The following is a 56,341-nucleotide window of genomic DNA, read 5'->3' on the forward strand; positions in this document are numbered from 1 at the left end:
ACGCCCTGGTGCATCACCAGCAGGCGGTCGCCCAGCGTCATCGCCTCGACCTGATCGTGGGTGACGTAGAGGCTCGTCACCTTCAACCGGCGCTGCAGGCGGCGGATCTCGCCGCGCATCTGCACGCGCAGCTTCGCGTCGAGGTTCGACAGCGGCTCATCGAACAGGAACAGCTTCGGGTCGCGGACGATGGCGCGGCCCATGGCGACGCGCTGGCGCTGCCCGCCGGAGAGTTGGCGCGGCTTACGGTCGAGGAGCGCTTCGAGGCCGAGGAGCGAGGAGGCGGCATCGACCTTGGCGCGGATCTCGGCCTTGCGCAGGCCACGGATCTTCAGCCCGTAGGCCATGTTCTCGTACACGCTCATGTGCGGGTAGAGCGCGTAGTTCTGGAACACCATCGCGATGTCACGGGCGGACGGATCGAGCTGCGTGACGTCGCGCCCGTCGATCAGGATGCGGCCGTCCGTCGGCGTCTCCAGCCCCGCCACGAGGCGCAGCAGGGTGGATTTCCCGCAGCCGGAGGCGCCGACGATCACCAGCATCTCGCCATCGGCGAGGGTGAGATCGACCCCCTTCAGGATCTCGTTGGCGCCGAAACTCTTGCGCAGGCCGTCGAGCGTCAGGCCCGCCATCACTTGTCCCCCTCGGTGAGGCCCTTCACGAACCAGCGCTGCATCAGGAGCACCACCGCCACGGGCGGGATCAGCGCCAGCACCGCCGTCGCCATGACCTTGTTCCACTCGGTCGCGGTGTCGACGCCGATCATCTTGACGATGCCGATCACCACCGTGTCGAGCTTCGGGTCCGTCGCGACGAGGAGCGGCCACAGATACTGGTTCCAGCCGTAGACGAACAGGATCACGAACAAGGCCGCGATGTTCGCGCCGGAGACCGGGATCACGATGTCCCGCAGGAAGCGCAGCGGCCCGGCCCCGTCCATCCGTGCCGCCTCGACCAGTTCGTCGGGGATGGCAAGGAAGGTCTGCCGGAACAGCAGCGTCGCCGTCGCGGAGGCGATGAGCGGAATCGTCAGGCCGGTGAAGCTGTTGATGAGATCGAGGGACGACATGACCTGGAAGGTCGGGATCAGCCTCACCTCGACCGGCAGCATCAGGGTGAGGAAGATCAGCCAGAAAGCCGTCATCCGGAAGGGGAAGCGGAAGAACGTCACCGCGTAGGCCGAGGGCAGGGACAGGGCGATCTTGCCGAAGGCGATGGCGAGCGCCATCCCGGCCGAGACGAGCAGCGCCCGCCACACCGGCCCGGCCCCCGCCGAACCGTCGAGCAGCACGTCGCGGTAGACGCTGAGCCCGTTGAGGTTCGGCACGAGGGAGACCTCCCCCCGCGCAATGGCGGCGGAGTCCTGCGTCGAGCCAGCGATGGCGATCCAGATCGGCAGGGCGAAGAGCAGGATCGCCAGGATCAGGACGGCGTGGGGAATGAGGTGGAGGGCGGAGCGGCGCATCAGGTCACGGCCTTCCGCCCGAGGAAGCGGAATTGCAGGGCGCAGAGCACGATGACGCCGACCATCAGCACCACCGATTGCGCGGAGGACGAGCCGACATTCGCGTTGACGATGCCGTCGAGATAGACCTTGAGCACCAGCGTCTGGGTCGATTGCCCCGGCCCGCCGGCATTCACCGCGTAGACCGTCGCGAAGGTCTCGAAGGCGGCGTAGACGAGATCGACCACAAGCAGGAAGTACACGGTCGGCATCAGCAGCGGCAGCACGATGGTGCGGAAGCGGCGGAAGCCTCGGGCGCCGTCGATCCGCGCCGCCTCGATGATCGTCTTCGGGATGGCCTGCAGCCCGGCCAGGAAGAAGATGAAGTTGTAGCTGATCTGCTTCCACGCGGCGGCCAGGATCACCAGCGCCATCGCCTGCGTGCCGTCGAGCTTGTAGTCCCAATCGATGCCGATCCGGTTCAGCCACGCCCCGACGAGGCCGATCTGCGGGTGGAACATCAGCACCCACAGCACCGCCGCCATGGCCGGCGCCACGGCGTAGGGCCAGATCAGCATCGTGCGGTAGAAGGCCCGCCCCCGGATCTCGGTATCGGCGAGGACGGCGAGCCCCAGCGCCACCCCCATCGAGAGGAGGGTGACGCAGCCGCAGAACAACGCCGTCCGCCCGATGGCCGCAACGTAGAGGGGATCGCCGAACAGATCGGCGAAGTTTTCGAGCCCGACGAATTCCGTGCTGGTGCCGAAGGCATCCTCACGCTCCAGGCTCGATTTGATGGCCTGGACCGCCGGCCACAGGAAGAAGACCAGCGTCAGCACGAGCTGAGGCAGGATCAGCAGCGCCGGCAGGAGCTTGCCGGGAAACAGCGTACGTCGTTCCATGGGTGGAGAGCGTCCAGATCCGCCGCGTCAGCCCCGGGCGGATTTCTGGAACTCGCGCAGCACGCGGTTGCCCCGCGCGACGGCGCTGTCCATGGCGGCCTGCGCACCCTGCTGGCCCTGGAGCGCCTTCTCGATCTCCTCGTAGAGGATCACCCGGATCTCCGGCAGGCGGCCGAGCCGCAGCCCCCGCGAGTTGGGGGTAAGCTCACCCCGCCCAAGCTGCTGCGCGGGCACGTCGGTGCCGGGGTTCTTCTCGAAATAGCCAGCCTGCTTCGTCGCCTCGTAGCCGGCGCTGGTCACGGGCACGTAGCCGGTGTGCTGCGCGTAGAGGGCGACCTGCTCGGGCTTCGAGATGAAGCCGTAGAAGGCGGCAACCGCCTTGTACTCGGCCTCGGTGCGCTTGGGCGCAGTCATGGCCCAGAGGCTCGCGCCGCCGATGATCGAGTTGTTGGGCTTCGGGTTCAGCGCCGGCTCGGTGGGCAGGAAGGCCTCGGCGTAGCGGAACTTTGCGTTCTTCACGATGTCGGCGCGGCCGGAGGACGAGCCGAAGCCGATGGCCGCCTGCCCCGAATAGAAGACGGCATCCGGCGCCGTATCGCGGCCGGCATATTTGAACGCACCGTCCTTCGACAGGTCCATGAAGCGCTGGAGCTGATCGACGAAGGGCTTCGTGTTGATGAGGAGTTGCGCGCCGAGCCCGTCATAGCCGTTGCCCTCGGTGGCGTAGGCCAGGTTCTGGATCGCGGCGTATTCCTCGAACTGGATCCACGTCATCCAGGCGGAAGTGCTGGCGATGGGCGTCGCCGCCTTCGACGCGAGCGTGCGGGCGGCCTTGGCGAAGTCGTCGTAGGTGGCCGGCGGCTTGTCCGGGTCGAGTCCGGCTTTCTCGAAGGCGTCGCGGTTGTACCACATCACCGCCGTCGAGGAGTTGAACGGCATCGAGGCGAGCTTGCCGTCCGGCAGGCTGTAATAGCCCCGCACGCCGGGGATGTAGGCCTTCGGATCGAGGGCGAGCCCGGTCTCCTCCGCGAGCTTCCAGGCCGGCTTGATGGCCGGTCCCGCCTGCAGCATCGTCCCCGTGCCGACCTCGAAAATCTGGACGATGTGCGGCGCCTTGCCGGCGCGGTAGGCGGCGATGGCCGCCGTCAGGGTCTCCGGGTAGGTACCCTTGAACACCGCTTCCAGTGTCACGTCCGATTGGCTGACGTTGAAGTCGCGCGCCAGGCGTTCGACCTCCTCGCCGTTGGCGCCCGACATGGCGTGCCACAGCACGATGGTCGTCTTGTCGCCCGCGGCGGCAGGGCCGGGTCGCAACGCGGTCCATGCGGCCACGGAGCCGACGCCCGTCAGCAGGACGCGACGATCCATTCAATGCCTCCCAAGCTTGGGCGCGCCCGCGCCGGGAGGCACCATGCACGGGCGCGATGACGGAATAAAGCGGCGCGTCAGTAGCCGTGGTGATGATGGTGGTGATGGTGTCCCCAATGGTGGGGACGGTGGTGGCCATGGTGGTGGTGCCGGCGGGGACCGTAGCCGTAGCCGTACCCATGTTCGTGGTGCGGGCGGTGATGGCCCCAGCCGTGGTGGCCGTGATGGTGACGCGGGCCGTGGTCATACCATTGCGCCGAGGCCGCGCCGGGGATCAGCAGGAGCGTGGCGGCGACGAGACCGACGAGACGTGCCTTCATGGGACTGCCCTTTCGTTTCACGATGAGGACAGTCTCGGGCCGGCGCGTTGAACCCATTCTGAAGCCGCTATGCAGTGTCCGTACAGGAACGCGGCGGGGCTATTCCTTCACGGCGCCGGTCAGCGCGGACACGTAATATTCCACGAAGAACGAGTAGAGGATCACCAGCGGCAGCGAGCCGAGCAGCGCGCCGGCCATCAGCGAGCCCCACTTGTAGACGTCGCCGTCCACGAACTCGCTCACCACGGCGATGGGCACCGTCTTGTTCTGCGTCGAGGACAGGAAGGTCAGGGCGTAGATGAACTCGTTCCAGCAGAGCGTCAGCGAAAAGATGCCGGCCGAGATCAGCCCGGGGAAGGCCAGCGGCAGGATGATCTTGGTAAGGATCTGCCAGCGGCTCGCGCCGTCCATGAGGGCGCATTCCTCCAACTCGTAGGGGATGGTCTTGAAGTAGCCCATCAGCAGCCACGTCGAAAACGGGATCAGGATCGTCGGATAGGCGAGGATCAGGGCGATGGGCGAGTCGAACAGGCCGTAGGCCTGGATGATCGTGGCGAGCGGAATGAACAGGATCGAAGGGGGCACGAGGTAGGCGAGGAAGATCGCCGCGCCGACCCAGCCCGCACCCCGGAAGCGGACCCGCACGCAGGCATAGGCCGCGAGCACGCTGGCGAAGAGCGACAGCATTGTCGCCAGAACCGACACGTACATCGTGTTCCAGAGCCAGCGGGGATATTGTGTCTCGAACAGCAGCTTGTGGATGTGCTTGAAGGTCGGGTCCACCACCCAGAACGGGTTGAACCGCTCCATGTCGATCAGCTGCTCGTCCGGTTTGATGGCGGTGAGCGCCATCCAGTAGAACGGGAACAGGAGCACCGCGAGGATGACGAGGAGCGGCAGGTAGGTTGTCACAAGCCGCCGGGGCAGGCGCTCCAGATAGGCCATGCCCTCCGAATTGTCGGTGATCCCCGCCGGCCTTGCCTCCATGACGGGGTTGAGGCGCGGGTCGGCATGGGCGGGCGGTGCGGGCGCGCTCATCGGTCGGTTTCCCCGGACTGCCAGGCCCTGCGCTGAAGGCCGAACCACGAGATGCCAATGGCGGCGAGCAGGAACGGCACCATGGCGGTGGCGATGGCCGCACCCTCGCCCAGCGTCCCGGAGAGGATGCCGCGCTGGTACGAGAGGGTGGCCATCAGGTGCGTGGCGTTCACCGGCCCGCCGCGCGTCATCGCCCAGATCAACTGGAAGTCGGTGAAGGTGAACAGCACCGAGAAGGTCATCACCACGGCGATGATCGGGGTGAGCAGCGGCAGGGTGATCCGCGAGAAGATCTGCCAGTTCGAGGCGCCATCGAGGGTCGCGGCCTCGTAGAGCGAGGGCGAGACGGTCTGCAATCCGGCGAGCAGCGTGATCGCGATGAAGGGCACGCCGCGCCAGATGTTGGCGAAGATCACGCAGGCGCGGGCCGTGTTGGGATCGCCGAGGAAGTCGATGTTGCCGTCGATGATCCCGAGATGCCGCAGCGACCACGAGATGATCGAGAACTGGCTGTCGAAGATCCACCAGAACGCGATGGCCGAGAGCACGGTCGGCACCACGAAGGGGATCAGCACGATCGAGCGGATGATCGACTTGAACGGCATGTTCTTGTTGAGCAGCAGGGCGAGATACAGCCCGACGCCGAACTTCACCACCGAGGCGACGGCGGTGTAGAGGCAGGTGTTGAACACCGACAGCCAGAACACGTCGTCGTCCCAGAGCCATTCGTAGTTCTCGAGACCGATGAACACGCCCTCGCGGCCGATCCGCGTGTTGGTGAAGGACAGCCAGATGCCCTTCAAAAGCGGATAGGCCAGGAACAGGCCGAGGATCAGCGCGGTCGGCAGCATGAACCAGAAGCCCGCCCAGCCCCGGCTCGCCCGAAGGCGGGTCCAGGCCGAGCGGGTCGGGACCGCGACCGGGGCGGGCCGTGTCAGGGCGGTGTGCGCCATGGTCTCGCCTCCGGCCCTTGGGCGTCAGGTGTTGCGGAAGATGCGCTGGGCCGCGCGCTCGGCGTTCTTGATCGCGGTCTTCACGTCCTCGCGGCCGGTGCAGTGGCTCGCGAACATGTCGACGACGACGAAATCCGCCAGCACCGCCGCGATCCGCTCGCTCACCGGGGCGAGGCCGCCCGCCGCCAAGGAGCGCCGCCCGGCCTCGGCGAAGACCGCATTCTTCGGGTCGTTCGTCCAGATCGGGTTCTTGGGGTAGTTCGACAGCGGCTCGCAGAGGTAACCCTGCGCCGCCTCCAGCCACGGCCCGTAATTGGCGGCCTCCATCATGAAACTGATGAAGGCCTTACAGGCGTTCGGCGCCTTCGAGTATTTGAAGGCCAGGATCGGGAAGGCGAGCTGGAATTCGGTCGGCTTGCCAACGGGGCCGATGGGCCACACCGCGTGGTCCATGTCCTCGGCGAGCTTCGGGTTGTCCTTCTTGGCGGCGGCGTAGATCGAGATGCCGTTGTTGGTGAGGTAAAGGTCGCCCGCCAGGAACGCCTTGTTGTTCGAGGAATCGTTCCACGACACCGTGCCCGGCACGAAGGTCTCGTACAGGTTCTTGACGTATTCGAGGGCCTTCGCCGTCTCCGGCGAGTTGATGACGATCTTCTCGTTGGCGTCCACGAGGTTGGCGCCGTGCGACCACAGCGCCCAATGGCACCATGTGTTGCCGTCGCCCGTGGCGTGGCCCAGCGCGAAGCCCGCGGGGGTGTTGTTCTTCTTCAGACCCCGGCACAGTTCGAGGAAGCCCCCCGTGTCGGTGGGGAACTTGTCGAACCCGGCCTTCTTCATCGCCGAGATGCGATAGTTCGGATAGCCGCCGTTGAACGCGACGGGGATGGCGATCCACTTGCCCTTCACCTTGCCGTAGGCTTCCGCCGAGGGGAAGAACGGGCCGTACTTCTTGGCGAGCGACTCCGCGACATCCTCCAACGGCAGGCACTTGTCGGGGAATAGGGCAGGGAAGGAGAACAGCCCCCACACGAGGTCCGGCCCCTGGCCCGTGTTGGCGGCGACCGACGCCTTGGGCTGGATGTCGTCGAAGGATTCGTTGGTGACGGTGACCTTCACCCCCGTCGCCTTGGTGAAGGCCTCCACCAGCTTCATGAAGGCCTCGTCCTCGGCCGGGACGAAGCGCTTCCAGCGCAGCAGCGACAGGCTCGCCCCCGGCTCGGGCTTCCATTCCGTGGTCTGCGCCCAGGCTTTGGCGAAGCCGAGCAGGTCGCTTCCGGCGGCGAGGCCGGTCGCGGCGGCGCCGGCGAGGAGGGAACGGCGGTCGAGAGCGGTCATCGTAGGGTCTCCCTCGGGGCTGATCAGCTCGGCAGGCGACGGCCGGTCCCGGCGTCGAAGAAGTGCACGCGGTTCGGGCGGAGCGAGACGATCTCGCCCGGCCGTTCGCTCACGCGCTCGCGCAGCACGCAGGTCATGTCCTGGCCGCCGGCCCGCACGGCCAGCATGGTCTCGGAGCCGGTGGGCTCCACCACCACCACCTCGGCGGCGAGACCATCGGGGGCGAGGTCGAAATGCTCCGGCCGGATGCCGAGGATCAGCGGCCGTCCCTCGCTTCCCGAGGGCGCGTCCTTCAGCGGGATCGTCAGCCCGCCCTCGGCGACGAAGGCGAGATGGCCGTTCGACCGGACTTGGCCGGGGATGAAGTTCATGGCCGGCGAGCCGATGAAGCCCGCGACGAACAGGTTGTCGGGCCGGTCGTAGAGGTCGAGCGGCGGCCCGATCTGCTCCACGATCCCGTCGTGCATCACCACGATCCGGTCGGCCATGGTCATGGCCTCGATCTGGTCGTGGGTGACGTAGATCGTCGTCGTCTTCAGCCGCTGATGAAGCTCCTTGATCTCGGTGCGCATGGCGACGCGCAGCTTCGCGTCGAGGTTCGACAGCGGCTCATCGAATAGGAAGACCTGCGGGTCGCGCACGATGGCCCGGCCCATGGCGACGCGCTGGCGCTGCCCGCCGGACAATTGGCGCGGGTAGCGGTCGAGGAGGGGCGCGAGCCCCAGGATCTGCGCGGCCCTGGCGACGCGCTGATCGATCTCCGACGCCGCCGCCTTCCGGATGCGCATCGAGAAGGCCATGTTCTCGCGCACCGTGAGGTGAGGGTAGAGCGCGTAGTTCTGGAACACCATCGCGATGTCCCGCTCCTTCGGCGGCACATCGTTCACGACCCGCTCACCGATTCGGATTTCGCCGCCGGAGATGTTCTCCAGCCCGGCGATCATGCGCAGAAGAGTCGACTTTCCGCAGCCGGACGGGCCGACGAGGATGACGAATTCGCCATCCCGAATGTCCACGGAGACACCGTGCAAGACATTCGTCGAACCGAAAGCCTTGCGAACCTCGCGGATTCCCACCGAGGCCATGCTTCCTCCCGTGCAAGGCCGCTCTGACGGCGGCTCTGTCGGGCCAGTACAAAGGAGGTGCCCGGGGAAAGCAAGCTCTTGTCTGTGTTATTCGCGCGATTTGCCTACGCCCTGTCACCGAGTGCAACGCAGCGAAGGTTATTTCTCGTTTTTGTGCTTTGCGGTGAGTCCGCCGTGGTTCAGACGACGCAGGGAAACCTGAAGTCGTGCTTCCGCCGCCTTGATCTCGTTGAGCGCGCTGTGGGTGTAGTGGATATGCGCCTCGGCGGCCTCGCCTGCCTTCTCGACATCGCCGGCCAGCACGCAGGCGGTGATCTCCCGGTGCTGGGCATAGAGCCGGTCGCGCGTCTCCGGGCGGGCGAACAGCGTCTCGCGATTCTCGATCACGCCCTGGCGCAGCATACCGGACAGGGCGCGCATCGTGTGCAGCACGACGAGGTTGTGGCTCGCCTCGTAGACCGCGATGTGCAGGGCGACATCGGCCTCGGCCTCCTCCCGGTCGTTCCCCTGCTCGTGCGCGCGGTCGATGCGCTCCATGCATGTCGCGAGGCGGTCCCGGTCCACCGCGCTCGCCCGTGCGGCGGCGAGTCGGGCGGCCATCCGCTCCGTTGTTGCCCGGAACTCCAGGTAATCGTCCACGACCTCCGCGTGGGAGGCGATCAGCGCGATCAGCGGGTCGGTGATCTCGCGGCCGAGCGGCGCCACCGAGCGGCCGGCGGGGGTCGAGACGATGAGCCCGTCCTTCTCCAGCATCTTGATTCCCTGCCGCAGGGTCGGCCGCGAGACGTGGAGTTGCAGGGCGAGGTCGCGCTCGGGAAGCAGCAGATCGCCGGGGCTCAGCGTCCCCTCGGCGATGAGGTCCTTCAGGTGGCGGGCCGTGCTTTCGGCCACGCTCTCGCCCTTGATGGGATCCTGCTCCATGCCCCACCCCAGCCTTCGGACCCCACGGACATCGCCGGATGAATCGCTTTGGGCAAATGCTATTTCCAATTGACGAGCTTGGTCAATTCATTTTACCAAGCCGCCGCCATCGGTCCAGCTAAGGTTAGCCGCATACACGCCACCTGCGGGAATGACGACCGGGGCCGCATCGCGACGATGCAAAAAGGGGAGGACAAGGCGTGACCTGGAACCAAGTCTACGATCCGTTGGCGAACACGTTCGGATCGACGGCGCTCGCGGCCCTGCCGATCATCGTCCTGCTCGGCGGCATCGGCCTCCTGCACATGAAGGCGCATACGGCGGCGCTGCTCGGTCTCGTCACCGCCCTCCTCGTGGCGATCATCGGTTTCGGGATGCCGGCGCAGATGGCCGGCGCCACCGCCGCCTACGGCGCGGCCTTCGGCCTGCTGCCCATCGGCTGGATCATCCTCAACGTCATCTTTCTCTATCGGCTCACCGAGCAGACGGGGCAGTTCGACATCCTGCGCGATTCCATCGCGGGCATCACGCCGGATCGCCGCCTGCAACTCCTCTTCATCGCCTTCTCGTTCGGCGCCTTCTTCGAGGGCGCGGCGGGCTTCGGCACGCCGGTCGCCGTCACCGCCGCGATGCTGATGGGCCTGGGCTTCACGCCGCTCGCCGCCGCCGGCCTTTCGCTCATCGCCAACACCGCGCCGGTCGCCTACGGAGCGCTGGGCGCACCGGTCATCGCCCTCTCGGCCGTCACCGGGCTCGATCTCCTCGAACTCTCGGCCATGATCGGGCGGCAATTGCCGTTCTTCTCGGTAATCGTGCCGTTCTGGCTGATCTGGGCCTTCGCCGGCCGCAAGGGCATGTGGGAAGTCTGGCCGGCGCTGCTCGTCGCGGGCGTCTCCTTCGCCGTCCCGCAATATCTCGTGTCGAACTTCCACGGCCCGTGGCTCGTGGACGTCATCGCCGCGATCTGCTCCATGGCGGCGCTCGCAAGCTTCCTGCGGGTGTGGAAGCCCGCCCGGATCTGGACCTCGACGGACACCGCGACCCCCGCCGGCGCAACCGCGGCCACCGCGCCCGTCGCCCCTGCCCGGACGCACAGCGCGGGCGCCGTGTTCCGCGCGTGGCTGCCCTGGCTGATCCTCTCGGTCTTCGTCTTCGCCTGGGGCACGCCGCAGTTCCGCGCCTGGCTCGACTCGCTCTTCATCTACAAGCTGCCGGTGCCGTACCTGCACAACCTCGTCTTCAAGGTGCCGCCGGTCGTCGCCAAGGCGCACAGCGAGGCGGCGGTCTATACCTTCAACATCCTCTCGGCGACGGGCACGGGCATCCTGTTCTCGTCCATCGTCGGCGGGCTGATCCTAGGCTTCAACCCGTTCAAGCTCGTGAAGGAATACGGGCGGACGGCCTACATCGTCCGGTACTCGCTCATCACCATCTCGGCGATGCTCGCGCTGGGCTACGTCACCCGCTACTCGGGCACCGACGCCACCCTCGGCCTCGCCTTCGCCCAGACGGGCTGGATCTACCCGTTCTTCGGGGCGATGCTCGGCTGGCTCGGTGTGGCGCTGACGGGATCGGACACGGCCTCGAACGTCCTGTTCGGCGGCCTGCAGAAGATCACGGCGGAACAGCTCGGCCTGTCGCCGATCCTCATGGCGGCCTCGAACTCCTCGGGCGGCGTGATGGGCAAGATGATCGACGCGCAGTCCATCGTCGTGGCCTCCACCGCGACCCAATGGTACGGCGGTGAATCGAAGATCCTGCGCTACGTGTTCTTCCATTCGATCGCGCTGGCGTGCCTCGTCGGACTGCTGGTGATGCTCCAGGCCTACGTGCCGCCCTTCACCGCCCTGGTTCCGCCCACGGTCGTCACCCCGGCGGTGGTCCACTGAGCCGAACCGGACAGGGGGCGCCCATGGCGTCCCCTGTCCCCGTCGCGGGGATCGCGAGCGCCTGCGGAGTTTGATGATGCGCCTTTCTCAGTGCCACTCGTTCCACGACTTCCGCCGCATGGCGAAGAGCCGCCTGCCCCGGCCGATCTTCGACTACATCGACGGCGCAGCCGACGACGAGGTCACGTACCGGCGCAACACCTCGTCCTTCGACAATTGCAGCCTCGTGCCCAACGTCCTGCGCGGCGTCGGCGACGTGGACATGTCGGTGACGGTGATGGGCCAGAAGCTCGCCATGCCGGTCTATTGCTCGCCGACCGCGCTGCAGCGCCTGTTCCACCACGATGGCGAGCGCGCCGTCGCGGCGGCGGCCGGCAAGTACGGCACGATGTTCGGCGTCTCGTCGCTGGGCACGGTGAGCCTGGAGGAGGCGCGACGGATCAGCGGCGGGCCGCAGGTCTACCAGTTCTACTTCCACAAGGATCGCGGCCTGAACCGCGAGATGATGGCCCGCGCCAAGCAGGCCGGCATCCAGGTGATGATGCTCACCGTGGACAGCATCACCGGCGGCAACCGCGAGCGCGACAAGCGCACCGGCTTCTCAATTCCCTTCCGCCTGACGCTCGGCGGGATGCTGCAATTCGCGATCCGGCCCGCCTGGGCGATCAACTACGCCACCCATGAGAGCTTCAAGCTTCCGCAACTCGACAACCACGTCGACATGGGCGGCGGCTCGCTCTCGATCAGCCGCTACTTCACCGAAATGCTCGACCCCAGCATGACCTGGGACGACGTCGCCCTCATGGTGCGGGAATGGGGCGGCCAGTTCTGCCTCAAGGGCATCATGTCGGTGGAGGACGCCAAGCGCGCGGTCGAGATCGGCTGCACCGGCATCGTGCTCTCGAACCACGGCGGCCGCCAGCTCGACGGCTCCACCACGGGCTTCGACCAGCTCGCCGAGATCGTGGACGCGGTCGGCGACCGCATCGACGTCATCATGGATGGCGGCGTCCAGCGCGGGACGCATGTGCTGAAGGCGCTCTCCCTCGGGGCGAAGGCGGTCGGCCTCGGCCGCTACTACCTGTTCCCGCTGGCTGCCGCGGGACGGCCGGGCGTCGAGAAGGCGCTCGGCCTGATGCACGCCGAGATCGAGCGCGACATGCGCCTGATGGGCTGCTCGTCCATCGCGGATCTGTCGCGGGACAACCTCCGCTTCACGAAGGATTGGGGCGTTCAGACGAGGCCGATGGCCTAGGCGCCACCTCGCTGCGTTCGACGAAGGGCAGGCGCAGGGTGAGCGTGTCGCCGTCCTCGCTCACCGCCTCGAAGCCGAGGCGGCGATAGAGGGCGAGCGCCGGGGCGCGGCGATTCACCTGAAGGCTCATCGTCCGCGCGCGCTGCCGCGCATGGGCGAGGGCTTCGGCGAGGAGCGATTGCGCGATCCCCCGGCGGGCGCGATCCGGCACGGTGCTGACGTTGCTCACGAAGGCGTCGCCGCCATTCTCCGGGCAGTAGATCGCCACCAACCCGACGAGGCGATCCGCCTCCCAGGCCTCGAACCGCTCGGCGCGCCGGGCGAGCTTTTCGGAATAGTCCGCGATGCCGACGCGGGTTTCGAGCGGCGGGACGAAGCTCGCGGAGCAGGCGGCGAGATGTTGGGCGATCTCCTCCGCATCCGAGCGGTTGCGGGTGATGCGCGGCGCGGGCCCGCTCACGCGGCCTCGGGCAGGCCGGCGGGGGCGGCCTCGTGGCGGGCGAGAAGATCGCATTCGCCGAGCATCGCGCGCGTGCCGTCGCGCCCATTGAACATGAGAACGTCGATGATCGACAGCCACGGCACGAATTCCGCGCCGAATTGCAGATAGGCGAGGGGCCTCGCCTTCAGGAAGCGCAGGGTGATGCCGCGCGCTTCGAATTCCTGCGGATCGTAGAGCGCGGTGCCGCCGATGGGGTTCACGTATGTCGTGGCCCCCAGGCGCTCGCACAGGCCGAGAACGCGATCCTGCTTGCGCAGGTCCGTGCGGCCCTCGATTTCGGAGGCGGTGAGGATCGGCGTGGCGATGCCGAGATGCGCGCAGGTGCGCGTCAGGCCCTCGCGGAGGTGGAGGAACAGGTTCTCCGCGCGGTGCCGCAGCACCGCCTCCACCAGGGGCATCGTCTCGGCGAAGAAGGGCGCACGGCGGTAGGCGCCCGCGATCTGCGCGCAGAGCTTGTCCGGGGCGAAATCGCCCGCGACCTGCCGCTCGGCGATGTCGAGTTCGTCCGCGCCCCTGGCCAGCGGCAGGGTGAAGGTGACGGCCTCGCCGTCCCGCAGGAAGCGGTTGCGGTTGATCCAGCCCTTCTTCGTGTACTTCACCGCATCGTAGATCACGAAGCGATCCACGGACGCGATCAATTGGAAGTAGCCGATATACGGGAACAGATACGGCTGCATGATCGCGACGCGCATGGCGGCTCAGGTCCGCAAGGGGTCGGCGATGCGGGCGACGGTCCTGGCGACCACCTCCGGTTCGAGGTCGGGGTAGATCGGCAGGCAGAGGATGCGGTCGGCGGCCCGTGCCGCGATGGGCAGCCCGGCGCGGCCGGCGCTCGGCAGGCCGGCATACATCGGATGGTCCGAGATCAGCGGGTGGAAGTAGCGGCGGGTGTGGATGCCCTCCCGCTTCAGGATCTCCCACAGGGCATCGCGGGCGATGGGGTAATCCGGCCCGACGAGGATCGGGAAATACGAGTAGTTGGCCCGCACCTCGCCCGCGCAATTGAGGCAGGCGATGCCGGGAATGCCGGCGAGCCCGGCCCGGTAGGCCGCATCGATGGCTCCGCGCCGGTCGATGACGGAATCGATGTAGTGCAATTGCAGCAGGCCGAGGGCGGCGTTGAACTCGCTCATCTTGCCGTTGAGGCCGACCTCGATCACGCTGGTCTCGCCGTCGTGGCCGAAGTTCTTGAGCTTATCGATCTGCTCCTTGCGCGCCGCGTCGGGGCAGACGATGGCGCCGCCCTCGAAGGTGTTGAACACCTTGGTGGCGTGGAAGCTCAGCACGGAGAGGTCGCCGTGCCGCAGCACCGAGCCGCCGGCATCGCGCACCCCGAAGGCATGGGCGGCGTCGTAGACGACCTTCAGCCCATGCCGCTCGGCGACCGCCGCGAGACCGTCGACGTCGCAAGGGTGGCCGTAGCAATGGACCGGCAGGATCGCGCGGGTTCGGGGCGTCACCGCCGCTTCGACCGCCTTCGGGTCGAGGTTCAGGGTCACGGGGTCGATGTCGGCGAAGACGGGTCTCAGCCCGGTCCACATCAGCGCGTGGGAGGTCGCCACGAAGGAGTAGGGGGTGGTGATGACCTCGCCCGACGACAGGCCCAGCGCGCGCAGGGCCATGATGAGGGCGGTCGTCGCGTTGTTGAACAGCGCGACATGCGCCACGCCGAGATGTTCGGCGAGTCGCGCCTCGAACTCGTGGTGGTACGGGCCGCCGTTGGTCAGGACCTTGCGGTCCCAGATCGCCCGCAGCATCGGCTCGAATTCGGCGTAGGGCGGGAGGAAGGGCTTGGTGACGTAGATCGGCCCGGCCGCCTGGGGCGCGGGCTCCGCGCGCAGCAGCGCGGGATCGCGGGCGGCGGCGGCGAGGCGTTCCGCCAGGGCGTCGTCGAGGAGTGGGGAGGGGCCGCCGGCCCCCTCCGCCTTTCGCTTGCGGCTGACGCCGCCCTCGGTCGGAGACTTCAGCCGCGCGCGCATGGCTCACCTGTCGCCCAACGGGTCCACATGGCCCGGAACGCCTTCCCGACCTCGCCGGCGAGGCGGGCGTGGTCCGTCATCGGGCCGGCGAAGAAACGCTCGCGCAGGCCCTCGCGGGTGCGGGCTAGGCGCTCCCGGTCGGTGGCGAGGGTGACGGCCGTCGCGACATACGCGTCCTGCGAGGTCGCCACGAGCTCATCGAGTTCCACCGAGCCGAGCACCACGGCGCCGGCCCGTTCGGGGGCGGTGGCGCCGCACAGGGTCACGAAGGGCACGCCCATGCTGAGCGTGTCACAGCTCGTCGTGCCGCCGTTATAGGGGAACGGATCGAGGGCGATGTCGATCTGGTGGTAGAGCTCGAAATAGCCGCTCGTCACGCGCGGTTGCAGGATCACCCGGTCGAGGTCGATCCCGGCGCGGCCCAGCCGCTCGTCCACCTGCTGGCGGACTTCCGGCGTGTTGACGTCGCCCACCACCATGAACAGCCGCGCATCGGGGATCGCGGCGAGGATGCGCCCCCAGGTCTGGAGCGCGGCATCGCTCACCTTCTCGAAGCGGTTCATCACGCCGAACGTGACGAAGCCGTTCTCCGCGCAAGGGGGCCGCTTGCGCACGGGCGGCGTGTCGTCGGCGAGGCGGTAGGTGGCCGATACGCGGGGCAGGCGCCACAGGGCCTCGGTGTGGAGGGCATCGCAGCCCTCGCCGTCCTGCACATCGTCGGTGAGGCGGTAATCGATGGCCGAGAGTCCGGTCGTGGCGGGATGGCCCATCCACGTCACCTGAACCGGGGCGGGCTTGCGGGCGAAGACCTGCAGGCGGTGTCCGGCGCTGTGGCCGGAGAGGTCCACGAGGATGTCGATCCGGTCGGCCTCGATCCGGTCGGCGGCCGCGTCGTCGGGGATGCCGGAGATGTTGAGCCACTGGTCGAACAGCGGCTTCATCCGCAGCGACAGCCCGTCCTCGGCCGCACGGGTCATGTAGGCGTACGTCTCGAACGCCTCGCGGTCGAAGCATTCGAGGAAGGGTTCGAGGAAGCGGGCCACCGCGTGGGCGCAGAGGTCGCCCGAGACGAAGCCCACCTTCAGCCGCCGGTTCGGGTCGCGGTCATGGGTGAAGGGGCGCTTGCGCAGCAAGGGGTCCGCGAAGAGCTTGCCGAAGGCCCGCGCGTCGGCAGCATATTCCGTGGCCGGGATGTCGCCCGCATAGAGCTTGGTGAAGAGCCGGTTCGAATGGGCATCGATGTCGCGCGGGGCGAGGGCGATCGCCGTATCCATGGCCGCGATGGAATCGTGCAGCCGCCCGAGGCTCTTCAGGATGAGCCCGCGGTTCACATGCGCCCCGGAACAAGTGGCGTCGATCGCCACGGCGCGGTCGGCGTGGTGCATCGCCTCGGCGTAGCTGGAGCGCTTGTGCAGGAACCCGGCGAGGTTCGAATGCGCGATGGCGAGGTTCGGATCGAGTTCGAGGGCCTTCTCCAGGGCGGAACGGGTGCCGCCCTCGTCCTCCATCAGCATCATCAGGGAGCCGAGGCCGGCGAAGTACAGGGCGCGGTCGGGGGTGCGGTAGATGGCGATGCTGATGAGATCGTACGCCATCTGCAGCCGGTTCGTCCGGGCGGCGACGGCGCCGGCCAGGAAGGTCGCGTCCGGGTGCGTGTCGTCGAGGGCGATGGCGAGGTCGAGATAGGCTTCGGCCCGCACGAAGTCCTGCTGATCGTAGCAGCTCCGGCCGAGGGCGACGGCCCGATCGACGAGCACGGCCACGGCCTTCGGCGACACGGACGCGAGGCCCGCCGCGCGGAACCGCTCGGCGATGGCCCTGGCCTCCGGCAGCCGCTGGGCTTCGAGGAGGGCGCCGATCAGGGCGAGCCAGCAGGCGGTGTTGGTCTGCGCGCCCTTCAGGGCGGCGGCGAAATGCGGGATCGCGGCGGAGGCACCCTCGGTGCGGCTGACGAGCAGGCCGAGTTCGTAGCGGGCGTTCGCATGGTCGGGGGCCATGTCGAGGACGCGGCCGATATTGCGGCGCGCCTTGTCGAGACGGCCCGCCTCGCGATGCGCCACGGCCTTTGACAGGAAGCGCTCGGCGGCTCCCGGCGCCCGGTCCTGACCGGCCAATCCGCCGCGATGTTCGAGCATGCCACGCCCCTCCCCACCGATGGGAGCGTGACCGTGGCCTTCCTAAAACACCGTTAAGATTTAATAGGCCTCAAGGCCTTACTGCATACGCAGCGGAATGGATTCCACTGTCACTTCATTGACGCCGCGGAGCGTGAGGCTGTCGCGCAGCGGCGCGGTCAGGCTGGTGCCGGCGGTGAAGGCCGCGAGCACGCCGTGCGTCTCGGCGCGGGAGCCCTGCCCGAGCAGTTGCACCACCCGCCGGGCGATGGCCGGGGCGGGGTCGATCCACGTCACCGGCCAGGGGGCGAGGGCGCGCAGGCGCGGCAGCAGCAGCGGATAATGGGTGCAGGCGAGGCAGACGACATCCGTCCGCCGCCCATCCTCGGCGCTCACGAAGCAGGGCGCGATTTCGGCGAGCAACGTCGCATCATCGACGGGCGTGCCCGCCATCTCGGCCTCGGCGAAGGCCGCGAGGTTGCGCGAGCCCACCAGGGTCACGGCGCAGGCGGACGCGTAGGTCGCGATGAGGTCGCGGGTGTAGGAGCGCGCCACCGTGCCGGGCGTCGCCAGCAGGGTGATGAGGCCGCTGCGGGTCGTCGCCGCCGCCGGCTTGATCGGCGGCACCACGCCGACGAAGGGCGTCGTGAAGCGCTGCCGCAAAGCGGGCAGGACCAGCGTCGAGGCGGTGTTGCAGGCGATGACCACGAGGTCGGGCCGATGCGCCGCGATGAGTTGGCCCATCACGTCGAGGACCCGCGCGACGAGGTCGGCTTCCGACAGGCGTCCGTAAGGGAAGGCCGCGTCGTCGGCGGCGTAGACGTAGCGCGCATCGGGGCGTGCCCGCCGCACGGCATCGAGCACGGTGAGCCCGCCGAGCCCGGAATCGAACACGAGGATCGTCGGCTCCGGCGCTACGCCGACCGGGGCGAGGGACAATCCGGCACCGGCCATCAGGTCGATCCACATCGCAAGGCTCACTGCTCCCCTCTGAACGGATACCGACCATCCGGTTCGGTGGTTAAAGCCGTCTCAAAACGGCGAGAGAAAGGCCCGCCATCCCGTCAATCCACCGGTTGCCATCGTCAAGCTGAACACAATCGCCGCGCTACCGTTGCACCGTCAGATTGCGGGACTATGTGCCCCGGCACGCCTCCGGGCGGGAAAACTCTCCTTCGGAACGTCACCGAGAGGGAAGGATCTGCATGGCTGCCACCGCCGCACTGCCCAGGGACGACCGGCAAGGCGCCCCCCGCCCGGCCTTCACGCCGCCGACTGTCGGCGCCCGGCCCATCGACCGGCAAGCCTGGATCGACGCCTACCGGACGGTGCGAGCGGAGACGGAGCGGCGGGCCGCGCCGCTCTCGCCGGAAGACCAGCAGATCCAGTCCATGGAGGATGCCAGCCCGACCAAGTGGCACCGGGCGCATGTGACGTGGTTCTTCGAGCAGTTCCTGCTCGCCGAGCATCTGCCGGGCTACGCGATCCACGATCCGCGCCTGCATTACCTGTTCAACTCATATTACGTGGCCGCCGGCCCGCGCCAGCCGCGCACCCAGCGCGGGCTCATCACCCGCCCGACCTGCGACGAGGTCGCGGGCTACCGGGCGCATGTGGACCGCGCCGTCGAGGCCTTGCTCGGCCAGGCGATGGAGAAGGCCCTCGCCGACATCCTGCCGATTTTGGAGATCGGCCTGTTCCACGAGCAGCAGCATCAGGAACTGCTCTGGACCGACATCCTCCATGCCTTCGCGCAGAACCCCCTCGATCCGGTCTACGATCCGTCGTGGCGCTTCCCCGACGCTGCGTCGGAGGCCGGCGCCGTGACCCTGGAGCACGGCATCACCGCCATCGGCCACGAGGGCGAGGGCTTCTCCTACGACAACGAATCGCCCCGGCACGAGAGCCTGATCCTACCCATGCGGATCGACAGGGCCTTGGTGAGCAACCGCGACTGGCTCGCCTTCATGGAAGACGGCGGCTATGCCCGCCAGGACCTCTGGTTGTCGGACGGGTGGTACGCCGGCCAAGCCCAGGGCTGGGAAGCCCCCGGCTACTGGCGTCGGCACGAGGGCGGCTGGGTCCAGGCCAGCCTCGCCGGGCCGAAGGCGGTCGATCCCGACGCCCCCGTCACCCATGTGAGCTACTACGAGGCGGACGCCTACGCCCGCTGGGCGGGCAGGGTCCTGCCGACCGAGTTCGAATGGGAGGTGGCCGCCCGCAACGGCGACCTGCCCGACGCCTACGGTCTCGTCTGGCAATGGACCCGCAGCGCCTACCTTGCCTATCCCGGCTACCGGCCGCTGCCGGGCGCGCTCGGTGAGTACAACGGCAAGTTCATGTCGAACCAGTTCGTGCTGCGCGGCTCGTCGGTTGCGACACCGCAGGGGCACGCGCGGCCCACCTATCGCAACTTCTTCTACCCCCACCAGCGTTGGCAGTTCACCGGCCTGCGTCTGGCCGAGCCGCTGTCCTGAACGGCGCGCCGCCCCTCGCGGCGGCGCCCGACCCTCCCGTTCGTGCCCCGGAGTTCGCCGTGACCGTCCATCCGACCTTCCCCGAGTCCGTCGCGGCCGACTCCGTCTTCCTGGCCGACGTCCACGCCGGCCTGTCGACGCCGCAGAAGACGCTCTCGCCCAAATACTTCTACGACGCCGCCGGCTCGGAGCTGTTCGAGCAGATTACCGCCCTGCCTGAATATTACCCGACCCGCACCGAAGTCGGCATCCTCGACGCCCGTGGCGACGAGATCGCCGCCTACCTGCCGAAGCAGGCCGCGCTCGTGGAGTTCGGTAGCGGCTCGACCGCGAAGCTCCGGCGGCTCCTGAACCACCTGCCCGACCTCGCAGCCTACGTGCCAGTGGATGTCTCCGGCGAGTTCCTGGCCGAGCAGGCGACGACGCTGCAAAAGGATTTTCCCGACCTGACGGTCGAACCCGTCGTGGCCGACTTCACCAAGCCGTTCGCCCTGCCGGAGACGACCGGCATGGCGCCCCGCGCCGGCTTCTTCCCCGGCTCGACGGTCGGGAATTTCGAGCCGGAGGAGGCCCGTGCCCTGCTTGACAGCTTCGGCGCGATCCTCGGGCCGGACGCGCTGCTGATCCTCGGCGTCGATCTCGTGAAGGATACGGCCCGTCTGGAAGCCGCCTATGACGACGCCGCCGGCGTGACCGCCGCGTTCAACATGAACCTGTTGAAGCGGATCAACCACGAGCTCGGCGGCGATTTCGACCTCGATGCGTTCCGCCACAAGGCCGTGTTCAACCCGAACGCCTCGCGGATCGAGATGCATCTCGAATCCCGCAAGGACCAGAACGTGCGGATCGGCGGCGAGACCTTCGCCTTCCGCGCGGGCGAGACGATCCACACCGAGAACAGTTACAAGTACACGCTCGACAGCTTCAAGGACCTCGCCGCCCGTGCCGGCTGGCAGTCGGTGACGGTCTGGACCGATCCCGAGGCTTTGTTCAGCGTCCACGTCCTGCGGCGGGACTGAAGCTCAGGCCGGGAGCCGCTTGAGGATGTCGCGGGCGACGCGCTCGCCATCGAGGGTCGCGCCGCCGACCGTCATGGAGCCGCCCCCGGCCAAGGCTTCGCCCGCGAAGTAGACGCGCTCGGCGACGGGCGCGTGCAAGGCATCGCGGGCGCCGGCATGGTCTGGTGCCGCGATGGAGTAGGAGCCGCGCGCGTAGGGGTCGGTCCACCATCCCGCGAGCCGGCCGCCCGTCACCGCCCCCGATGCATTGCTCCCGAGGATCGCCGCAAGGCGTTCGGTGGCGAGCGCCACGGCGGCCGTCTCGCCCGCGCGGCAGAGGTCGCGGGACAGGTCGCCGCCGAGATTGGCCACGGCCACGGGCCGCCCGAACGGCCCCATCTCGAAGTAGATCGTCGGCCCGTCGCGGGCGACGCTCACCGCATCGCCGACGGCCTTCGGATCGATCCGCTTGGGATCGAGGCGCAGGGCGACCTTCGAGTAAGCGCCCATCGAGAGGCCATCGAGGGCTGCTTGCGTCGGCGGGGGCAGGGCGGGGGTGAAGGCGATCCCGCCATCCTTCAGCACGCCGACCGGCACCGTGACGAGGGCCGCCGCCGCATCGAGGGTGCCCGATGCCGTCCGCAGGCGCACGCCCGCCCCCGACCAATCGATACCGAGGACCGCGCAGTTCAAGCGCACCGGCAGATGGGCGAAATGGGTCGCGACGAGATCGCCGTAGCCATCGACCCACAGGTCAGTGCCCGACCACAGACGGTCATAATCGGCAGCCGACACGCGCCCCGGATCCTCCCCGAGGGACAGGCGGCTCAAGCCGGAGGTCGCCGCCTCGGCGTCGGGGCCGGCGAGCTTCGCCTCGTCGGCGAGGGACATGTCCGCGCCCTTGGGGGCGAGGATGGCATCGAGCCCCGCGAAGCCGGCGCGGCGGCGGGCGCGCTCCGCCTCGGTCGCGGGCCGCCCGTCGATGAACAGGGTGCGCGCCCAGCCGTCCTCATCGTTGAACCGCGCGCCCTCCTGCCGGGCGATGGCCGCCCAGGGGTTCCGTTCGGCCCAGTGGATGTATTGCGCGCCCGCGTCGAACCGCGCTTCGGCGCCGAGCGTATGGTCGGTATGGGCGCGCCCACCGATCCGGTCGCGGGCTTCAAGGAGGATGAAGGCGCGTCCTGCCTGCCGCAGCGCTTCGGCGGCCGCAAGGCCCGCCGCGCCCGCGCCGACGATGGCGACCGGGCCGGAAGCCGCCCGCACGGTCGCGGGCAGGGCGGCGAGCAAGCCGAGGGTGGCGCGGCGCGTGATCATGGTGTCGGCTCCGGCCTCGGGCGGCGCGGGCCGAACCGCGTCAGGTGCGCCGCTTTTCCATCATCGCCTTGACCTGCATCAGCTGGTCCCAGACCTGGCCCGGCGAGGTTCCCATGAACTCGAACCCGGCCGTGACGCTCCAGTAGAGTCCGAAGCAGATCAGCGGCACCAGCACCCAGGCCAGCATCTCTTCGCCCCGGCGCCGACGACGGCGGCGCTGGCGACGTAATTCCCGGCCGGAAGGCTTTTGCTTCTGGGCAGGAGCAGTATGCGGCACCGTCGAGAGGGGGCCTTCCCGCAGGTCATCAGTCATCGGGCGCCTCCTCCCCGCGGCGCATGCGCGTCGCGGGGGTCATAGACCGGGTGATCGCCGACCGGAAGCCCGTGCCCTGGTCGGCCGATCATCACGCCCGAACGAGCGGCACTTTGGGCACGGTCTTCACGCCGCCACCCGAACCGCCGCCGCCGCCCTTGTTGTCCTTGGGCGACTTCTTCCGCGTCACCGACCGGGGCTTGGCGCGCTTGCGCTTGGCCGCGTTGGCGACGTCCTTCTCGGGCTTCGGCATGGCCGGACCCGCCGGGAACTCGAAGGTCAGCGAGTCCTTCTCGCCGGCCTTGGCCTCCTCGTCCTCCGGCTTGCGGACGACGACCTTCACGGCGCCGCCATCCTTCAGCCGGCCGAACAGCACCTCGTCGGCGAGCGGCGTCTTGATCGTGGACTGGATCAGGCGGGCCATGGGCCGGGCGCCCATCGCGTCGTCGTAGCCATGCTCCACGAGCCAGTCGCGAGCCTCGTCCGACAGCTCGATGGTGACGTTGCGGTCGGCGAGCTGGGCTTCGAGCTGAAGCACGAACTTGTCCACCACCTTGGCCACGACCTCCTTCGGCAGGTGGCCGAACGAGATGATCGCATCGAGACGGTTGCGGAATTCCGGCGCGAACAGGCGGTTGATCGCCTCCACGTCGTCACCCGTGCGCTTGCTCTGCGTAAAGCCATAGGCCGACTTCGCGAGATCCGAGGCGCCCGCGTTCGACGTCATGATGATGATGACGTTGCGGAAATCGACCTGCTTGCCGTTGTGGTCGGTCAGCTTGCCGTGGTCCATCACCTGCAACAGGATGTTGAACAGGTCCGGGTGGGCCTTCTCGATCTCATCGAGCAGCAGCACGCAATGCGGATGCTGGTCGATGCCATCGGTGAGCAGGCCGCCCTGATCGAAGCCGACATAGCCGGGAGGCGCACCGATCAGCCGCGAGACGGTGTGCCGCTCCATGTATTCCGACATGTCGAAGCGCAGCATCTCGACGCCGAGAGACGCCGCCAATTGCTTGGCCGCCTCGGTCTTGCCGACGCCGGTTGGACCCGCGAACAGGTACGAGCCGATGGGCTTGTCCGGATCGCGCAGGCCGGCACGGGCGAGCTTGATCGCCGAGGTCAGCGCGTCGATCGCACCGGTCTGGCCGTAGACGACCCGCTTCAGGCTCTCGGTCAGGTTCTGGAGAACCACCGCGTCGTCCTTGGAGACGGTCTTCGGCGGGATGCGGGCCATCGTGGCGATGGTCGCCTCGATCTCCTTGACGCCGATGGTCCGCTTGCGGCGGGCCTCCGGCACCAGCATCTGCGAGGCACCGGTCTCGTCGATCACGTCGATCGCCTTGTCCGGCAGCTTGCGGTCGTTGATGTAGCGGGCCGACAGCTCCACCGCCGCCTTTACGGCGTCGCTCGTGTACTTGAGCTTGTGGAACTCCTCGAAATACGGGCGCAGACCCTTCACGATCTCGATCGCGTCCGGGATCGACGGCTCGTTGACGTCGATCTTCTGGAAGCGGCGCACCAGGGCGCGGTCCTTCTCGAAGTACTGGCGGTACTCCTTGTAGGTGGTCGAGCCGATGCAGCGCAGCGTCCCCGAGGCCAGGGCCGGCTTCAGCAGGTTCGAGGCATCCATCGCGCCGCCGGAGGTCGCACCGGCGCCGATCACCGTGTGGATCTCGTCGATGAACATGATGGCGTTCGGGTGCGCCTCGATCTCCTTCATCACCTGCTTAAGGCGCTCCTCGAAGTCGCCCCGGTAGCGGGTGCCGGCGAGCAGCGTGCCCATATCGAGGGAGAACACCGTCGCCTCGGCCAGAACCTCCGGCACCTCGTGCTGGATGATCTTGCGAGCGAGGCCTTCCGCGATGGCGGTCTTGCCGACGCCGGGGTCGCCCACCAGCAGCGGGTTGTTCTTCTGGCGGCGGCAGAGAACCTGGATCGTCCGCTCCACCTCGGCGTGGCGGCCGATCAGCGGGTCGATCTTGCCGTCGCGGGCCTTCTTGTTGAGGTTGACGCAGTAGGCGTCCAGCGCGTCGCCCTTCTTCTTGGTGCCGCGCGGCTCGCCCTCGTCGCTCGGACGCTCGGCCGGACCTTCGTCCTCCGCCCCGCGCACCGGCTTCGAGTCGCTGGCGCCGGGGCGCTTGGCGATGCCGTGGCTGATGTAGTTGACCGCGTCGTAACGGGTCATGTCCTGCTCCTGCAGGAAGTAGGCGGCGTGGCTCTCGCGCTCGGCGAAGATCGCCACGAGCACGTTCGCGCCGGTCACTTCCTCGCGTCCCGACGATTGGACGTGGATCACCGCCCGCTGGATCACCCGCTGGAAGCCGGCCGTGGGCTTGGCGTCCTGGCGTCCGTCGCCGGTCAGGTTCGAGAGTTCGGTGTCGACGTATTCGACGAGGCTGCGCCGCAGCGTGTCGATCTCGACGTTGCAGGCCCGCATCACGGCGGCTGCGTCCTGGTCGTCCACCAGGGCGAGAAGCAGATGTTCGAGCGTCGCGTATTCGTGGCGGCGTTCGCCGGCCAGGGCGAGCGCCCGGTGAAGGGCTTGTTCTAGGCTGCGTGAGAAGCTTGGCAAAGCGGGCCTCTGTCCTTCGTGCCTACCGCGAGCGGCGCCTATTTCTTTTCCATAACGCACTGGAGAGGATGTTGGTGCTTGCGGGCAAAGTCCATGACCTGCGTCACCTTGGTCTCCGCGACCTCGTAGGTGAACACCCCGCACTCACCGACGCCGTTCTGGTGAACATGCATCATGATCCGGTACGCGTCTTCGTGGTTCTTGTTGAAGAACCGCTCCACGACGAGCACCACGAATTCCATCGGGGTGTAGTCGTCGTTGAGGAGAAGGACGCGGTAAAGGCTTGGCCGCTTCGTGCGCGGCTTGGTGCGGGTGATGATGGCGGTGTTCGAGCGGTCATCGCCCCCCGGCTCCCGTGAACCCGTGGCCGTGATCGCGAACGCCGTCCGCACTTGCTCCGTTCCCATCATCGGGACCCGTGTCATATCCGTCGAACCGATCCCTTGCGGCAGGCCAGACCGTCCCCCGAAGCTCTCCGGCGATCGGTGGAATCGGCGCTGTCCGACCGAACCTTCGTCGCGTGACATCCAATCTACAGACCGTGAGCCGACTTCGCCAGACGCCTGCGCGCTCGTGTCCGCAGATAGGGTCGTCCGTACCGGTGCGCAGGCCCTTGGGGTGCGGCGAAACACGTCCGCTGGCGGCGTCGGTGTCACGGGAGGCGCCGTGGCCCCGCCGGGCGCAGGAGATGGCCGAACAAGGCGGTGACCTGGTCGCTCAGCACCACCGAGCGGGCTAGCGCCCGTCCGGTCATGCGCTGGACGAGGTCTCCCTGCAGCGTCAGCGCCTCGCCGGGGTTGCGGCAGGCGGCCAGGCGCCCGGCCGTGGCCACCAAATCGTCGTAGCTCTGCTTGCCGAGATCGAGCCATTCCAGCCCGATGATCTGCGCCGTGCGGACCGCCGCCCCGGTGCCCCGCAGGGCGGTGGCGCCCACCGAGGGGGTGGCGAAGGGCTGCTGCATCGTGCGCCTCCTTCCGGCGAGCCGGCCACGGCGGCGTTCCTGTGCGTCGGGCGGCATTCGAGTTTGTGCGCCGCCCACGGCACCGTCAAGTCACCGGCAAGCGGCCCGGGGGCCTGCAAGAAAAGCGTTCACCGTCAATCCGATTAACCCGCCCGTAACCGCGCCGCCGCATGGTTCTGGGGATGCGGACGTACCACCACGACGGGCGTCCTTGAGAGGGGCGGGGGCCGGTGCGGAACCGGCACGGCAAGGGCGTTCGGGCGCATGCGTATGGTAGTAGTTCCCGGCCTGACGGCCCGCGCGGTTCCGGCCGCGCTGGTCGCGGTAGCGGTCCTGACGTCGCTCACCTCACCCGCCGACGCGCGGCGCGGCCGCCACCACCGGCACGCCGCCCATGCCAAGCACGCCACGGGCGGCGGATACAATCCGCCCTACGCGGCGATGGTCGTCGACGCCAAGACCGGCAAGACGCTCCATGCCGTCAACGAGGACGCGCTGCGCCATCCGGCCTCGATCACCAAGGTGATGACGCTCTACATGCTTTTCGAGCAGATGGAGCGTGGCAAGTACGCCCTCGATTCCGAACTGACCATGACGCCCCACGCGGCCGCCCAGGCGCCGTCGAAGCTCGGCCTGCGCCCCGGCCAGACGATCTCCGTCGAGGACGCGATCAAGGCGATCGTCACCAAGTCCGCGAACGACGTGGCCTGCGCCATCGGCGAGAACATCGCCGGCTCGGAGGAGCGCTTCGCCGAGATGATGACGGCGAAGGCCCATGCGCTCGGCATGAGCCGCACGCACTACGCCAACGCCTCCGGCCTGCCCGACCCGGACCAGCTCACCACCGCCCGCGACCTGACGATCCTCGCCCGTGCGATCCAGGACCGCTTCCCGCGCTACTACCGCTACTTCCAGACCCGCTCCTTTGCCTTCCGCGGCCGGGTCATCGGCAACCACAACCATCTGCTCGGCAACGTCGAGGGCGTGGACGGCATCAAGACCGGGTACACCCGCGATTCCGGCTTCAACCTGATGACGGCGGCGAAGTCCGACGGGCACCAGATCGTCGCCATCGTGCTCGGCGGCCGCTCCGGCGCCAGCCGCGACCAGATCATGGCCAAGCTCGTGCGTGCCAACCTGCCGGTGGCCTATGCCGGCGCCCGCACCGCGCCGCCGGTCGTGGAGGTCGCCGAACGCGCCCGCCCGGCCGTGGTCGCCGACGCCGTGTCGCGCACCCGCACCCAGATCGCCTCGGCCGAGGACGAGGACGTCGAGACCACGAATTCCACGGGCGAGCCGCTGGACATCTCCCCGTCCCGCACGACGACGCCCGGCGGCGGTCGCCTCCAGGCCCTGCCGAAGGCCGCCCAGGCCTATGCGGCGCAGGCCGCCCAGCCGGCCTTCCCGAACAGCGGCAAGATCGTCGCCCGCGTCGGCTCGAACGAGCGCGACGAGCCGCCGAAGCCCCTCGTCGGCCCCAAGGTGACGCCCAGCGCCTGGGTGATCCAGCTCGGCGCGATGGACGACGAGGACAAGGCACGCAGCATGCTCGCCCAGGCCCGCGCCAAGGTCGGCGGCAGCCTCTCGAAGGCGGCGCCCTACACGGTAAAGGTCGAGCATGGCGGCGCCACGCTCTACCGCGCCCGGTTCTCGGGCTTCGCCGAGCAGGAGACGGCGCAGGATGCCTGCGTGGCGCTCAAGCGCAGCGGCTTCAGTTGCTTCGCCACGCGTAGCTGATGGGCCCTCGGAAACGGCCCTTCAAGACATTTCGTTCAGCATCATTTCCGACGCAACGCTGGCTCCGTGAAGGGGCCGGGCCGTGTGACGCAACCTGGCAACGCGCGTGGAGTTCAGCGATGTCGGTTCAGCAATCGATCCCGGGCCGCGTTGAGCCGCGCCGCCCCCTCGGCGCTTCCCCCCTGGTCGGGGTGGGCGCGCTTCATCAGCGTCCGGTGGGCCGTCCGGATCTCCTGAGCGGGCGCCCCGCGCTCAAGCCCCAGGATCTGGTACGCCTCCTCCTGAGACATCGCCCCTGGCTTCGCCGGTCCGCCCGGCCCCGCGTCGCGATCACGCTCAGCGTCTACACGCCATCCGGGCGCCCGGCGGTCGAGATAAGCCTCTAGGATCGTCGCGCCCTCCGCGTCCTCCAGCTTGCAGAGGCGGAGGAGCCGCACCAGCGTCGTCAGATCGAGGGCGTCGAGCCGCGCCCCGCCGAGCGGGCCGGAGCGCACGCGCCCTCCGGCGAAGGTGCCGTCCGGGTAAACGACGATTGCGACGAGCCGGGTGCGGACGCTGCGCCCCGACGCCTGCCGTTTCGGGACGAGGGCGCGGAACCGCCGCCCGATCCCCTCCGGCCCTTCCAGGCTCCACAGGCCGGCGATCCCAAACAGGGCGGCGATCAACAGGTTGCCGTGGAGCATGAAGAAGCCGGCGGCGGCCAGCGCCGCCCAGCCCGCGAGGAGATGGCGCGGGAAGACGGCCAGTGCCGCGCCGAACCCGCCCTTCTGCTGCGAGAGCCACCAAAGCACGCCGCAGCCGATCAGTCCGAGCAACAGGAGCATCGGCGGCCTACACCGGGTCCGGCAAGGCGGAGATCATCGGGAGGGCGCGCATCATTGCCGGTTCTCCGCCACGTCCGTCGTGCCGACGCGGACCTGCCGCAGCCGGCCGTCTCGCAGGATGCCGAGTTCCACGCTCGCGCCGATACCGGCCTCGGCGATAGCGGCCGTGAGATCCGCCAGACGATGCACGTCGCGCCCGCCGGCCGAGACGATGACGTCGCCGACCGTGCCGGTCTGGGCATCGACGCCCCGGATGCCGGCCTGGGCGGCGGGCGAACCGCGCAGCACCCGCAGGACCACCACCCCGTCGATCCCGAGCCGCGCGGCGGTCGCCTCCTGCCCGGCGATGATGCCGATGCCGGGGTTGCGCACCCGGCCGGCGCGGATCAGCTCCGGCACGACCCGGTTCACGACATCGACCGGAATCGCGAAGCCGATCCCGGCGCTGGCGCCGGAGGGCGAGACGATGGCCGTGTTCACGCCGATCAGCCGCCCGGCCGAATCGAGCAACGGGCCGCCGGAATTGCCGGGGTTGATGGCGGCATCCGTCTGGATCACCCCCGAGACCTCGCGCCCCTCGCTCGTCGGCATCCGGCGGCGCACGGCGCTGATGACGCCGGTCGTGAGCGTGTGGTCCAGGCCAAACGGATTGCCGATGGCGAAGGTCGACTGGCCGACCTTCAGATCGGCCGAGGTGCCGATGGCCAACGGCGGCGGCAGGTGCGCGGTGCGCCCGAGCTGCAGCACGGCGAGGTCGTAGGACGGCGCCATGCCGACGAGGGTGGCGGGCACCACGTCGCCCGAACTGAGCCGCACCGACACCGAGCCGCCCGATTGCGCGGCGGCCTGCACCACATGGGTGTTGGTGACGACATGGCCCGCGCCGTCCCAGACGAAGCCGGTGCCGGTCTGCGTGCCGCCGCCCTGGCCCTCGTCCTCGTTCTCGATGTCGAGGAGCCCGCGATCCTGCGCGGCGGATTGGGCGAAGACGTGGACCACCGAGGGGCTCGCCCGCTCGAACAGGGCGATGGTCGTCTGCTCCGACCCGGCGAGGTCGCCCCGGGCCGCGATGAGGCGGGGCGTGCTGGCCGAGTACAGCAAAGGTGTGACGTAAGGTTGCACCACCGCCAGTCCGAGCAGCAGCAGGACCAGCGCGAGCACGAGGCGTCGGGTGCGGTCCGGCACGTATTTCTCCGAGGCGATGGACGAGGGAACGGCGGGTGAGCGCGGCCTTAAGTGGGCGTTCAGCTTCGAAGCGTCAACAAGTCCCCATGTGCCGATGCGGTTCGGCTACAGCCACCTCCGCCGCGTCGGGGCAGCTAACGGAATGGTCATGTTTCGGGTGTGACAATCATCATAAGTGCAGTGCAGTGAATTCGTCCCCAAATCCAGTCGCGGCCATCTAAAGCGGCCACATCTCCGCCGCGAAGGTGGAGCCGACCGGAAAAGCGGCGCGAATTGATCTCAAAGCTGCCTCACAGAAGCTTGTATCTGCCGCCATCATACTGCTGCTGGCCCGCCCGGGTCTACGGCGGGACAGCGTCCGACTCCGAAGTCGGCGTTTCTCGAAGGAAGAGTTCGTCACCATGGAAACCGAAGCTCTCGAACGCCCTGCCGATCTGACGATCTGGCGCACGGCTCCGGCGAGCGCTCCGCTCGCGCAACCCGAGCGGTACGGCACCCTGCGCGAGGCGATTGCCGCCGCTGCGGGCGCCCTGACCGATCCGGCCAAGCAGCCCTGGATCATCACCGAGGAGGGCGAGATTCTCTCCCCGAACTGGATTCGCACCTACCTGAACTGATCATCGGGGATTGCGGGGATGGCGAGACAGCCCACCCCGCACCCTCCCGGGCTATTCCGCGGCGTCCTGCCGGCGGAAGCCCTCGATCCCCCGGTGGTCGGGGTTGATCGCCTGAAGCGCCCGCCGCGCGGCCTCGAGCGGATGCTCGGATTCGATCCGGACGGCGGTGAGGTCCGGGCTCTTGTAGACCGTGACGATGGTGTCCATCACCTCGGTGAGGGTGGTGCGCTTGTCCTCCGGCGCCGCGATCAGCAATTGCAGCCCCCACGCCCGATAGAGATCGACCAGCGCCTGGGAATTGCGCACGTCGAGCTTCGAGAACGCCTCGTCCAGCAGGCAAAGGCCCAGCCCCGAATGCTCCGAGCCCGGCCGGTCGCCGGGGTAGTAGGCGCTCGCCAGCGACGCCGCGATGGCCACGTAGAACGGCGCCTGCGCCTCGCCGCCGGAGCCCCGCAGGGCGCGGGCCGACATCGTCGTCCGGTTGCCCGCCTTGTCCTTCATCCCGATCTCGTAGACGAAGTAGTTGCGGTAATCGGCGAGCCGGTTCGCATCCTCCTCGCCCGCGATCAGCGCCGTGATCTCCGCGAGCGCCGAGGCCATCGGCCCCTCGACTTCCCCCGTTAGCAGCGCTTGCGCCGCCTCCGGCGAGCGCGCGGCCTCCACCGCCAGGGCGTGGACCGCCGCATACCGCCGGTCCACCGCCGCCTCGAAGGCGTAGGTCTGGCCGGTGAAGGAGCGGGCGGACAGGCGCTCGTTCAGGGCCGCCAGCCGCGTATGGACGCGCTCGAACCGGTCCGCGAGGCGGGCCAGCAGATCCTCCGTCATCAGCCGGCGCATCTCGGCCTCGGCGCGGGCCGCCTGATCGCGGTAGCGGCGCAGCTCGTGGCCCTCCACCGCCTCATATTCCCGCCGCACCCAGGCGAACCCCTCGATGGCCGGCACGTCGCCGGCCCGCAGCGGATTCTCGATTCGCCATGTCGCGCAGGCCTCGGCGAGTTCGCGCTCGGCCACGCGACCATGGGAGCGCGCCGCCTCGGCCGCCTCGCGGGACCGGCTGCGCTCGGCTGCGGCGAGCGCCCCGGCGCTCTTCGGATCGAGCCCCGACAGTGCCTTGCGTGCGGCGGCGACGATGGTCGGGTCGAACACCTCCATCCGCGCCACGCGAACCCGCGCGGCATCGCCGCCCGCGCATTGCCGCAGCGCCCCGCGCCTTGCGGCGAAGGCGGCACGGGCCGCCTCGCGCATCGTGCCCACGCGGGCCTTCAGCGCAGCCTCGTCGGCGAGCATCCGGTCGAGCTTTGGCTCCAGATCCTCGGAGAGTTCGCGCAGGTAGGCCACGCGCTCCGCGTTCAGCGCCGCGATCTCCGCGTCGAGCCCGCCGGTGTCGCGCTTCACGATCTCGGCGCGCTCGGTCTGCAGGGACCGGCGGCGGCCGTCGAGCCCGTCGAGTTCCCCGCGCAGGGTGTCGATGTCGTCGAGGCCGCGCTCGATCCGCGCGCGGATCGCCGCCGCCGTGCGCGCCGCCTCGCGCAGCACCGCCGCCTCGCCGCGCAGGCGCCGCGCCGCGGCGACCGCGTTTTCATGGACGCGGCGGCTCTCCGGCGTCGGGCCGCGATGGCCGCGCGTCATCATCAGATCGACGCTGCGCGTCACCGAATAGGCCATTCCGGCCGTCGTGCGACCGCTCGGCGCCACGGCGCGGGAGAGCCGCGCCAACTCGGCGTCGTTGCGGGCGAGGTCGTAGCCGCCGATCCGCACGCCGAGGAAGGCGCGGGCATGGGGGTCGCTCGATTCGACGACCGACATGGCGCCATCGTCGTCGTATCGCGCGCGCTGGCGGGCCGTGTCGGTGGTCTTCACGAGGATGCAGCGGTGGAAACGGTCGCGTCCCGCCTGCAGGACGCCGAACGCCTCCTCCAGCCGGTCGGGCTCCACGATCAGCGCCTCGCGGGCGCGGCCGAGCAGCGCCTCGATGGCCGGGCCCCAGGTCGGGTCCACGATCTCGGCCCGCTCGCAGATCGCGACCGCTTCGATGCCCTTGCGCTCCAGTTCGGCGCGGAAGGCCAGCGTGTCCGAGGACAAGCGCGCGCCCGTGCCCGCGCCGGGACGCGGGGCGGTGCGCTCGGCCTCGGCCTCGGCGCTGCGGGCCTTGAGGGCGGCGTCCTCGGCAGCCCGTTCCAGCGCCTCGTCGAAGGGGGCGAGGCGTGCCAGGCCCTCGATCAGTTCGGCGAGGGGCCCGTCCGAGCGCAGGATCTCGTCCGGCGGGGTGTCCTTGCGCAGGCTCGCGCGGGCGCAGGCCTCGGCGAGGCGAGCCGCCTGCGGCGCCACCGGCCGCAGCACGGGCGCCACGGATTGCAGCCGCGCCATCTGCCCGGCGAGGGAGACGAGATCGCCGACGCGGCCGGCGAAGTCCTTGCGGTCGCGCTCCAGCATGGAGAGGCCGAGATCGGCGGCGGTGAGCCGCTCGCCCATCGCCTGTCCGGCCTTCAGCGCCTTCTTCTCCGCGATCTCGCGGTCGATGTCGCGCACGAAGCCGCGGCTGTCGGCGACGCGCTCGCGGGCGACGCGCAACGTGTCGGCGCCCTCGCGTAGCTTCTCGCGCACGGCGGTGAGGTCGAGGGTGCGACGGCGGAGTTCCGCCACCGCCGCCCGCAACTCGTGTTCGGCCGAGGCGACGACCGCCTCGCCCCACGCCTCGTACCGGTCGCGCAGGCGCTTCAGCCGGATCAGCCGCGCCTCCAACTCGCCCAAGGTATCGAGGAGCGACTTCCAGGTGGCGATGGACTGGCGGACCCGGTCGACGTTCAGGGGCTCGGGGTCGAGCACGAAGGCGCGGACGAAGGCGCTGGTGTCGAAGATCGGCTTGAACGCCACCGCGTTGGCGAAGCTGCGCAGAAAGTGGCGCGGCTCGGGCGCGGGCGCCCCCTCGCGCAGGGTCGCGAGGAGGTCGGCGGTGAAGCGCTCGCCGGAGGTGCGGTACTCGGTGAAGCTCTCGGCCTTGGCCTTCAGGTCGGCGGCGATCTCGGACCAGGGCGCCGTGAAGGTGCCGGCCTCGTTCGCGCGGGCGTAATCCGAGATGGCGAAGCGGTGCCCGACCGCGATGAAACGGGAGAGCACGCTCTCCTTCGACTCGTCCGCCCGCGCCGCCAGGGCGAGGCCGGCGGTGACGATCCGCCCGGAGGAGGGGTTCTCGAAGGTCAGGGCGAGGATCGTCTCGCAGGACTCCCGCGTTGGCCGCCCGCCCTCCGCGGGGTCACTGATCCAGCCGAGGCAATAGTCGCGCACCGTCCGCGCGCTGCGGCCCGAGGCCGAGGCGTTGAGGGCGAGGCGGCTCGCGTTGTTGCCGGCCAGCACCGTGCCCACGGCGTCGAAGATGGTCGACTTGCCCGCGCCGGTCGGCCCCACGAGGGCAGCCGCCCCCCGGATCCTGATCTGCTCCCGGCGGATCAGATACCAGTTGGAGATCGCGATATCGGTCAGGAGATACAAAGGATGGAGTCCGCCGGGCGGCTTGGGGAGCCGGACCAGTTGGCCGGAGTCGCGCCGAGACGCAAGGGATAGCATTCGGGGGAACCACTCGACATTTTGTCGTTTATGGACGACATTAGGGTGTGCTGACGATCCGCCGGACAGTTGCGTTCCAACGCTGGCTCGACGGGCTTCGCGATGTGCGGGCGCTCGCGCGGATCGCGATGCGTCTCGACCGGTTGGCGCTCGGCAATCCCGGCGACGTGAAGGCGGTCGGCAAGGGCGTGCGCGAGATGCGGATCGATTACGGGCCGGGCTACCGCGTCTATTTCGTCCAGCGCGGGAGCGAGGTGATCGTGCTCCTGTGCGGCGGGGACAAGTCCAGCCAGGAGCGGGACATCGCCCAGGCGAAAGACCTTGCGAGGGAGGTGTGACGATGCCGGTTGAAACGCACCCCTACGACAGCGCGGAACACCTGCGCACGCCGGAGCATATCGCGGCCTATCTCGATGCCGTGCTCGAAGAGAATGATCCCGCGCTCCTCGCCCATGCGCTTGGCGTGGTGGCGCGGGCGAAGGGCATGACGGAGGTGGCGGAAGCTGCCGGCCGGTCCCGCGCGCAACTGTACCGGTCCCTCTCGGAGGGCGGCAACCCGCAACTCGAAACGGTGATGAGCGTGCTGAACGCATTGGGGTTCCGGTTGAGCGTTCAGCCAGCCGAGCGAAGCGAGCCGGAAGCCGCCTGAGGCGACTCACCCACGCGCGTCGGCCCAGCCCCGCAAGCGCTCCATCCACGCGTCGGAGGCGATCACCGTCAGGCCGGGGAGGAGGGCGAGGGGCGTGACGCGCTCGATCCGGTCGCGCTCGCCGAGTTTCAGCCCGCCGCGCCGGGCGAACAGGCGCAGGATCTCGCCGAGGCGCCCCTCGTCGGGCGGGTCGTTGCGGGCGGCCGTGCGGATCTTCTCGACGATCTCGTCCGTGGTGCATTCGACGATGCCGTCTGTGCCGACCCGGGCATCGCGCAGGCCTTCCTCGTAGAGAAGGCGAAGCGCCAGCAGGACCAGCGTCTCGTCCTTGCGCAGGCGCTCCCCCGCGATGTCGTAACGGGGGGCATCCGCCGCCGGGCTGAGGGACACCATCTGGTCGCGGTGGGCGACCGTGAACGCGTAGCCGAGGCAGGCGAAATAGTCGGTGAAGAACGGTGCGTAGTGGCGCGCGAGTTCGTAGGCGCGGCCGATCCCCGGCGTGTCGGCGTAGATCACTTGCGCCTTCAGCATCACCTGAAGGGCGCGGATCAGCTCCTCGGCGTCGGGCGCGCGGGAGCCGGGGGGAGGGGGCTCGTCGCCGTCGATGATGGCGCGGAACGGCTCAAGCACGGGCGCCGCTCCGGTTGCGCCGCTCCACCACGAAGTCCGGGCAATCCAGCCAGCCGTTGGCCAGCCGTTCGGTGAGATGCGTCACGGCGTAGGTGTCGGCCAATTGCCCCTCGAACAGCAGGTCGATCTCCCGCAGGCGTTGGAACACGACGAAATCGTCTACGTCCGCGATGGTCAGGCCGGAGCCGCGCAGCGCCTTGCCGCGCGCCAGCCGGGCTTCCACGAAGGCGCGCATCCGCTCGGGCGTCACCGTCACCCGGCGGCGGAAATCGGCCTTGGCGGCGGCGAAGGCGTCCACCGCCGGGTCCACGTCAAGGTCGGGTAGAGCCTCAATGAAGATCTCGGCCCGCCGGGCGCGGGGCGATTGCAGATGCGCCTCGCCGATGGGCGGGCGCAGGAGCGAGAGATCGGCGGGCACGTCGGGCGCGTCGTCCTCCTCGCCCACCACCTGCAGAAGCGCGGCGATGCGCTCGACGGTGCCGGGGTCGGGCGCCTCGGCGTAGCGCAGGGTGGCGCCGATCCGGCGCTCCAGCCGCACCACCACCGCGTCCACGGCGTCGAGATGGCTGTCGACACCCTCGAACACGATGAGGATCTGCGCGAGGTCGGCGCGCACCGTCCGCTCGCCCGCCGTGAGGTCGGCCGCGCGGCCTTCGCGCACGGCGCCCTCAGCCAGGGCGCGCACGCCGAGCGCATCGCCCAACGCCCGGTGCGCGAGACGCACGACGCTCGCCCGGAAGCGGAACGGATTGTAGCGGGTGTGGAGCGTCCGGTAATCGCGGATCAGATGCCGCTCCACGAATTCCTCGAAGAACAGCCGGAACGAGGCCGCCCGATCGGGCTCGCGCAGGATGCGTTCCTCGACCTTGCGCATCCCCGCCGCGAGGCCGCGGACATGGGCGAGGAAGCCGTCCGCCGCGCGGGCGGCGTTAGCCAGGGATTCCGAGCGGTTCATCGGATCGGCCAGGGCGGATTCGAGTCCGCCGAGCACGTCGAGCACGGCGCCGCCATAGGAGCGCGTCTCGCCCCGTTCGAGGCGGGACAATTCTTCAAGGAGAAGGCGCGCCTCCGGGTCGAACTCGACCACGGGGACGTAGCGCTCGCGACGCTCGATCAGCCAGCCGGCATCGAGCAGGCGCCGATAGGGCACGGCCCGGCGCTCGACCGGATCCGGCGGCACGGACTCGTCGCCATGGACGTCGGGCTCGCTCCAGCCGGCGGTGAAATCACCGATCTCGGCCAGAAGCTCGGCCTTGCGCACCGGCTCGGCGCCGAGAACGCGTCGGTGCAGGTGGAGGAGCAAAGCCGCGTTGAAGGCGCGGCTCGGCAAGGCCAGGGGCCGGAAGAGGTCGTCGGACAGCTGCGCGAACAGCATTGAAACGCGTTCCCTACGCCCGCGCAGCCCTCACGCCTTACTTGGCGCCGAGCAGCTCGACGTCGAAGATCAGCGTGGCGTTCGGGGGGATGACACCGCCCGCGCCACGGGCGCCGTAGCCCAGCTCCGGCGGGATGATGAGGGTGCGCTTGCCGCCCGTCTTCATGGTCATCACGCCCTGGTCCCAGCCCTGGATCACCTGGCCGGCGCCGATGGTGAAGGAGAAGGGCTGGTTGCGGTCGCGGGAGGAATCGAACTTCTTCCCCTTCTTGCCGCCCTCGTCGAGCCAGCCCGTGTACTGCACGGTGACCTGCTGGCCGGCCTTCGGCTGCGGGCCGGTGCCCACGACCTCGTCCTGATACTTGAGACCGGTCGGCGTGGTGACGGTTTCGGCGGCGTTGGCTGATGCGGTCATGGCGATCACTGCGGCTCCGGCGACGAGGGACAGGCGGGTCATCGATCCTCCCTGGGCCGGTTGCGAACCACCGGCCTTCGGGGGGCTTCTAGAGCCGGGGGATGGCGCGACGCAATGCGGGCGACGAAATCCCCCCGGCCCGCACGGTTAACGCGACCTGGGGATAACCTTTCCGAAAGGATTCCCTTCAGCCGCCGTTCAACCGGCGGGGCGCAGCTTGACCGTGCGCTCCTGATGAAGCGCGTCCCACCGGATCACCACACGCCATGCTGGCCTTTCGGGCTCTTCCCGCCCTCGTCACCGCCGGCCCCACGCCGGACCGGCCGCGGCACTCGATCCTCACGAGCATTATGCCCGCGCTGGATACGGCCTTCGGGCTGGAACACCCGGTGCTCTTCCCCGACGCCATCGCAGTCCTGCTCGCGCAACTGACGGCGGCCCTCGACACGGAGCCGGCCGAAGCGGATTTCGTCTTCCTCGAAGCGGCCTGATCTCAGCGTCCTGCCCACTCCGCGAGGCGCGCCACCAGCCGGCGGGCGACCTCCTCCTTCGCGGCGCGCGGCCACGATTCGACGCCGCCGTCGCGCGAAATCAAATGGACGGCGTTCTCCGCGCCGCCCATCACCCCGCCCTCGGCCGAGACATCGTTGGCGACGATGAGATCGCAGCCCTTCCGGGCGATCTTCGCGCGGGCATGGTCGAGCACCAAGTCGGTCTCGGCCGCGAAGCCGACCACGAGGCCCGGCCGCCCCTCCCTCCGGTGGGCGATGGTGGCGAGGATGTCCGGGTTCTCCGCAAGCGCCAGGGGCGCGGGGCCGGAGCCGTCCTTCTTGATCTTCTTCGACGTCGCCTCGGTCTCAGGCCGCCAATCGGCCACGGCGGCGGCGAAGATCGCGATGTCGGCGGGGAGGGCGGTCTCCACGGCGGCCAGCATCTCCCGCGCGGTCTCGACGCGGACCACGTTCACCCCCGGCGGATCGGGGAGGGCGACGGGGCCGGAGACCAGCGTCACGGCCGCCCCCGCCTCGGCCGCCGCCGCCGCGATGGCATGGCCCTGCCGCCCGGAGGAGCGGTTCGCGATGTAGCGCACCGGGTCGATGGGCTCGTGCGTCGGGCCGGAGGTGATCAGAACCCGCTTGCCGGCGAGGGGGCGCGGCGCCGTAGGGCCGGGGCGCCCGGCGAGGAAGCCGAGGCCGGGTGTCTCGCCCGCCGCCGCGTCCAGCATCGCCACGACCGCGTCGGCGATCTCAGTGGGCTCGGCCATGCGGCCCGGCCCCGATTCGGGCTCGGCCATCGGGCCGGCATTGGGGCCGACCACCCGCACGCCGTCGCCCTGAAGAGTCGCGAGGTTCCGCTTGGTCGCGGGATGCGCCCACATCTTCACGTTCATTGCCGGGGCGATCAGGATCGGCAGGGTCGTGGCGAGGAGGATCGTGCAGGCGAGGTCGGGGGCGTGCCCCCCGGCCATCCGCGCCATCAGGTCGGCGGTGGCGGGCGCCACCACCACCGCATCCGCCTGCCGCGCGAGCTTGATATGGCCGATCTCGGCCTCGTTCGCGCGGTCGAACAGGTCCGTATGGGCCCGCTCGCCGGCCAGGGCGGCGGCGGCCAGCGGCGTCACGAATTCCTGCGCCCCCGCCGTCAGCACGGGGCACACGTTCGCCCCGCGCTCGCGCAGGCGGCGGATCAGGTCGAGGGATTTGTAGGCCGCGATGCCTCCCCCGATGACGAGGAGGATGCGGCGGCGGGCAAGCGGCAGGCTCATGGAAACAGCCTCTGCGCCTCACGCCGCCGACGTCAAGCGAGGCGGATCAGGCCGCCACGGGCACGCGCGCCGATTTCAGCCCGCCGAACCGCCGGTCCCGCTGCGCGAAGTCCTGCACGGCGAGGCTCAGATCCTCGGGGCCGAACTCGGGCCACATCCGCTCGGTGAAATGCAGTTCGGCATAGGCCGCCTCCCAGAGGAGGAAGTCGGACAGGCGCTTCTCGCCCCCCGTGCGGATGAGGAGATCGACCTCCACGGGCGAGCCATGCATCTCCCCGGCCACCATGGCGCCGAAGCTCTCGCGGGTCGCCTCGCCGCCTTCGAGGCGCCGCGCCGCCGCGATGATCGCGTCCCGCGCCGAGTAATCGACGCAGATCCGCAGGTGCAGCCGCTTGCCCTCCGCCGTGGCGGCCTCGGCCGAGGCGATGGCCTCGGGGATGCCGGCGGGGAGGCGGTCCCGGCGGCCGACGACGCTGAGGCGCGTGCCGGTGCGGGCGAGGCGCTGGGTCTCGTTGCGCAGGTAGCTGCGCAGCAGGCGCATCAGCCCCCCGACCTCGTCGGCCGGGCGCTGCCAGTTGTCGGCGGAGAAGGCATAGAGGGTCAGCGTGCCGATGCCGAGATCGGGGCAGGCCTCCGCCGTCCGACGGATCGCCTCGACGCCCCTCCGGTGCCCCGCGATGCGCGGCAGCCCGCGACCCGTCGCCCAGCGGCCATTGCCGTCCATGATGATCGCGGCGTGCAGGGCGCGGGGCTCCGCTTCGCTTTGCATCGTAAAGTCTCCGGACGAGTCGGCGGAAGGCGAGTGCATCGGATCCCGGTTAACGATTGCTGTTCGGTCTGGCGATGTCAGGCCGGTTTCGTGACCGAACCGAGGCCGTTTGTCCGGGCGGGGTCGGACGCACGCTCGGCGGCCCGGGCCGCATCGCGAACGACCTGCTCCAACACGGTTAGGTAGCCGAGGAACCGCTCGCGTCCGCTGATGGTGAGGCAGCAGATCGTCTGCGGTCTGTTACGGTAGACGCCCTTCTCCAGACTCACGAAATCCGCCTCGCTCAGAACGGACAAGTGCCGGCTGAGGTTGCCGTCGGTGAGCCCGCAAAGGCGCTTCAGGTCGGGGAAGGGCAGACCCTTCGGATGGGCGGCGAGCGAGGTCAGCACGCTGAGGCGCGCCTTCTCGTGGATGATGCGGTCCAGCCCCTCGTAGGAGAAGCGGCCGGCGGCGCGGTTAGCGGTCGGCATCGGCCCCTCCGGTACGCTGCACGATGAGGGCCAGCGTCGTCTGCCCGATCACGAAGGGCAAGCCCATGGTCCAGGGCGAGAGCGTCCTCGTCTCGGCCGCGATGGCGATGACCATCAGACCGGCGAGCAGGTACCACGCCCCGACACCCTGCACCGCGCGGGGCAGGATCCGGGCGGAGGCGAACAGGCCGAGGCCGACCAGCACCTGCCACAGGCCGGGCAGCAGCCAGAGCGAGTCGGGCGCGAAGCGGGCGATGACGAGGCCGAGGCAGGCGCCGGCCCCGGCGGAGGGGAGGAACACTTCGATGGCGCTCAACACCATCGCGTCGGCGAGGCCGGAATGAAGCTGGCGCGTGCGCCGCAGGGTCTCGAACCCGACCAGGGCCGAGGCCACCAGGGCGGCGGCGATCCAGAGGCTGAAGAATAGGCCGGGCCGGGTGGCGAGATCCCCCAGCCACAGGGCCTGCCCGGCCGCCGTCGCGAGGGCGATCACGCCCGTCGCGGCGAGCGTGGCGGAACCCAGGCCACGGAACGCCGTATCGCGGGCGATCTGGGTGCGGATCGCCACGATATCGGCCAGGGCCTTGTCGAGGTCCTGCACCTGCCCCACCCCCGTGCGTCGGTAGTATTGGGATTTGAAGTATCGCGCGGCCCGTCCGGTCGCAAGCGCGGTGGAAAACGGGATTTCGGAAATTGTCGCCCTTGGGAACGCAGGCGAGCGTCGTTCTCTGTGGGCGGACGCCTTTCTCCCGCCGCGTCGCAGGCCCATATTGTCCCCATGCCGACGCCGAGAAAGCCCCGCGCTGCCGCCGCCTCGTCCTCGAAGGCCGACAAGCCGGTTCTGCAACCGCTCGACAGCCATCTGGCCGAGCTGCTGAATCCCGCGCTCAACCGCACCCGGCCGAAATCGCCGGATGTCGGCGGCGCACGGCCGGGGAAGCCGGCCGCGCGGAAGAAGGGCGGCAAAGGTTTCGCGAAGGCGCCGCAGGCCGGCTTCACCGTGGGCGACGCGGCTGAGATCGACCCCAAGCTCGCTCAGGCCCTCGGCCTCGCGGCGCCGGAGGACGACCCGGTGCCGGCGGGCGCGGCCGATGGGGAGCCCGTCACCGACGGCGGCGCCTCGGCCACGATCACGGCGCTGGAGCGGCTGCTCACGGAGGGCAACCCGCTCTTCAAGAACGGTGAGACCTGGACGCCCCACCGCCCCGAGCGCCCGGCGAAGTCAGAGGGCGGCGTCAAGTTCGTCCTGAAGTCCGAATTCTCCCCGGCGGGCGACCAGCCCACCGCCATCGCCAGCCTCGTCCAGGGGGTGCGGGAGCACGAGCGCGATCAGGTCCTGCTCGGCGTCACCGGCTCGGGCAAGACCTTCACGATGGCGAAGATCATCGAGGAGACGCAGCGCCCCGCGCTGATCCTCGCGCCGAACAAGACCCTGGCGGCGCAGCTCTACGGCGAGTTCAAGGCGTTCTTCCCCGAGAACGCCGTGGAGTATTTCGTCTCGTACTACGATTACTATCAGCCCGAGGCCTATGTCCCGCGCTCGGATACGTTCATCGAGAAGGAATCCTCGATCAACGAACAGATCGACCGGATGCGCCACTCGGCCACCCGCGCCCTGCTGGAGCGGGACGACGTGATCATCGTCGCCTCGGTCTCGTGCATCTACGGTATCGGCTCGGTCGAGACCTACACCGCGATGTCGTTCACCGTATCGCTCGGCGAGCGCATCGAGCAGCGCCAACTGGTCGCCGACCTCGTGGCGCTCCAATACAAGCGCATCCAGTCCGATTTCGCCCGCGGCACCTTCCGGGTGCGCGGCGACGTGATCGAACTCTGGCCCGCCCACTTGGAGGATCGCGGCTGGCGGATCGGCCTGTTCGGCGACGAGATCGAATCCATCGTCGAGTTCGATCCCCTCACCGGCAAGAAGATCAGCGATCTGAAGTTCGTGAAGGTCTACGCGAACTCGCACTATGTGACGCCGCGCCCGACGCTGCAGCAGGCGATCAAGGGCATCAAGGCCGAGCTGAACGGCCGGATCGAAGAGTTGACCAAGATGGGTCGCCTGATCGAGGCCCAGCGCATCGACCAGCGCTGCACCTTCGACATCGAGATGATCGAGGCCACCGGCTCCTGCAACGGCATCGAGAACTACTCACGCTATCTCACCGGCCGGAAGCCTGGCGAGCCGCCGCCGACCCTGTTCGAGTACATGCCGGACAACGCCCTCGTCTTCACCGACGAGAGCCATGTGACTGTGCCGCAGATCGGCGGCATGTACCGGGGCGACTTCCGCCGGAAGGCGACGCTGGCCGAGTACGGCTTCCGCCTGCCTTCCTGCCTCGACAACCGCCCGCTGCGGTTCGAGGAATGGGATGCGATGCGCCCGCAATCGGTCCACGTCTCGGCGACGCCGGGCAAGTGGGAGATGGAGCAGACCGGCGGCGTCTTCGCGGAGCAGGTGATCCGCCCCACCGGTCTCGTGGACCCGGTGATCGAGATCCGCCCGGCCCGGTCCCAGGTCGACGACCTGCTCGGCGAGGTGAAGGCCGTCGCCCAGGCCGGCTACCGGACCCTGGTGACGACGCTGACCAAGCGCATGGCCGAGGACCTCACCGAGTACCTGCACGAGAACAGCGTGCGCGTCCGCTACATGCACTCGGACATCGAAACGCTGGAGCGCATCGAAATCATCCGCGACCTGCGTCTCGGCGCCTTCGACGTGCTGATCGGCATCAACCTGCTGCGCGAGGGCCTCGACATCCCGGAATGCGCCCTGGTGGCCATCCTCGACGCGGACAAGGAGGGCTTCCTGCGCTCCGAGACCTCACTGGTGCAGACCATCGGCCGCGCCGCCCGCAATGCGGACGCCCGCTGCATCCTCTACGCCGACAACATCACCGGCTCGATGGAGCGGGCGATGGCCGAGACGGAGCGCCGCCGCACGAAGCAGCTCGCCTATAACGAGGAGCACGGGATCACGCCGCAGAGCGTGAAGCGCGGCATCTCCGACATCCTCAACAGCGTCTACGAGCGCGACCACGTTCAGGTCGATACCGGGCTCGCCAAGGACGCGATCACCGTCGGCCACAACCTCAAGGCGGTGCTGGCCGACCTCGAGAAGCGGATGCGCGCCGCCGCCGCCGACCTCGACTTCGAGGAGGCCGCCCGCCTGCGCGACGAGCTCAAGCGCCTTCAGGCGACGGAGCTTCTGGTCTCGGACGACCCCATGGCCCGCCAGGGCGACGTGGAGCGAGAGGCCGGTCGCTACGGCAGCAAGGGTCCGCGCGGGGGCAGCCGGATCAGCAAGCCGGACCTCGACAACATGGGCCCCGGCACCGACCGGGAGTTGCCGGCGGACACGCCCCTTTGGCAGGAGCGCCCGAAGCCGCGCTCGACGCAAGGACTCGGCGGCCAGCGTCCGAAATACAAGGGTGGCGGCGGCCGCAAACGCGGCTGAGCCGCCGCTGGCCGGCGCCGGCGGATGCCCCATCTACCGGGCCGCAACCCTCTCGCGGACGATACGCGCGCGCCATGACCGATCAGAAGCCCGAACTCGATTCCGACACCCTCGCCTTCGTCGGCCGGGTCTTCCAGTTCGCGCGGATGGGCCACGCCGAGGAACTGGCCACCTTGTTCGGGCAGGGCCTGCCGGCCAACCTGCGCAACGACAAGGGCGACAGCCTGCTGATGCTCGCCGCCTATAACGGGCAGCACGAGGCGACGCGGGTGATCCTCGAAGCCGGGGGCGATCCCGAACTCGCCAACGACCGGGGCCAGACGCCCCTGGCCGGAGCTGCCTTCAAGGGCGATCTGGCGATGGCCGAACTCCTCCTCGCACACAGGGCACAGGTCGATGGGGTCGGCGACGGCACCCGCACGGCGCTGATGACGGCGGCCATGTTCGACCGCACGGAGATGGTCGATCTCCTCCTCGCCCACGGCGCGAACCCGGATTTGCGCGACGCCTCCGGCCAAAGCGCCGCCGACATGGCGCGGGCCATGGGCGCGAAGGCGACACCGGACCAGCTCGACCGGGCGGCGCGGAAGGCGGGTTGAACCCGCACTGAAACAACAACACAACAACGGGGAAACGCCGTGCCGAAAGCGATCAAACTGTCGGGCGCGCTGTTCGCCCTCGCCCTGCCCGCCCACGCCGCCGAGACGGACTGGCCAGCGTTCGGGCACGACCACAGCAACCGCAACTTCTCGGAACTGACGCAGATCGACCGGGGCAACGTCGCGACGCTGCGCCCCGCCTGGATGTTTCAGACCGGCGTGACCGGCTACTTCCAGGCGCAGCCCATCATGGTCGATGGCCTGCTCTATCTCTCGACCACGCAGAACAACGTCGCCGCCCTGGACGCCAAATCGGGCAAGGTAGCGTGGACCTATCTCCACAAGCCGCGCACCGACAAGATCTTCGGGCCGCCCTCGAACCGGGGCGTCGCCGTGGCGAACGGGCTCGTCTACGAGGCGACGATGGACGGGCGGCTCATCGCCCTCGACGCCAAGACCGGCAAGGTCGTGTGGGACAAGGAGGCGGTCCGCCCGGAGGAGGGCGAGACCGAGACGGCCTCCGGCCTGGCGGACAAGCTTGGCGGCAAGCCGGTGCAGGGGTCGAGCCGGCTCGGCTTCAAGATGCCGCCGCTGGTGGCCGACGGGCTGGTGATCGTCGGCGTGACCGGCGCGGGCTATGGCCTGCATGTCGAGGACCCGACGGGCGGGCTCGACGGTGGCGCGGTCGTGGGCATCGAGGGCGGCTACGGCCGCCGGGGATGGCTCGCCGCCTACGATGCCAAGACCGGTGAGGAGCGCTGGCGCTGGTACGTCACCCCCTCCGAGGGCTGGGAGGGCGGCTTCGTGGAGAAGACCGCCGACGGTGAGCCGCTGCACCGAGACATCGCCGCCGAGAAGGCGGCGGCGCCCGCCAACCGCGACGCGTGGCGGGTCGGCGGCGGCTCCCTCTGGATGACTCCGGCTTACGACCCCGCCCTCGGATTGCTGTTCCTCGGCACGGGCAACCCGGCGCCGCAGAATTTCGGCCTCACCCGGCCGGGCGACAACCTCTACACGATGTGCCTCGTCGCCCTCGACGTGCATACGGGGACGCTGCGCTGGTACTTCCAGCAGGTGCCGCACGACGAGTGGGGCTACGACGTCGCCGCGCCGCCCTTCCTGTTCGACGGGCCGAACGGCACCAAGGCCGTCGCCTCCGCCAGCAAGACCGGCTGGATCTATGTCCACGACCGGACGAACGGGAAGCTGATCGAACGCTCGGAGCCGCTGCTCAACCAGAAGAACCTGTTCGTCCCCCCGAGCCCGGAGGGCACCGTCGTGGCGCCGGGGCCGCTCGGGGCGGTCTCGTGGCCGCCCACCGCCTATGACGGGAACCTCGCCTACGTGCAGGTCCGCCATGGGGCGACGACCTACACGGTGAACGCGGTCCCCGCCGGGCCGGGGCGCCCGGAAATCCGCTTCACCGAGACGAGCGTCGCCAAGGGTGAGCCGTCGTTCAGCACCCTCACCGCCGTCGATCTCAACGGCGGCGGCAAGATCGCGTGGTCGGTGAAGTCCGGCAGCCGTCTGTCCGGCGGCACCCTCGCCACGGCGGGCGGGCTCGTCTTCTCCGGCGAGGAGGACGGCCATCTCGACGCGCACGATGCCGCCACCGGCCAGGTGCTGTGGCGCTTCCAGTGCGGCGCCGGCATCAGCGGCCCGGCCATGACCTACGCCATCGACGGACGGCAATACGTCGCCGTGGCGGCCGGCGGCGCGTCCTACACGCAATCGGCCGGGTTCGGCACGGGCGATGCCCTCGTGGTGTTCACTCTGCCGGAATAGAGCCTCACGCGCTGGCGCGCACCGCCGGGGCGGGCTGCGTGCGGAAGGGACGGGCGCCGCGCAGGATGCGGCGCCGGGCCGGCTCCTCCACCAGCAGATGGGCCAGCGTCGCCGCCACGAGGCTCGTGAGGCTGGCGAGGCCGATCCCGAACCAGGGATGGCCCGCGAGCCAGCCGTGCAGCACGACCTTGTCGGCAGTGTTCAGCATCGCGAAGACCGGGATGTGCAGCAGGTACAGGGCGAAGGAGATCTTGCCCAGGAACACCAGCGGCCGGGAGCAGAGCGGCCCCCGCCGCATCGCGGCGCAAGCCAGGATCAGCGGGGCCCAGGCGAGCATCGTGATGCCATTGTGCAGGATCGGGTTCGGAATGTAGCCGTTGCCGGCGACGATCAGCACCCCGAACCCGGCCGCCGCCGCGAGGAGGAGCGGGCTCGGCAGGCGCGCATGGCGCCACGCCACATAGAGCAGCAGCCCCGCGATGAATTCCGGCAGATGCAGGAGGGGGAAGTACTTCACGAACTCGGCCAGCAGCACCGGCCGCATGCCGCCGGCCTCCGGCGCGATCAACGAGACACCGCCGCTCGACGCCTGCCAGACCGAGGTCGCGAGCGCGGCGGAGGCGACCCAGAAGGCGAGGGTGGCGAGCGCGATGCGCTTCGGGTTGCGCAGCACCAGCGGCAGCAGGATCGGGAACAGGGCGTAGAAGAAGAACTCCACCGAGACGGACCAGCTCGGGCAATTGAGCGAGCAGGCCGCCCCCGGCACCCAGGCATGGAGGCCGAGGGGCGCGAGCACCGCGCCGGAGGCCATGAGCGCCTTCAACGGCATCGGCTGCTTGACCACCCACGCGAGGAACCACGGAACGTGGATCACGAGCGCCAGCAGGAAGAGCGGGTACACCCGCGCGAACCGTGCCCGGTAGAACAGCGCGCGGGCCTGCGGCTGGCCGAGATCCGCGTCGCGGTAATTGTAGGCGAGGATGAAACCCGAGAGCAGGAAGAAGAACGTGACGCCCGAATAGCCGAGCCCGATGAAGCCACCGCCACTCATGTCCGGGAAGTAGTACGGCGTATAGTGGAATGCCACGACATAGGCCGCCGCGAAGAAACGCAGGGCTGTAAGGGCAGGAAGCGCCTCAACCTTCGCGTGAATAGCGATGGCGGGTGTCGAGCGCGAATCGAACATGGCGGAATCGTCCGGATTGCGCCGCTGACCGGACGATTCCGTCCGCTGATCCCGGCACTTTAGCGAGCATAGCAAGTTGGCGCTACGCGTTGATCTAAAATCTCTCGCTAAAAGCCGCTAGCCACACTTATCGATAATTAGCCCTACCGGCGGGTGCTTACACGATCACCGGGCGGACGGTGAGCATCCGCAATCCGGCGATGGCCATGACGATCATGCCGAAGGCCGGCGTGTTCGGATTGAACAGGATCGTCTCCAACGACGCGGAGAGCAGCACCATCTGCCACAACCGCAGGAAGAGTTCGGCGGACGGATCGGTGGACCCCTGGGGGAGCCGGTAGAGGAAGTCCCGCGTCGGCAGGGCGATGAAGACGATCAGGGTCAGCACGAAGCCCGGCAGGCCCATGGCGAGGGCGGCGTCGAGGAAAGAATTGTGCGCCTGGGTCGCCATCTGCACCCAGTTCGAATCCGGGTTCACCACCGAGGCGTAGACGGTGCGCTCCGTGAGCCAGAAGGCGCCGAAGCCGAAGCCGGTCAGCGGCTTGTCGGCGATGTTGTCGATGGCGAAGGTCCAGATCTCGTTGCGCGCCGTGAAGGTCGCGTCGGGGAGAACGACGTCGAGGACGGCGCGCACCGGCGGCAGGACGATGGAGCCGATGGTGATGGTCATCAGCACCATGACCGGCCCGACGAGCAGCACCAAGCGTGCCATGCGGGACCGGAGGATTCCGCAGAGCCACGAGAGGCCGAGCACCATCACCAGGGTGATCATCGGCGTCTTCGATCCGCTGCCGATCAGGAAGATCCCGGCGGAGACGACCATGGTCCAGCCGAGCCAACGGCTGCGGACGGCGGCGATGAACAGGCCGAAGATGACGAGGATCGTCATCGCCATGCCGGCCTCGTTCTTGTGCGAGAAGATCCCGCGCCACAGGCCGTCATGGCCGATCTCGCCCGTCAGGTCGAAATGCGAGTGGATCGTCAGGCCGGGCACGAGCACGAGGCCGAGATAGCTGGAAATCAGCACCGTGAAACCGGCCATCGCGAAGGCGTCGGCCAGTTGTCGCGCCGAACGGGCGACGGCCAGAAGGCTCACCGCGAGGAAGGCGGCGATGACGTAGAGGGCGAGGCGGCGCAAGGACAGGAGCGGGTCGCTCGCGAGCAGCGAGGTCGTCAGCAGCCACGCCCCGAACAGGAGCACGGACTTCGTCGCCATCGGCCGCAGACGCTGGAGGCCGAGATGCCACACCAGCGGGATGCCGACGAGGATCATCGAGCCGAACAGGAGCTGCGTCGCGAGGCTCCCGCCCTCGACCTCGCCGAGGGGCGTCGGGGCGCTCAGGTCCGTGAACCACGCATGGTTCAGCAGGGCCACGAGCACGAAGACCATGTAGGACAGGCGCAGGACATCCGGCAGGTCGCGTGCGCGACTTGACGCCGGTTGGCTCGCGGAGAAGACGGTCTCGGTCGCCGTGCTCACAGGTCAGACTCGCCGATGCCGACGGGAGATTAATCCGACGGGAGGCTCATACCTTAGCGCGGCGGCCTATCAGCAAAAGCTAACGCCTTCGCGATCGACGCGATAATCTTTTGTTAGGGTTGAAGTTTTACGGCCCGGGCCGGATCGGTCATCGTATACTGCGTCCGCCCGGCCGCCTGCCGCATCAGGAACGACGACATCTCGGCCAATTCCGGCGCCTTCGAGCGGAAGGTGACGGAAAGGGCGAGCACCGTGTCCTTGTGGTCGAGGCCGCGATAGACCCGTTCCTGCACCGGAACGTTGGCGGCCCGCAGGCGCGCGGCCAGCGCCGCCGTGTGGCGCGGCTTGACGGTGGTGTCTTCGTCGCCCGTCGCGAGGAAGGTCGGCGGCGAGAGCGGGCCGGTGAAGGTCATTGGCTGGGTCTGGGCCAAGTCGGCGGCCTGCCCGAAGACCTTGCGGGTGGTGTCGGTGTCGAGGGGCAGGAAGTCGTAGGGACCGGACAGGCCGGCGACCGCGCGGATCACCTTCGGATCGACCCCGACGCCTTCGAGGTAGCGCGGGTCGAGGGCTAGCATCACCGCGTTGTAGGCGCCCGCCGAATGGCCGGCGAGGACGATCCGGCGCGGGTCGCCGCCATAGGTCGCGATGTTGTCGCGCACCCAGGCGATGGCGGCGGCGCCGTCGTTCAGGAAATCGGGGAAGCGTGCCTGCGGGTAGAGCCGGTAATCCGGCAGCACCGTCACGAAGCCCTGCGCGGCGAGCGCTTGGCCGACGAAGGCATAATCGTCCTTCGAGCCGCTGTCCCAGGAGCCGCCGTAGAAGAACACGAGGACCGGGGCGGATTCCGGCGCCGTCACGGGCACGTAGACGTCGAGCGTGTGGCGGGGGCCCTTGCCGAACTCCCTGTCCCGCGCCGCCAGCCGGCCGCCGGAATCGCGGGGGCCGATCGCGTCGAAAAGCGAGAGGGGGGATGCGTTGGAGAAGCCCAGGGCCGCGAGCCCCAGGCAGATCAGGCTGGCAAAGGCGGTGAGGAGTCGTGTCATATCCCGTCCGGTTGCGCCGTTCCCCGCGAAGAATCACCCGCCTCGGGGCAGATTGATGACGCAGGCGTGGCGCTGAGAAAATATTTCACGTCCGCAGCACGAAACAGGCGCCGCCCACGCGGCGGATCTTCCCGCACAGATTGTCCGCCGCCTGCCGCGTCTCGGCCGGGATCCGGATGCGGTAGAAGGCGCGCGTCCCCCGGTTGCGCAGGCGCGTGCCGATGATCATCGGGCGCACCTCGCCGATCACCCCGGCATAGGTGCTGCGCGCCCGCGAGAAGCTTTGCAGCGCCAGCGTCTTCGAGAAATTTCCCGCGAGCTGGATGCCCCAGGGCGCGGCCGGGCCCTCCGTGCCGCCCAGCGCGAAGCGGTCGCCACGGTTGGGCATCCGCAGGGCGGCGGTGACCTGCAGGCAGGTCTGCGGCTTCTCCGGCGCGGCCGTCGTGTCGGCGGGCTTCGGCGCCGGAGCGCCGCCCTCGGGGAACTCGATCTTGCCGCTCGATGGGGTGCGCCACTCCTCCGGCGGGCGGCCGGTGATGGACAGCACGTAGGCGCGGGTCTCGGCCGGAAGCCCGCCGCTGCCCGCTAGCCAGTTGCTCACCCGCGTCGGGCCGCCATTGTAGGCCGCCGCCGCGAGGCCGAGATTGCCGAATTGCCGCTTCAAGTCCGCGAGGAGATGCGCCGCGTGCGGGATGGCCTGTTCCGGGTCGAACGGATCGAGCAGCCCCCGCTCCTTCGCCGTGCCCGGCATGAATTGCGCGACGCCCTGCGCCCCAGCCGGGCTCACGACGCCGACGCGGAAGCTCGATTCCCGCCAGATCAGGCGGGTGAGGAAGGCCACGGGCAGATCCCGCGATTTCGCGGAGTCGTCGATCAGCCGGCAGAGCGCCTGCTCGACGGTCTCCGTCGCGCCCTCGGACGGGACGGCGGCCACGGGCAGGGCCGATCCCGGCAGGAGCAGGAGGGCCAAGCCGACACGGAGCGCCGGAGACACGGGGCGGGGCAGGGGAATCACGCTCTCCGACAGCATCCCGCGATCCGGGCGACGCCGCCGCAACTAGAGCCGGGATTCCCCCGATCAATGCAAGTCGGTCGCGGAGGCCGGCACTGTGACGCGGGAGCGTCCGCGCTATAAGGCCCCCATGCCGGATCCGCAGACGCCGCTCCTGTCCGTCGAGAACCTGTCGGTCGTCTTCCGTTCGCGGGACGGCGACACGAAGGCCGTCGACGGCATCGATTTCCACATCGCCCGGGGCGAGACCCTGGCGCTGGTGGGGGAGTCCGGCTCCGGCAAATCGGTCTCGGCGCTGGCGGTGCTGCGCCTCCTCGATCCGGCGGCGGTGCAGGGCGGGCGCATCCTGTTCAAGGGGCGCGACCTCGCCGCCCTGCCCGAGCGCGACATGCGCGAGGTGCGCGGCGCCGACATCACCATGGTCTTCCAGGAGCCCATGACCTCGCTGAACCCGCTCCACACGATCGAGCGGCAGATCGGCGAGGTGCTGGGCCTCCACACCCGTCTCACCGGCAAGGCGGCGAAGGCGCGGATCCTCGAACTGCTCGAACTCGTCGGCCTGCGGGATGCCGCGTCGCGGATGAGCGCCTATCCGCACGAGCTGTCCGGCGGCCAGCGCCAGCGGGTGATGATCGCCATGGCTCTCGCCTGCGAGCCCGACCTGTTGGTCGCCGACGAGCCGACCACCGCCCTCGACGTGACGGTCCAGGCGCAGATCCTCGCCCTCCTCGCCGACCTGCAGAAGAGGCTGGGCATGGCGATGCTGTTCATCACGCACGATCTCGGCATCGTGGAGCGCATCGCCGACCGGGTCTGCGTGATGCTCAAGGGGCGGATCGTGGAGGCGGGGGAGACCGGCGCGGTCTTCCGCGCCCCGCAGCACGAATACACGCAGCGCCTCATCGCCTCCGAGCCGAAGGGCCGGGCGAACCCCGTCCCGCCCAACGCGCCGATGCTCATGGAGGCGGGGCCGCTCAAGGTGTGGTTCCCGCTGAAATCCGGGTTCCTGCGGCGCATTGAGGGCTACGTGAAAGCGGTCGACGGCGTGTCCGTGAAGGTCCGCGCCGGGGAGACCGTGGGCGTGGTCGGCGAATCCGGATCCGGCAAGACGACGCTCGGTCTCGCGATCCTGCGGCTCACCGCCTCCGAGGGGCCGGTCGTGTTCCTCGGCCAGCGGATCGACGGCTATTCCGTGAGCCAGATGAGGCCCTTGCGGCGGGACATGCAAGTGGTCTTCCAGGATCCCTACGGCTCCCTCTCGCCGCGCATGTCGGTGGCCGACATCGTGGCCGAGGGGCTGGTGGTGCAAGGCGCCGTGCGCAACCGCGCCGAGCGACGCGCGGTGGTCGCGAAGGCGCTGCACGACGTCGGCCTTGATCCGGCGACCATGGACCGCTACCCGCACGAGTTCTCCGGCGGCCAGCGGCAGCGCATCGCCATCGCCCGCGCCATCGTGCTCGGGCCAAAATTCGTGGTGCTGGACGAGCCGACCTCCGCCCTCGACCGCTCCGTGCAGGCGCAGATCGTGACCCTGCTGCGGGACCTCCAGCGGGAGCGCGGCCTCGCCTACCTGTTCATCAGCCACGATCTGAAGGTGGTGCGCGCGCTCGCGAACCACGTGGTGGTGATGCAGAACGGGCAGGTGGTGGAGGAGGGCGCGGCCGAGGCGATCTTCGCCAACCCGCGCACGGAGTACACCCGCACCCTGTTCAAGGCCGCCTTCGCCCTCGACAGCGATGCGCCGACCGAGATGGAGCCCGCCTAGACCTTGGCGCGCGCCCTGCTCATCGTGCTCGACTCCGTCGGGATCGGCGGCGCCCCCGATGCCGCCGCCTATGGCGACACGGGCTCCGACACCCTCGGCCACATTGCGCAGGCCTGCGCGGCGGGGCGCGGCGACCGGCCGGGCCTGCGGGCCGGGCCGCTGCGGCTTCCCCATCTGGCCGCCCTCGGCCTCGGCCTCGCCGCGCGGGGCGCAACGGGCGCTGTGCCGCCGGGGCTCGCCCCCTCGGGCGAGCCGGAAGGGCTCTACGGCCACGGCGTCGAGACCGCCGCCGGGAAGGACACGCCCTCCGGCCATTGGGAGATCGCGGGCCTGCCCCTGCCGGAGCCCTGGGGCACCTTCCCCGATGCGAGGCCCGCCTTTCCGGCCGAACTGATCGACGCCCTCGTCACGCAGGGCGGCGTACCCGGCATCCTCGGCGATTGCCACGCCTCCGGCATCAGCATCGTCGAAGAGCTCGGCGCCGAGCATGTGCGGACCGGCAAGCCGATCTGCTACACCTCGGCCGACAGCGTGTTCCAGATCGCGGCGCACGAGGAGAGCTTCGGACTCGACCGGCTCTACGACCTCTGCCGCACGGCGCGGGCACTCTGCGATCCGTACCGGATCTGCCGGGTGATCGCCCGGCCCTTCGTAGGCTCGGCGGAGGCGGGCTTCCGCCGCACCGCCCACCGCAAGGACTTCGCCGTGACGCCCCCGGGCCCGACGCTCCTCGACCGGGCGGACGAAGCGGGCCGCGAGGTGGTGAGCGTCGGCAAGATCGGCGACATCTTCGCCCACCGCGCCACCGGCCGCGAGGTCAAGCCCGGCGCCAACGCCGCCTGCCTTGATGCCGGGCTCGTCGCCCTGCGGGACTTGGCCGAGGGCGGGCTCGTCTTCGTGAACCTCGTGGATTTCGACACCGAGCACGGCCACCGCCGGGACGTGCCGGGCTACGCCGCCGAACTCGAAGCCTTCGACGCCCGCGTGCCCGCGATCCGCGCCGCCCTTCGGCCGGGTGATGTGGCGATCATCACCGCCGACCACGGCAACGACCCGACTTGGACGGGTACCGACCACACCCGCGAACAGGTGCCGGTCCTCGCCTTCGGCCCCGGCCTCGCGGGCGGCGCCATCGGCCGGCGCGACAGCCTCTCCGACATTGCCGCCTCCCTCGCCCGCCATCTCGGCCTTCCAGCCGTCGGGGCGGGCAAGCCCTTCCTGTAGGAGCGTTTCATGTGGGACGACGACACGCCGCGCAAACCGCCGACGCACGAGATCGGCCAGCCCCTCGACACCCTCTCGCTGTCGGATCTCGATGAGCGGATCGCGCTGCTGCGCGCCGAGATCGCCCGCATCGAAGCGGTCCGGGCCGCCAAGGAGGCGGCGCAATCGTCGGCAGATTCCTTCTTCAAGCGGGGTTGAGATGGATCGCACGGCCACGTTGGCGGCCCTGCGCCGGGGCGACCTCGCGGACGCGCGGGAGGTCCGCCTTCCCGATGGGCTGACGGAGTTTCCGGCCGAACTGTTCGGGCTGGCCGACACGCTCGAAGTGCTCGATCTCGGGCGCGGCCGCTACGACCTGCCGGACGATATCGGCCGCTTCCGCGCCCTGCGGTCCCTGTTCTGCTCCGGCACGCCCTTCGCACGGCTGCCGCCGGCCCTCGGCGGCTGCGAGGCGCTGAGCCAGATGGGTTTTCGGAGTTGCGGCATCGCCGAGGTGCCGGCCGAAGCCCTGCCGCCGCAATTGCGCTGGCTGACCCTCACCGACAACCGCATCGCCACCCTGCCGGAGGAACTCGGGCGACGCCCACGCCTTCAGAAGCTGATGCTCTCAGGCAATGCCCTCGACCGCCTGCCGGAGGGTCTGGCCGGGCATCGGAACCTCGAACTCGTCCGCTTCGCCAGCAACCACTTCGAGGCTCTGCCGCCCTGGCTCGCCGCGATGCCGGCGCTGGCCTGGGTGTCCTATTCCGGCAACCCCGCCGAGCCGGCGAGCCTGCCCGCGGAGGCGCCCCTCGTCCCCTGGGCGGATCTCACCGTGGGGCCGCTCCTGGGGGAGGGCAGTTCCGGCTGGGTCCACCGCGCGACGTGGCACGGCGAGGTCGCGCTGAAGCTCTTCAAGGGCGCCATGGGCAGCGACGGCCTGCCCGAGCGGGAAGTCGCGGCCTGCCTCGCGGCGGGAGATCATCCGGCTGTGATCGGCGCCCTGGGCGGCGTCACCGGCCATCCGGAGGGGATACCGGGCTTGTTGCTGCGCCTCGTGCCGGCGGAATGGCCGGTGCTCGCCGGGCCGCCGAGCCTCGCGAGTTGCAGCCGCGACGTCTACGATCCGGCCCTCCGGCTCGGCGCGGACGCCGTGCGGCGGCTTGCAGGCGGCATCGCCTCGGCGCTGGCGCATCTGCACGGACGGCGGCTGATGCACGGGGACCTCTACGGCCACAACATCCTCTGGGATGGCCGCGACGGCGCGGCGGTTCTGGGCGATTTCGGCGCGGCCTCGACACTGCCCGAGGGCGAAGCCGGACGGGCCCTCGCCCGGATCGAGACCCGCGCCTTCGGCATTCTCCTCGACGAGCTTCTGGCCCTCTGCGCCGAGGCTTCCGACAGGCTGCGCGACCTCACGCGGGCCTGCACGCAGCCCGAGCCGGCCGCGCGGCCCGCCATGGCGGACGTCGCGGCGACCCTGCTGTGAAGGCGTCACGGGCTCATCCGGAAGGCTGGCCGAGCGAAAGGGACCGATGGCGGCGCGACGGACGATAGCGCTCTGGGGGATGTTCGGTGCGCTCGTCGCGACCGGCGGTCAGGCCCGCGCCCTCGAAGGGAGGACGGAACCCGTCGCCCCGGCAGCCAAGATCACGCTCGGGATGCTGAGCGTGAAGCCCCTTGGCGTCGATCGCCCCTGGGATCCGCGCATCTGCATCGGGTGCGAGCCCGTCCACGGCCCGGCGCAGGTTTGGCGCCCGCGGCACCGTCGCCGCTAGGCGCGCCGAACCCTACCGCGGGGGCGGGGCGTCGATGGCCGGCAATTCGCCCGGCGGCAGGGCGGGTCCACCGGCCTGGACCTGGATCGTCGTCCCCGTCCCACGGGCGCGGTTGGCCAGCGCCACGGTCAGGCGCTCGGCGGCCTCCGGCTGCATCACGGCCAGGATCTCGGCCATCTTGCGTGGGTTCATCGCCACCACGAGGGGCACGAGCACGTCGTGGCCGAGGCGGTCAAAGACCCGCGCGGCGTCCTTCGGCTTCATCGTCTCGTACATGGTGACGATGCTCTTGAGGCCCTGCTTCTCGGCCTCGTCCTTCGCCTTGGCGGCGGCATCGACCTTGTCCTCGGCCTTCTTAAGGTCGCCGATGCCGGTCTCGACCTTCTTCTCGGCGTCATCGAGCATCTTCTCGCGCAGGTCGAGTTCGTCGCTGCGCTGCTTGAGGGCGTTGCGGCGGGCGCCGAGCTTTTCGAGGAGCGCCTTCTCGCTGGGCGATGCCTGATCCTGCGTGGGCGCCGGCGCCTCGGGCGGCTCGGCGGCGGGCTTCGGCTCCTCCTTCTTCGGCTCGACGGAGCCGGTGGTCTCCGGGTCGGGGATCTCGTAGCCGGTGCGCGCCTTGGCGATGGCCCGCGCGAAGGCGGGCAGGCTCGCCTCCGGTATCCCGGCCTGCGAAAGCGTCAGCAGCTTCAGTACCAGCAGCGTCCCTGCCGCGATGGCGACGGCATCGATCAGGCGCAGCTTCAGCGGGCGCACCGGCTTCAGCCGCGAGCGCCGCAGGGCCGTCTGCGGCTTCGCCGCGACCTTGGCCGCGACCTTGGCGGCGACCTTGGTGCCGGCTTTCACCGGGACGGCCGGCTCCGGCGTGGTCTTGGTCGTGGGGCGCGGGCTCATCAGGCGGCGCGGGCACGGACGCGGGCGAGAGCCCGCTCGGTCATGGCGAGGGCGGCGGCGGCGGCGGCGCCCAGGCGCTCGCCGTTCGGGCCTTCCGCGACCGGGGTGGGACCGGGCCGGGCGGGCGCCTCGGCCTTCGGTTCGGCCCGCACCTCGACGGGGCGGGGGGCGGACGGCGCGTTGCGGGCGCCAGAGACGATGGCGGCGATGCGGCTCAGCACGGCCTCGCCCGCATCGACGCCGCCCGCCAGCGTCGCGGTGCAGGCCTGCGCCGCCTGGATACGGTCGGCGAGGGTGCGGTCGCACTCGTCCAGGGCGCTGCGCAGGCCGGTGATGGCGCGCTCGGCATTGTGGGTCGCGACCATCAGGTCACCGATGGTGGAGCGCAACGCCGAC

The 56,341-nt window shown here is 69.5% G+C and carries 53 protein-coding genes (2 of these 53 cut by a window edge); 17 read left to right on the plus strand and 36 right to left on the minus strand.

The features are described from left to right. The 10 genes from MKK52_RS11195 to MKK52_RS11240 form a co-directional block, all read right to left on the minus strand. Positions 1–632: the 5' portion of an ABC transporter ATP-binding protein gene (locus tag MKK52_RS11195; RefSeq protein WP_243953903.1), read on the minus strand. The gene continues 445 nt to the left of window position 1, outside the view; only the first 632 of its 1,077 coding nucleotides appear in the window; it begins with the start codon at positions 630–632; its stop codon lies off the left edge, out of view. Beyond that, on the minus strand, positions 632–1,465 hold the full coding sequence (gene ugpE, locus MKK52_RS11200) for a sn-glycerol-3-phosphate ABC transporter permease UgpE (RefSeq protein ID WP_243953905.1): 834 nt from the start codon (positions 1,463–1,465) through the stop codon (positions 632–634). Before ugpE ends, MKK52_RS11195 begins: the two co-directional genes overlap by 1 nt. Continuing rightward, the gene (locus tag MKK52_RS11205) at positions 1,465–2,346 is read right to left on the minus strand and encodes an ABC transporter permease subunit (RefSeq protein ID WP_243953907.1); all 882 of its coding nucleotides are present in this window, start codon (positions 2,344–2,346) and stop codon (positions 1,465–1,467) included. The genes ugpE and MKK52_RS11205 overlap by 1 nt, the downstream gene beginning before the upstream one ends. A gap of 27 nt (positions 2,347–2,373) precedes the next feature. Then, a complete protein-coding gene (gene ugpB / locus MKK52_RS11210) occupies positions 2,374–3,714 on the minus strand; it encodes a sn-glycerol-3-phosphate ABC transporter substrate-binding protein UgpB (protein WP_243953909.1) in 1,341 nt (446 codons plus the stop codon). A 77-nt stretch (positions 3,715–3,791) separates the two neighbouring features. Next, complete coding sequence (locus MKK52_RS11215) at positions 3,792–4,034, minus strand: hypothetical protein (RefSeq protein WP_243953910.1); 243 nt, start codon at positions 4,032–4,034, stop codon at positions 3,792–3,794. A 99-nt stretch (positions 4,035–4,133) separates the two neighbouring features. Beyond that, positions 4,134–5,021: a carbohydrate ABC transporter permease gene (locus MKK52_RS11220; RefSeq protein ID WP_243954103.1), complete on the minus strand. Its 888-nt coding sequence runs from the start codon at positions 5,019–5,021 to the stop codon at positions 4,134–4,136. 47 nt (positions 5,022–5,068) lie between these two features. Then, positions 5,069–6,025: a carbohydrate ABC transporter permease gene (locus MKK52_RS11225; RefSeq protein ID WP_243953912.1), complete on the minus strand. Its 957-nt coding sequence runs from the start codon at positions 6,023–6,025 to the stop codon at positions 5,069–5,071. Positions 6,026–6,049: 24 nt separating this feature from the next. Then, the gene (locus tag MKK52_RS11230; protein ID WP_243953915.1) at positions 6,050–7,360 is read right to left on the minus strand and encodes an ABC transporter substrate-binding protein; all 1,311 of its coding nucleotides are present in this window, start codon (positions 7,358–7,360) and stop codon (positions 6,050–6,052) included. A gap of 23 nt (positions 7,361–7,383) precedes the next feature. Then, the gene (locus MKK52_RS11235; protein WP_243953916.1) at positions 7,384–8,445 is read right to left on the minus strand and encodes an ABC transporter ATP-binding protein; all 1,062 of its coding nucleotides are present in this window, start codon (positions 8,443–8,445) and stop codon (positions 7,384–7,386) included. A 138-nt stretch (positions 8,446–8,583) separates the two neighbouring features. After that, positions 8,584–9,366 carry an FCD domain-containing protein gene (locus tag MKK52_RS11240; RefSeq protein ID WP_243953918.1) on the minus strand — a complete coding sequence of 261 codons (783 nt, stop codon included), beginning with the start codon at positions 9,364–9,366 and terminating at the stop codon, positions 8,584–8,586. Positions 9,367–9,566: 200 nt separating this feature from the next. Between MKK52_RS11240 and MKK52_RS11245 the strand changes: the two genes are divergently transcribed. Together MKK52_RS11245 and MKK52_RS11250 are read left to right on the plus strand one after the other, a co-directional pair. Further along, a complete protein-coding gene (locus tag MKK52_RS11245; RefSeq protein WP_243953920.1) occupies positions 9,567–11,255 on the plus strand; it encodes an L-lactate permease in 1,689 nt (562 codons plus the stop codon). Positions 11,256–11,331: 76 nt separating this feature from the next. Further along, complete coding sequence (locus tag MKK52_RS11250) at positions 11,332–12,510, plus strand: alpha-hydroxy acid oxidase (RefSeq protein ID WP_243954104.1); 1,179 nt, start codon at positions 11,332–11,334, stop codon at positions 12,508–12,510. Here MKK52_RS11250 and MKK52_RS11255 read toward each other — a convergent pair. From MKK52_RS11255 to murI, 5 genes are all read right to left on the minus strand, one after another. After that, positions 12,470–12,970: a GNAT family N-acetyltransferase gene (locus MKK52_RS11255; protein ID WP_243953922.1), complete on the minus strand. Its 501-nt coding sequence runs from the start codon at positions 12,968–12,970 to the stop codon at positions 12,470–12,472. The genes MKK52_RS11250 and MKK52_RS11255 overlap by 41 nt on opposite strands. Beyond that, positions 12,967–13,704: a WbqC family protein gene (locus MKK52_RS11260; protein WP_243953924.1), complete on the minus strand. Its 738-nt coding sequence runs from the start codon at positions 13,702–13,704 to the stop codon at positions 12,967–12,969. Before MKK52_RS11260 ends, MKK52_RS11255 begins: the two co-directional genes overlap by 4 nt. Before the next feature lie 6 nt (positions 13,705–13,710). Further along, on the minus strand, positions 13,711–14,991 hold the full coding sequence (locus MKK52_RS11265) for a DegT/DnrJ/EryC1/StrS family aminotransferase (RefSeq protein ID WP_243953925.1): 1,281 nt from the start codon (positions 14,989–14,991) through the stop codon (positions 13,711–13,713). After that, a complete protein-coding gene (locus tag MKK52_RS11270; RefSeq protein WP_243953927.1) occupies positions 14,976–17,126 on the minus strand; it encodes a tetratricopeptide repeat protein in 2,151 nt (716 codons plus the stop codon). The genes MKK52_RS11265 and MKK52_RS11270 overlap by 16 nt, the downstream gene beginning before the upstream one ends. Positions 17,127–17,204: 78 nt before the next feature. Continuing rightward, positions 17,205–18,074 carry a glutamate racemase gene (murI, locus tag MKK52_RS11275; RefSeq protein ID WP_243954105.1) on the minus strand — a complete coding sequence of 290 codons (870 nt, stop codon included), beginning with the start codon at positions 18,072–18,074 and terminating at the stop codon, positions 17,205–17,207. 236 nt (positions 18,075–18,310) lie between these two features. Here murI and egtB point away from each other — a divergent pair, with 236 nt between their 5' ends. Then, a complete protein-coding gene (gene egtB, locus MKK52_RS11280) occupies positions 18,311–19,582 on the plus strand; it encodes an ergothioneine biosynthesis protein EgtB (RefSeq protein ID WP_243953929.1) in 1,272 nt (423 codons plus the stop codon). A gap of 59 nt (positions 19,583–19,641) precedes the next feature. Continuing rightward, positions 19,642–20,601 (plus strand): L-histidine N(alpha)-methyltransferase, encoded by a 960-nt coding sequence (egtD, locus tag MKK52_RS11285; protein WP_243953931.1) that lies wholly within the window; start codon positions 19,642–19,644, stop codon positions 20,599–20,601. 3 nt (positions 20,602–20,604) lie between these two features. Here egtD and MKK52_RS11290 read toward each other — a convergent pair whose 3' ends face one another. From MKK52_RS11290 to MKK52_RS11310, 5 genes are all read right to left on the minus strand, one after another. Continuing rightward, on the minus strand, positions 20,605–21,894 hold the full coding sequence (locus MKK52_RS11290) for a flavin monoamine oxidase family protein (protein ID WP_243953932.1): 1,290 nt from the start codon (positions 21,892–21,894) through the stop codon (positions 20,605–20,607). A gap of 40 nt (positions 21,895–21,934) precedes the next feature. Further along, on the minus strand, positions 21,935–22,207 hold the full coding sequence (locus tag MKK52_RS11295) for a hypothetical protein (protein WP_243953934.1): 273 nt from the start codon (positions 22,205–22,207) through the stop codon (positions 21,935–21,937). A gap of 91 nt (positions 22,208–22,298) precedes the next feature. Continuing rightward, complete coding sequence (gene clpA / locus MKK52_RS11300) at positions 22,299–24,782, minus strand: ATP-dependent Clp protease ATP-binding subunit ClpA (RefSeq protein ID WP_243953935.1); 2,484 nt, start codon at positions 24,780–24,782, stop codon at positions 22,299–22,301. Positions 24,783–24,820: 38 nt separating this feature from the next. Continuing rightward, positions 24,821–25,207: an ATP-dependent Clp protease adapter ClpS gene (clpS, locus tag MKK52_RS11305; RefSeq protein WP_409564659.1), complete on the minus strand. Its 387-nt coding sequence runs from the start codon at positions 25,205–25,207 to the stop codon at positions 24,821–24,823. A 227-nt stretch (positions 25,208–25,434) separates the two neighbouring features. Beyond that, positions 25,435–25,743, minus strand: a complete 309-nt coding sequence (locus MKK52_RS11310; protein ID WP_243953937.1) for a phasin family protein — start codon at positions 25,741–25,743, stop codon at positions 25,435–25,437. 264 nt (positions 25,744–26,007) lie between these two features. Between MKK52_RS11310 and MKK52_RS11315 the strand changes: the two genes are divergently transcribed. Continuing rightward, entirely contained in the window at positions 26,008–27,480 is a 1,473-nt protein-coding gene (locus tag MKK52_RS11315) for a D-alanyl-D-alanine carboxypeptidase (protein ID WP_243953938.1), read from the plus strand. Between the two features lie 113 nt (positions 27,481–27,593). Here MKK52_RS11315 and MKK52_RS11320 read toward each other — a convergent pair whose 3' ends face one another. Together MKK52_RS11320 and MKK52_RS11325 are read right to left on the minus strand one after the other, a co-directional pair. Beyond that, complete coding sequence (locus MKK52_RS11320; protein WP_243953939.1) at positions 27,594–28,304, minus strand: J domain-containing protein; 711 nt, start codon at positions 28,302–28,304, stop codon at positions 27,594–27,596. Between the two features lie 51 nt (positions 28,305–28,355). Beyond that, positions 28,356–29,489: a S1C family serine protease gene (locus tag MKK52_RS11325; RefSeq protein ID WP_243953940.1), complete on the minus strand. Its 1,134-nt coding sequence runs from the start codon at positions 29,487–29,489 to the stop codon at positions 28,356–28,358. A gap of 401 nt (positions 29,490–29,890) precedes the next feature. On the opposite strand from MKK52_RS11325, the gene MKK52_RS11330 reads away from it, so the two are divergent. After that, positions 29,891–30,106 (plus strand): hypothetical protein, encoded by a 216-nt coding sequence (locus tag MKK52_RS11330; RefSeq protein WP_147909957.1) that lies wholly within the window; start codon positions 29,891–29,893, stop codon positions 30,104–30,106. A 51-nt stretch (positions 30,107–30,157) separates the two neighbouring features. On the opposite strand, the gene MKK52_RS11335 is transcribed toward MKK52_RS11330, so the two are convergent. Next, positions 30,158–33,595, minus strand: a complete 3,438-nt coding sequence (locus tag MKK52_RS11335) for an SbcC/MukB-like Walker B domain-containing protein (protein WP_243953941.1) — start codon at positions 33,593–33,595, stop codon at positions 30,158–30,160. 122 nt (positions 33,596–33,717) lie between these two features. On the opposite strand from MKK52_RS11335, the gene MKK52_RS11340 reads away from it, so the two are divergent. Together MKK52_RS11340 and MKK52_RS11345 are read left to right on the plus strand one after the other, a co-directional pair. Next, positions 33,718–34,008 (plus strand): type II toxin-antitoxin system RelE/ParE family toxin, encoded by a 291-nt coding sequence (locus MKK52_RS11340; protein WP_243953942.1) that lies wholly within the window; start codon positions 33,718–33,720, stop codon positions 34,006–34,008. A 2-nt stretch (positions 34,009–34,010) separates the two neighbouring features. Then, positions 34,011–34,319 (plus strand): addiction module antidote protein, encoded by a 309-nt coding sequence (locus MKK52_RS11345; RefSeq protein ID WP_243953943.1) that lies wholly within the window; start codon positions 34,011–34,013, stop codon positions 34,317–34,319. A 6-nt stretch (positions 34,320–34,325) separates the two neighbouring features. Here MKK52_RS11345 and MKK52_RS11350 read toward each other — a convergent pair whose 3' ends face one another. From MKK52_RS11350 to MKK52_RS11360, 3 genes are read right to left on the minus strand one after another with little or no spacing between them, the layout of a single operon-like run. Next, a complete protein-coding gene (locus tag MKK52_RS11350) occupies positions 34,326–34,949 on the minus strand; it encodes a DUF4194 domain-containing protein (RefSeq protein ID WP_243953944.1) in 624 nt (207 codons plus the stop codon). Next, entirely contained in the window at positions 34,942–36,324 is a 1,383-nt protein-coding gene (locus tag MKK52_RS11355) for a Wadjet anti-phage system protein JetA family protein (RefSeq protein ID WP_243953946.1), read from the minus strand. Before MKK52_RS11355 ends, MKK52_RS11350 begins: the two co-directional genes overlap by 8 nt. A 37-nt stretch (positions 36,325–36,361) precedes the next feature. Further along, a complete protein-coding gene (locus tag MKK52_RS11360) occupies positions 36,362–36,781 on the minus strand; it encodes an FKBP-type peptidyl-prolyl cis-trans isomerase (RefSeq protein WP_279597773.1) in 420 nt (139 codons plus the stop codon). Positions 36,782–37,005: 224 nt separating this feature from the next. Between MKK52_RS11360 and MKK52_RS11365 the strand changes: the two genes are divergently transcribed. Continuing rightward, the gene (locus MKK52_RS11365; RefSeq protein ID WP_243953948.1) at positions 37,006–37,230 is read left to right on the plus strand and encodes a hypothetical protein; all 225 of its coding nucleotides are present in this window, start codon (positions 37,006–37,008) and stop codon (positions 37,228–37,230) included. Between the two features lie 2 nt (positions 37,231–37,232). On the opposite strand, the gene coaBC is transcribed toward MKK52_RS11365, so the two are convergent. The 4 genes from coaBC to MKK52_RS11385 form a co-directional block, all read right to left on the minus strand. Then, on the minus strand, positions 37,233–38,504 hold the full coding sequence (gene coaBC, locus MKK52_RS11370; RefSeq protein ID WP_243953950.1) for a bifunctional phosphopantothenoylcysteine decarboxylase/phosphopantothenate--cysteine ligase CoaBC: 1,272 nt from the start codon (positions 38,502–38,504) through the stop codon (positions 37,233–37,235). A gap of 46 nt (positions 38,505–38,550) precedes the next feature. Beyond that, positions 38,551–39,273, minus strand: a complete 723-nt coding sequence (locus MKK52_RS11375) for a di-trans,poly-cis-decaprenylcistransferase (protein ID WP_243953952.1) — start codon at positions 39,271–39,273, stop codon at positions 38,551–38,553. A 77-nt stretch (positions 39,274–39,350) separates the two neighbouring features. Continuing rightward, positions 39,351–39,743: a transcriptional regulator gene (locus MKK52_RS11380; RefSeq protein ID WP_243953954.1), complete on the minus strand. Its 393-nt coding sequence runs from the start codon at positions 39,741–39,743 to the stop codon at positions 39,351–39,353. Then, positions 39,730–40,344, minus strand: coding sequence for a hypothetical protein (locus tag MKK52_RS11385; protein ID WP_243954108.1), 615 nt, complete (start codon positions 40,342–40,344; stop codon positions 39,730–39,732). Before MKK52_RS11385 ends, MKK52_RS11380 begins: the two co-directional genes overlap by 14 nt. Before the next feature lie 177 nt (positions 40,345–40,521). On the opposite strand from MKK52_RS11385, the gene uvrB reads away from it, so the two are divergent. The 3 genes from uvrB to MKK52_RS11400 all read left to right on the plus strand — a co-directional run bounded on the left by uvrB (position 40,522) and on the right by MKK52_RS11400 (position 45,587). Beyond that, a complete protein-coding gene (uvrB, locus tag MKK52_RS11390; protein WP_243953955.1) occupies positions 40,522–43,203 on the plus strand; it encodes an excinuclease ABC subunit UvrB in 2,682 nt (893 codons plus the stop codon). Positions 43,204–43,277: 74 nt separating this feature from the next. Beyond that, positions 43,278–43,802, plus strand: a complete 525-nt coding sequence (locus MKK52_RS11395) for an ankyrin repeat domain-containing protein (protein ID WP_243953956.1) — start codon at positions 43,278–43,280, stop codon at positions 43,800–43,802. Positions 43,803–43,853: 51 nt separating this feature from the next. Continuing rightward, positions 43,854–45,587 carry a pyrroloquinoline quinone-dependent dehydrogenase gene (locus MKK52_RS11400; RefSeq protein ID WP_243954109.1) on the plus strand — a complete coding sequence of 578 codons (1,734 nt, stop codon included), beginning with the start codon at positions 43,854–43,856 and terminating at the stop codon, positions 45,585–45,587. A gap of 4 nt (positions 45,588–45,591) precedes the next feature. Here MKK52_RS11400 and MKK52_RS11405 read toward each other — a convergent pair whose 3' ends face one another. The 4 genes from MKK52_RS11405 to MKK52_RS11420 form a co-directional block, all read right to left on the minus strand. After that, positions 45,592–46,773: an acyltransferase family protein gene (locus tag MKK52_RS11405; RefSeq protein WP_243953958.1), complete on the minus strand. Its 1,182-nt coding sequence runs from the start codon at positions 46,771–46,773 to the stop codon at positions 45,592–45,594. 157 nt (positions 46,774–46,930) lie between these two features. Continuing rightward, positions 46,931–48,253: an O-antigen ligase family protein gene (locus MKK52_RS27120; RefSeq protein WP_243953959.1), complete on the minus strand. Its 1,323-nt coding sequence runs from the start codon at positions 48,251–48,253 to the stop codon at positions 46,931–46,933. A gap of 113 nt (positions 48,254–48,366) precedes the next feature. After that, a complete protein-coding gene (locus MKK52_RS11415) occupies positions 48,367–49,296 on the minus strand; it encodes an alpha/beta hydrolase (protein ID WP_243953961.1) in 930 nt (309 codons plus the stop codon). An 85-nt stretch (positions 49,297–49,381) separates the two neighbouring features. Continuing rightward, positions 49,382–50,326: a lytic transglycosylase domain-containing protein gene (locus MKK52_RS11420; RefSeq protein WP_243953963.1), complete on the minus strand. Its 945-nt coding sequence runs from the start codon at positions 50,324–50,326 to the stop codon at positions 49,382–49,384. Positions 50,327–50,438: 112 nt separating this feature from the next. On the opposite strand from MKK52_RS11420, the gene MKK52_RS11425 reads away from it, so the two are divergent. The 5 genes from MKK52_RS11425 to MKK52_RS11445 all read left to right on the plus strand — a co-directional run bounded on the left by MKK52_RS11425 (position 50,439) and on the right by MKK52_RS11445 (position 55,054). Then, a complete protein-coding gene (locus MKK52_RS11425) occupies positions 50,439–52,073 on the plus strand; it encodes an ABC transporter ATP-binding protein (RefSeq protein WP_243953965.1) in 1,635 nt (544 codons plus the stop codon). Positions 52,074–52,076: 3 nt separating this feature from the next. Next, positions 52,077–53,297 carry a phosphopentomutase gene (locus tag MKK52_RS11430; protein ID WP_243953966.1) on the plus strand — a complete coding sequence of 407 codons (1,221 nt, stop codon included), beginning with the start codon at positions 52,077–52,079 and terminating at the stop codon, positions 53,295–53,297. A gap of 9 nt (positions 53,298–53,306) precedes the next feature. After that, entirely contained in the window at positions 53,307–53,495 is a 189-nt protein-coding gene (locus MKK52_RS11435) for a DUF1192 domain-containing protein (protein ID WP_243953968.1), read from the plus strand. A 1-nt stretch (position 53,496) separates the two neighbouring features. Beyond that, positions 53,497–54,765, plus strand: a complete 1,269-nt coding sequence (locus MKK52_RS11440; protein ID WP_243953970.1) for a leucine-rich repeat-containing protein kinase family protein — start codon at positions 53,497–53,499, stop codon at positions 54,763–54,765. Between the two features lie 79 nt (positions 54,766–54,844). After that, positions 54,845–55,054: a hypothetical protein gene (locus MKK52_RS11445; protein ID WP_243953972.1), complete on the plus strand. Its 210-nt coding sequence runs from the start codon at positions 54,845–54,847 to the stop codon at positions 55,052–55,054. 12 nt (positions 55,055–55,066) lie between these two features. Here the strand turns inward: MKK52_RS11445 and MKK52_RS11450 are convergent, their stop codons facing one another. Together MKK52_RS11450 and MKK52_RS11455 are read right to left on the minus strand one after the other, a co-directional pair. Continuing rightward, positions 55,067–55,945 carry a MotE family protein gene (locus MKK52_RS11450; protein WP_243953974.1) on the minus strand — a complete coding sequence of 293 codons (879 nt, stop codon included), beginning with the start codon at positions 55,943–55,945 and terminating at the stop codon, positions 55,067–55,069. Beyond that, on the minus strand, positions 55,945–56,341 hold the 3' portion of the coding sequence (locus MKK52_RS11455) for a DUF6468 domain-containing protein (protein ID WP_243953976.1). The gene runs 113 nt beyond the window's last position; 397 of the gene's 510 nt are visible here — the last part of the coding sequence; its start codon lies beyond the right edge, outside the window; the stop codon is at positions 55,945–55,947. The genes MKK52_RS11450 and MKK52_RS11455 overlap by 1 nt, the downstream gene beginning before the upstream one ends.

Source organism: Methylobacterium sp. J-067 (assembly GCF_022829465.1).
In the GTDB taxonomy this organism is placed as follows: domain Bacteria; phylum Pseudomonadota; class Alphaproteobacteria; order Rhizobiales; family Beijerinckiaceae; genus Methylobacterium; species Methylobacterium litchii.

Excerpts from the sequence above, each read along its gene's own strand:
- ugpE (WP_243953905.1), bottom strand. The coding sequence starts at position 1,465 with ATGCGCCGCTCCGCCCTCCACCTCATTCCCCACGCCGTCCTGATCCTG.
- MKK52_RS11205 (WP_243953907.1), bottom strand. The coding sequence starts at position 2,346 with ATGGAACGACGTACGCTGTTTCCCGGCAAGCTCCTGCCGGCGCTGCTG.
- ugpB (WP_243953909.1), bottom strand. The coding sequence starts at position 3,714 with ATGGATCGTCGCGTCCTGCTGACGGGCGTCGGCTCCGTGGCCGCATGG.
- MKK52_RS11215 (WP_243953910.1), bottom strand. The coding sequence starts at position 4,034 with ATGAAGGCACGTCTCGTCGGTCTCGTCGCCGCCACGCTCCTGCTGATC.
- MKK52_RS11220 (WP_243954103.1), bottom strand. The coding sequence starts at position 5,021 with ATGGAGGCAAGGCCGGCGGGGATCACCGACAATTCGGAGGGCATGGCC.
- MKK52_RS11225 (WP_243953912.1), bottom strand. The coding sequence starts at position 6,025 with ATGGCGCACACCGCCCTGACACGGCCCGCCCCGGTCGCGGTCCCGACC.
- MKK52_RS11230 (WP_243953915.1), bottom strand. The coding sequence starts at position 7,360 with ATGACCGCTCTCGACCGCCGTTCCCTCCTCGCCGGCGCCGCCGCGACC.
- MKK52_RS11235 (WP_243953916.1), bottom strand. The coding sequence starts at position 8,445 with ATGGCCTCGGTGGGAATCCGCGAGGTTCGCAAGGCTTTCGGTTCGACG.
- MKK52_RS11240 (WP_243953918.1), bottom strand. The coding sequence starts at position 9,366 with ATGGAGCAGGATCCCATCAAGGGCGAGAGCGTGGCCGAAAGCACGGCC.
- MKK52_RS11250 (WP_243954104.1), top strand. The coding sequence starts at position 11,332 with ATGCGCCTTTCTCAGTGCCACTCGTTCCACGACTTCCGCCGCATGGCG.
- MKK52_RS11260 (WP_243953924.1), bottom strand. The coding sequence starts at position 13,704 with ATGCGCGTCGCGATCATGCAGCCGTATCTGTTCCCGTATATCGGCTAC.
- MKK52_RS11265 (WP_243953925.1), bottom strand. The coding sequence starts at position 14,991 with ATGCGCGCGCGGCTGAAGTCTCCGACCGAGGGCGGCGTCAGCCGCAAG.
- MKK52_RS11270 (WP_243953927.1), bottom strand. The coding sequence starts at position 17,126 with ATGCTCGAACATCGCGGCGGATTGGCCGGTCAGGACCGGGCGCCGGGA.
- murI (WP_243954105.1), bottom strand. The coding sequence starts at position 18,074 with ATGTGGATCGACCTGATGGCCGGTGCCGGATTGTCCCTCGCCCCGGTC.
- egtB (WP_243953929.1), top strand. The coding sequence starts at position 18,311 with ATGGCTGCCACCGCCGCACTGCCCAGGGACGACCGGCAAGGCGCCCCC.
- MKK52_RS11290 (WP_243953932.1), bottom strand. The coding sequence starts at position 21,894 with ATGATCACGCGCCGCGCCACCCTCGGCTTGCTCGCCGCCCTGCCCGCG.
- MKK52_RS11295 (WP_243953934.1), bottom strand. The coding sequence starts at position 22,207 with ATGACTGATGACCTGCGGGAAGGCCCCCTCTCGACGGTGCCGCATACT.
- clpS (WP_409564659.1), bottom strand. The coding sequence starts at position 25,207 with ATGACACGGGTCCCGATGATGGGAACGGAGCAAGTGCGGACGGCGTTC.
- MKK52_RS11310 (WP_243953937.1), bottom strand. The coding sequence starts at position 25,743 with ATGCAGCAGCCCTTCGCCACCCCCTCGGTGGGCGCCACCGCCCTGCGG.
- MKK52_RS11315 (WP_243953938.1), top strand. The coding sequence starts at position 26,008 with ATGCGTATGGTAGTAGTTCCCGGCCTGACGGCCCGCGCGGTTCCGGCC.
- MKK52_RS11320 (WP_243953939.1), bottom strand. The coding sequence starts at position 28,304 with ATGCTCCTGTTGCTCGGACTGATCGGCTGCGGCGTGCTTTGGTGGCTC.
- MKK52_RS11330 (WP_147909957.1), top strand. The coding sequence starts at position 29,891 with ATGGAAACCGAAGCTCTCGAACGCCCTGCCGATCTGACGATCTGGCGC.
- MKK52_RS11345 (WP_243953943.1), top strand. The coding sequence starts at position 34,011 with ATGCCGGTTGAAACGCACCCCTACGACAGCGCGGAACACCTGCGCACG.
- MKK52_RS11355 (WP_243953946.1), bottom strand. The coding sequence starts at position 36,324 with ATGCTGTTCGCGCAGCTGTCCGACGACCTCTTCCGGCCCCTGGCCTTG.
- MKK52_RS11360 (WP_279597773.1), bottom strand. The coding sequence starts at position 36,781 with ATGACCCGCCTGTCCCTCGTCGCCGGAGCCGCAGTGATCGCCATGACC.
- MKK52_RS11365 (WP_243953948.1), top strand. The coding sequence starts at position 37,006 with ATGCTGGCCTTTCGGGCTCTTCCCGCCCTCGTCACCGCCGGCCCCACG.
- coaBC (WP_243953950.1), bottom strand. The coding sequence starts at position 38,504 with ATGAGCCTGCCGCTTGCCCGCCGCCGCATCCTCCTCGTCATCGGGGGA.
- MKK52_RS11375 (WP_243953952.1), bottom strand. The coding sequence starts at position 39,273 with ATGCAAAGCGAAGCGGAGCCCCGCGCCCTGCACGCCGCGATCATCATG.
- MKK52_RS11380 (WP_243953954.1), bottom strand. The coding sequence starts at position 39,743 with ATGCCGACCGCTAACCGCGCCGCCGGCCGCTTCTCCTACGAGGGGCTG.
- uvrB (WP_243953955.1), top strand. The coding sequence starts at position 40,522 with ATGCCGACGCCGAGAAAGCCCCGCGCTGCCGCCGCCTCGTCCTCGAAG.
- MKK52_RS11395 (WP_243953956.1), top strand. The coding sequence starts at position 43,278 with ATGACCGATCAGAAGCCCGAACTCGATTCCGACACCCTCGCCTTCGTC.
- MKK52_RS11405 (WP_243953958.1), bottom strand. The coding sequence starts at position 46,773 with ATGTTCGATTCGCGCTCGACACCCGCCATCGCTATTCACGCGAAGGTT.
- MKK52_RS11415 (WP_243953961.1), bottom strand. The coding sequence starts at position 49,296 with ATGACACGACTCCTCACCGCCTTTGCCAGCCTGATCTGCCTGGGGCTC.
- MKK52_RS11420 (WP_243953963.1), bottom strand. The coding sequence starts at position 50,326 with ATGCTGTCGGAGAGCGTGATTCCCCTGCCCCGCCCCGTGTCTCCGGCG.
- MKK52_RS11425 (WP_243953965.1), top strand. The coding sequence starts at position 50,439 with ATGCCGGATCCGCAGACGCCGCTCCTGTCCGTCGAGAACCTGTCGGTC.
- MKK52_RS11435 (WP_243953968.1), top strand. The coding sequence starts at position 53,307 with ATGTGGGACGACGACACGCCGCGCAAACCGCCGACGCACGAGATCGGC.
- MKK52_RS11440 (WP_243953970.1), top strand. The coding sequence starts at position 53,497 with ATGGATCGCACGGCCACGTTGGCGGCCCTGCGCCGGGGCGACCTCGCG.
- MKK52_RS11445 (WP_243953972.1), top strand. The coding sequence starts at position 54,845 with ATGTTCGGTGCGCTCGTCGCGACCGGCGGTCAGGCCCGCGCCCTCGAA.
- MKK52_RS11450 (WP_243953974.1), bottom strand. The coding sequence starts at position 55,945 with ATGAGCCCGCGCCCCACGACCAAGACCACGCCGGAGCCGGCCGTCCCG.